The organism is Frankia sp. AvcI1 (assembly GCF_001420875.1).
Taxonomy (GTDB): domain Bacteria; phylum Actinomycetota; class Actinomycetes; order Frankiales; family Frankiaceae; genus Frankia; species Frankia alni.
Genome location: NZ_LJFZ01000037.1, coordinates 1 through 57,671 on the forward strand (window position 1 = coordinate 1; position 57,671 = coordinate 57,671).

At 74.7% G+C, this 57,671-nt stretch carries 24 protein-coding genes, 38 pseudogenes and 1 riboswitch; of the genes and pseudogenes, 22 read left to right on the forward strand and 40 right to left on the reverse strand.

What is annotated here, in order from left to right; all coding sequences use genetic code 11:
- Positions 1-2,322: 2,322 nt before the first annotated feature.
- The 12 genes and pseudogenes from UK94_RS67485 to UK94_RS27600 form a co-directional block, all read right to left on the reverse strand.
- A pseudogene (locus tag UK94_RS67485) lies at positions 2,323-2,617 on the reverse strand (glycosyl transferase); the annotation flags it as partial.
- Position 2,618: 1 nt separating this feature from the next.
- Positions 2,619-3,218 (reverse strand): annotated as a pseudogene (locus tag UK94_RS67490) (glycosyltransferase); the annotation flags it as partial.
- Between the two features lies 1 nt (position 3,219).
- Positions 3,220-3,386, reverse strand: a pseudogene (locus UK94_RS75240) (hypothetical protein); the annotation flags it as partial.
- Between the two features lie 823 nt (positions 3,387-4,209).
- Positions 4,210-4,944, reverse strand: coding sequence for an SCO family protein (locus tag UK94_RS27580; protein WP_011602785.1), 735 nt, complete (start codon positions 4,942-4,944; stop codon positions 4,210-4,212).
- A gap of 58 nt (positions 4,945-5,002) precedes the next feature.
- Positions 5,003-5,494, reverse strand: a complete 492-nt coding sequence (locus UK94_RS27585) for a hypothetical protein (RefSeq protein ID WP_235490220.1) — start codon at positions 5,492-5,494, stop codon at positions 5,003-5,005.
- A gap of 125 nt (positions 5,495-5,619) precedes the next feature.
- Complete coding sequence (locus UK94_RS67495) at positions 5,620-5,922, reverse strand: galactose oxidase early set domain-containing protein (RefSeq protein WP_235490248.1); 303 nt, start codon at positions 5,920-5,922, stop codon at positions 5,620-5,622.
- 1,105 nt (positions 5,923-7,027) lie between these two features.
- Positions 7,028-7,592, reverse strand: a pseudogene (locus UK94_RS67500) (PA14 domain-containing protein); the annotation flags it as partial.
- Between the two features lies 1 nt (position 7,593).
- Positions 7,594-7,851: pseudogene (locus UK94_RS67505) on the reverse strand (PA14 domain-containing protein); the annotation flags it as partial.
- 1 nt (position 7,852) lies between these two features.
- Positions 7,853-8,478, reverse strand: a pseudogene (locus UK94_RS67510) (PA14 domain-containing protein); the annotation flags it as partial.
- Positions 8,465-8,986: GtrA family protein (locus tag UK94_RS67515; RefSeq protein ID WP_235490223.1), on the reverse strand; the 522-nt coding region annotated here is incomplete at its 5' end. The gene UK94_RS67515 and the pseudogene UK94_RS67510, both read right to left, overlap by 14 nt.
- A 1-nt stretch (position 8,987) precedes the next feature.
- Positions 8,988-9,913 (reverse strand): annotated as a pseudogene (locus UK94_RS67520) (polyprenol monophosphomannose synthase); the annotation flags it as partial.
- A gap of 518 nt (positions 9,914-10,431) precedes the next feature.
- Entirely contained in the window at positions 10,432-13,602 is a 3,171-nt protein-coding gene (locus UK94_RS27600) for an FAD-binding and (Fe-S)-binding domain-containing protein (protein ID WP_235490226.1), read from the reverse strand.
- Positions 13,603-13,703: 101 nt separating this feature from the next.
- Between UK94_RS27600 and UK94_RS27605 the strand changes: the two genes are divergently transcribed.
- On the forward strand, positions 13,704-14,168 hold the full coding sequence (locus UK94_RS27605; RefSeq protein WP_011602780.1) for a VOC family protein: 465 nt from the start codon (positions 13,704-13,706) through the stop codon (positions 14,166-14,168).
- A gap of 57 nt (positions 14,169-14,225) precedes the next feature.
- Here UK94_RS27605 and UK94_RS67525 read toward each other — a convergent pair.
- From UK94_RS67525 to UK94_RS27615, 4 genes and pseudogenes are all read right to left on the reverse strand, one after another.
- The coding region (locus UK94_RS67525; RefSeq protein ID WP_235490228.1) for an ATP-binding domain-containing protein at positions 14,226-15,823 on the reverse strand (1,598 nt) is incomplete at its 5' end.
- Position 15,824: 1 nt separating this feature from the next.
- A pseudogene (locus tag UK94_RS67530) lies at positions 15,825-16,560 on the reverse strand (helicase); the annotation flags it as partial.
- A gap of 1 nt (position 16,561) precedes the next feature.
- Positions 16,562-16,940: pseudogene (locus UK94_RS67535) on the reverse strand (helicase); the annotation flags it as partial.
- Between the two features lie 548 nt (positions 16,941-17,488).
- A pseudogene (locus tag UK94_RS27615) lies at positions 17,489-17,979 on the reverse strand (hypothetical protein); the annotation flags it as partial.
- A gap of 411 nt (positions 17,980-18,390) precedes the next feature.
- On the opposite strand from UK94_RS27615, the gene UK94_RS27620 reads away from it, so the two are divergent.
- Together UK94_RS27620 and UK94_RS27625 are read left to right on the forward strand one after the other, a co-directional pair.
- Entirely contained in the window at positions 18,391-19,425 is a 1,035-nt protein-coding gene (locus tag UK94_RS27620; protein WP_055752136.1) for a nitroreductase family protein, read from the forward strand.
- Positions 19,426-19,435: 10 nt separating this feature from the next.
- Entirely contained in the window at positions 19,436-20,653 is a 1,218-nt protein-coding gene (locus UK94_RS27625) for an acyl-CoA dehydrogenase family protein (RefSeq protein ID WP_011602772.1), read from the forward strand.
- 353 nt (positions 20,654-21,006) lie between these two features.
- On the opposite strand, the gene UK94_RS27630 is transcribed toward UK94_RS27625, so the two are convergent.
- Positions 21,007-22,530: a hypothetical protein gene (locus tag UK94_RS27630; protein WP_235490230.1), complete on the reverse strand. Its 1,524-nt coding sequence runs from the start codon at positions 22,528-22,530 to the stop codon at positions 21,007-21,009.
- Between the two features lie 450 nt (positions 22,531-22,980).
- Here UK94_RS27630 and UK94_RS67540 point away from each other — a divergent pair.
- The 3 genes and pseudogenes from UK94_RS67540 to UK94_RS67555 form a co-directional block, all read left to right on the forward strand.
- On the forward strand, positions 22,981-23,484 hold a 504-nt coding region (locus UK94_RS67540; RefSeq protein WP_235490232.1), incomplete at its 3' end, for a serine/threonine-protein kinase.
- 1 nt (position 23,485) lies between these two features.
- Positions 23,486-23,838, forward strand: a pseudogene (locus UK94_RS67545) (protein kinase); the annotation flags it as partial.
- A 1,643-nt stretch (positions 23,839-25,481) separates the two neighbouring features.
- Positions 25,482-25,967: pseudogene (locus UK94_RS67555) on the forward strand (hypothetical protein); the annotation flags it as partial.
- 559 nt (positions 25,968-26,526) lie between these two features.
- Here UK94_RS67555 and UK94_RS67560 read toward each other — a convergent pair.
- The 14 genes and pseudogenes from UK94_RS67560 to UK94_RS27660 form a co-directional block, all read right to left on the reverse strand.
- Positions 26,527-26,735, reverse strand: a 209-nt coding sequence (locus UK94_RS67560) for a hypothetical protein (protein WP_235490235.1), incomplete at its 5' end; no start/stop codon positions are given.
- 1 nt (position 26,736) lies between these two features.
- Positions 26,737-26,956: pseudogene (locus tag UK94_RS67565) on the reverse strand (ABC transporter permease); the annotation flags it as partial.
- 1 nt (position 26,957) lies between these two features.
- Positions 26,958-27,077 (reverse strand): annotated as a pseudogene (locus UK94_RS67570) (hypothetical protein); the annotation flags it as partial.
- Between the two features lies 1 nt (position 27,078).
- Positions 27,079-27,928 (reverse strand): annotated as a pseudogene (locus tag UK94_RS67575) (ATP-binding cassette domain-containing protein); the annotation flags it as partial.
- Position 27,929: 1 nt separating this feature from the next.
- Positions 27,930-28,194 (reverse strand): annotated as a pseudogene (locus UK94_RS67580) (ATP-binding cassette domain-containing protein); the annotation flags it as partial.
- Between the two features lie 57 nt (positions 28,195-28,251).
- Positions 28,252-28,333 (reverse strand): annotated as a pseudogene (locus tag UK94_RS75245) (hypothetical protein); the annotation flags it as partial.
- 1 nt (position 28,334) lies between these two features.
- A pseudogene (locus UK94_RS67585) lies at positions 28,335-29,082 on the reverse strand (FHA domain-containing protein); the annotation flags it as partial.
- An 806-nt stretch (positions 29,083-29,888) separates the two neighbouring features.
- Positions 29,889-30,227: pseudogene (locus UK94_RS67590) on the reverse strand (DUF2993 domain-containing protein); the annotation flags it as partial.
- Position 30,228: 1 nt separating this feature from the next.
- Positions 30,229-31,145, reverse strand: a pseudogene (locus tag UK94_RS67595) (LmeA family phospholipid-binding protein); the annotation flags it as partial.
- 463 nt (positions 31,146-31,608) lie between these two features.
- Positions 31,609-31,890, reverse strand: a pseudogene (locus UK94_RS67600) (short-chain dehydrogenase); the annotation flags it as partial.
- Position 31,891: 1 nt separating this feature from the next.
- A pseudogene (locus UK94_RS67605) lies at positions 31,892-32,296 on the reverse strand (SDR family NAD(P)-dependent oxidoreductase); the annotation flags it as partial.
- Positions 32,297-32,388: 92 nt separating this feature from the next.
- On the reverse strand, positions 32,389-32,544 hold the full coding sequence (locus UK94_RS34850) for a hypothetical protein (RefSeq protein WP_011602763.1): 156 nt from the start codon (positions 32,542-32,544) through the stop codon (positions 32,389-32,391).
- Positions 32,545-32,647: 103 nt separating this feature from the next.
- The coding region (locus UK94_RS67610; RefSeq protein WP_235490250.1) for an FAD-linked oxidase C-terminal domain-containing protein at positions 32,648-32,796 on the reverse strand (149 nt) is incomplete at its 5' end.
- A gap of 1 nt (position 32,797) precedes the next feature.
- Positions 32,798-34,301, reverse strand: a pseudogene (locus UK94_RS27660) (FAD-binding oxidoreductase); the annotation flags it as partial.
- 272 nt (positions 34,302-34,573) lie between these two features.
- Here UK94_RS27660 and UK94_RS27665 point away from each other — a divergent pair.
- Together UK94_RS27665 and UK94_RS27670 are read left to right on the forward strand one after the other, a co-directional pair.
- Positions 34,574-35,272 (forward strand): TetR/AcrR family transcriptional regulator, encoded by a 699-nt coding sequence (locus UK94_RS27665; protein WP_055752156.1) that lies wholly within the window; start codon positions 34,574-34,576, stop codon positions 35,270-35,272.
- Positions 35,269-36,915, forward strand: coding sequence for a glycerol-3-phosphate dehydrogenase/oxidase (locus UK94_RS27670; protein WP_011602760.1), 1,647 nt, complete (start codon positions 35,269-35,271; stop codon positions 36,913-36,915). The genes UK94_RS27665 and UK94_RS27670 overlap by 4 nt, the downstream gene beginning before the upstream one ends.
- Before the next feature lie 2,901 nt (positions 36,916-39,816).
- Here the strand turns inward: UK94_RS27670 and UK94_RS27675 are convergent.
- From UK94_RS27675 to UK94_RS67630, 5 genes and pseudogenes are all read right to left on the reverse strand, one after another.
- Entirely contained in the window at positions 39,817-40,992 is a 1,176-nt protein-coding gene (locus tag UK94_RS27675; protein WP_055752144.1) for an acyl-CoA dehydrogenase family protein, read from the reverse strand.
- 143 nt (positions 40,993-41,135) lie between these two features.
- Positions 41,136-41,509, reverse strand: a 374-nt coding sequence (locus UK94_RS67615; RefSeq protein WP_268761677.1) for an acyl-CoA dehydrogenase family protein, incomplete at its 5' end; no start/stop codon positions are given.
- A 1-nt stretch (position 41,510) separates the two neighbouring features.
- Positions 41,511-41,637: pseudogene (locus tag UK94_RS67620) on the reverse strand (acyl-CoA dehydrogenase); the annotation flags it as partial.
- Between the two features lies 1 nt (position 41,638).
- A pseudogene (locus UK94_RS67625) lies at positions 41,639-41,866 on the reverse strand (acyl-CoA dehydrogenase family protein); the annotation flags it as partial.
- A gap of 1 nt (position 41,867) precedes the next feature.
- Positions 41,868-42,650, reverse strand: a pseudogene (locus tag UK94_RS67630) (acyl-CoA dehydrogenase family protein); the annotation flags it as partial.
- Here UK94_RS67630 and UK94_RS67635 point away from each other — a divergent pair.
- The 6 genes and pseudogenes from UK94_RS67635 to UK94_RS67665 all read left to right on the forward strand — a co-directional run.
- Positions 42,649-43,118, forward strand: a 470-nt coding sequence (locus tag UK94_RS67635) for an FAD-dependent oxidoreductase (protein WP_235490237.1), incomplete at its 3' end; no start/stop codon positions are given. The pseudogene UK94_RS67630 and the gene UK94_RS67635 sit on opposite strands and share 2 nt — an antisense overlap.
- A gap of 26 nt (positions 43,119-43,144) precedes the next feature.
- Positions 43,145-43,315, forward strand: a pseudogene (locus UK94_RS67645) (hypothetical protein); the annotation flags it as partial.
- Position 43,316: 1 nt separating this feature from the next.
- Positions 43,317-43,427: pseudogene (locus UK94_RS67650) on the forward strand (hypothetical protein); the annotation flags it as partial.
- 1 nt (position 43,428) lies between these two features.
- Positions 43,429-44,122: pseudogene (locus UK94_RS67655) on the forward strand (FAD-dependent oxidoreductase); the annotation flags it as partial.
- A 1-nt stretch (position 44,123) separates the two neighbouring features.
- Positions 44,124-44,427 (forward strand): annotated as a pseudogene (locus UK94_RS67660) (glycerol-3-phosphate dehydrogenase C-terminal domain-containing protein); the annotation flags it as partial.
- A 38-nt stretch (positions 44,428-44,465) separates the two neighbouring features.
- The coding region (locus UK94_RS67665; RefSeq protein ID WP_235490252.1) for a GPGG-motif small membrane protein at positions 44,466-44,545 on the forward strand (80 nt) is incomplete at its 3' end.
- Between the two features lie 115 nt (positions 44,546-44,660).
- On the opposite strand, the pseudogene UK94_RS67670 reads toward UK94_RS67665, so the two are convergent.
- From UK94_RS67670 to UK94_RS67680, 3 pseudogenes are all read right to left on the reverse strand, one after another.
- Positions 44,661-44,993: pseudogene (locus UK94_RS67670) on the reverse strand (pyridine nucleotide-disulfide oxidoreductase); the annotation flags it as partial.
- 1 nt (position 44,994) lies between these two features.
- Positions 44,995-45,501: pseudogene (locus tag UK94_RS67675) on the reverse strand (FAD-dependent oxidoreductase); the annotation flags it as partial.
- A 1-nt stretch (position 45,502) separates the two neighbouring features.
- Positions 45,503-46,331: pseudogene (locus tag UK94_RS67680) on the reverse strand (FAD-dependent oxidoreductase); the annotation flags it as partial.
- Positions 46,332-46,609: 278 nt separating this feature from the next.
- Here UK94_RS67680 and UK94_RS67685 point away from each other — a divergent pair.
- The 4 genes and pseudogenes from UK94_RS67685 to UK94_RS67705 all read left to right on the forward strand — a co-directional run.
- A partial coding sequence (locus tag UK94_RS67685; RefSeq protein ID WP_235490253.1) for an NAD(P)-binding domain-containing protein occupies positions 46,610-46,687 on the forward strand: 78 nt, incomplete at its 3' end.
- Position 46,688: 1 nt separating this feature from the next.
- Positions 46,689-47,089, forward strand: a pseudogene (locus UK94_RS67690) (NAD(P)-binding domain-containing protein); the annotation flags it as partial.
- A 1-nt stretch (position 47,090) separates the two neighbouring features.
- Positions 47,091-47,250, forward strand: a pseudogene (locus tag UK94_RS67695) (6-phosphogluconate dehydrogenase (decarboxylating)); the annotation flags it as partial.
- A gap of 40 nt (positions 47,251-47,290) precedes the next feature.
- Positions 47,291-47,635: pseudogene (locus UK94_RS67705) on the forward strand (6-phosphogluconate dehydrogenase (decarboxylating)); the annotation flags it as partial.
- Between the two features lie 15 nt (positions 47,636-47,650).
- On the opposite strand, the gene UK94_RS27700 reads toward UK94_RS67705, so the two are convergent.
- A complete protein-coding gene (locus UK94_RS27700; protein ID WP_200912921.1) occupies positions 47,651-48,427 on the reverse strand; it encodes a hypothetical protein in 777 nt (258 codons plus the stop codon).
- Between the two features lie 668 nt (positions 48,428-49,095).
- On the opposite strand from UK94_RS27700, the gene UK94_RS67710 reads away from it, so the two are divergent.
- The 4 genes and pseudogenes from UK94_RS67710 to UK94_RS27725 form a co-directional block, all read left to right on the forward strand.
- On the forward strand, positions 49,096-50,841 hold a 1,746-nt coding region (locus UK94_RS67710), incomplete at its 3' end, for a DUF87 domain-containing protein (RefSeq protein ID WP_235490240.1).
- 1 nt (position 50,842) lies between these two features.
- A pseudogene (locus UK94_RS67715) lies at positions 50,843-51,163 on the forward strand (ATPase); the annotation flags it as partial.
- A gap of 2,611 nt (positions 51,164-53,774) precedes the next feature.
- Positions 53,775-54,083: pseudogene (locus tag UK94_RS67725) on the forward strand (hypothetical protein); the annotation flags it as partial.
- A 2,201-nt stretch (positions 54,084-56,284) separates the two neighbouring features.
- Positions 56,285-57,214 carry a type IV toxin-antitoxin system AbiEi family antitoxin domain-containing protein gene (locus tag UK94_RS27725; protein WP_041938942.1) on the forward strand — a complete coding sequence of 310 codons (930 nt, stop codon included), beginning with the start codon at positions 56,285-56,287 and terminating at the stop codon, positions 57,212-57,214.
- Positions 57,215-57,275: 61 nt separating this feature from the next.
- Positions 57,276-57,400, forward strand: a riboswitch (TPP riboswitch).
- The last annotated feature ends 271 nt before the right edge of the window (positions 57,401-57,671 follow it).

A 57,671-nucleotide genomic window follows, 5' to 3' on the forward strand; every position in this document is an offset into this window, starting at 1 on the left:
TGCGGACCAGGGGGCAAACGGAGATCTTGCAGCGGTTCGGCGGTAATGCAACTGCGCAGGTCAGAGGCATGATCCAGGAAGGGGTTCCGGGGAATNGCCTCAGCCGCCGCCGGGAGAGAGGACACCGTCCTGGTGTCTGGNGGAATCTCCGGATTCTCGTGCAGGCTCTCCCGCTCCTCCACCGGAACGACCGCTGCCGCTGGCCGCTCGTTGCGCATCGCCGTCACCTGGTCGTGGTGTTGTTGAATTCAGGTCACCAACTCGGGCAGCCGGGCCTTGACCGCTGGCGGCGGGAACGTATCCGTAGTCAGAACCATGGTTACCCGCCCCGGCGGACGGAATCGTCCGCTCGGACGCGTCGGGGCCGCAGCGGGCGGGTGGGATGTCGATGCGGCAGCCGGGAGGGAGGACCCGGCGGATTTCGATCTCGCCGTTGCCGAAGGACTTGAGGACCACCGAGTGGTGCAGCGCCTCGGCGACGATCGGGACCTCGGCGAGCACCGAGTCCGGGGGCTTGCCCATCATCAGGTAGTCGACGTCCTTCCAGCCGTGCGGGAAGTGGCCCCGGACCTGCGGGTCGAGGTCGAGCTTGTAGAACCACACCGGCAGCGGGCGGCGGCCGTGGATGGTGAGGTCGGTCCAGGCGATGTCGTCGGTGATGACGGTGCCGTCGTCGCGGATGTGGGCGAGGAACCAGCGGGTGGCGTCCCGGCTCGGCGCGCTCGCGTCCATCGTCAGCGCCGTGTGGATCTTCGGCGTCCAGTCCCAGGCCAGCGCCACCACCGACCCGATCACGGCTGCGGCCACCGCGCCCCGACGCAGGCCCGTCCACACCGCAGTGAGCCATCCCGGGACGCCCAGCGCGCCACCGCCGGCGTTCCCGTCGCCGTCGCGTTCGCCGTCGGCACCGCCAGCCCGGGGCAGGGCGCGAGGCAGCGCCGCGTCGAGGAGGCCGGCGGCGCAGAGGGCGGCGAAGGGCAGCATTGCGGTGACGTACGGGTTGGGCAGGTAGCCGTTGCGGAAGATGAAACCGAACTGGATCAGCAGCAGCGCCGAGACCACCCGCAGCCGGCGCAGGGCAAGCAGCGGCACGGCCGCGGNGATGCCCGCCAGCACCAGGTACGGGTCCAGGTCGAGCCAGGAGCGGACGACGTTGTACGTGTCGCTGCCGGTGTCGAGCACGCTGCCGCTCGGCGCCCGGTCGAACAGCTGCCAGCGCACCGCCCACTCCAGGGAGACGTGGCCGGGCCCCTCGAACAGCTCGTTCTTCGCCGCCGCGTACAGGATGTAGATACCGCAGATCCCGATCAGGCAGCCGAGGAAGTTGCGCCGCACGAACCGCCAGTTCCGCGGGTCCCGGTGNTGCCAGAGCAGCACGTACAGCCCGGGCAGGAACAGCAGCGTCGTCTCCTTGGACCAGAACGAGAACGCCATGAACGTCCCGGCGAGCGCCGCCGCGGCCACGCTGCGCCGCGGGGACGCCGCGCAGACGAACGCCGCCAGCAGCCACATCACCGCGATGTTGTCCAGGAACGCCATCCGCTGGTACCACAGCGCCAGCGGCGACAGCGAGAACACCAGCAGCGCCAGGCCGGCGAAGAACCGGCGCAGGCCCAGCAGCCGGCCGAACCGGTACAACAGCACGCAGCTCGCCAGGTGGAGCAGGAACATCAGCTCGCGGGCGGCGGTGACCGCGGTCGCCGCCCGGTGGAAGCCGTCGGTGAGCTTGGTGTAGATCGCGATGAGCAGCCAGCCGCCGAACGGATGGTCGTACCAGTAGGTGTAGTGGGCGATGCGGTTCCAGTACTGCATCGAGTAGGCCTGGGCGGCGTAGGTGCCCTCGTCGTCGGTGACCCGCCCGGGCCAACCGTCGAAGTTGACCCCGTGCACCAGTGCGACGACCGGCAGGAGCACCGCGAGCAGGGCGAGNCTGTGCCGGTGGGCCCGGGCGCCGGCGGCCACCCGCGCGCCCAGCAGCCGGGCCCGGTCGGCGGCCCAGGCGGCGGGCCGGGAACCCACCGGCTGCGGCAGGGTCTCGTCGAGAACGTCGACGAACTCGTGGACGGTCACGACGCCGCCTCCAGCCCGAGACGACCCGCCCCGGCGCCGGCACCGTGATGGGCGCCGGAGTGCGACGTCTTCTCCCACTCCAACCNGCCGCGCACCAGGCGGGCGGTGGCCCGCACCGCGGCGATCGACAGTGCGAGCTGGTAGAACGGCGCGCTGAGGATGAGCCGGACGCTGTCCCACCGACCGACGGCGAGATCGTAGGCGTCGGTGAACTCCCGGAACGCCGCCTGTTCCGAGAAGACGGTCATGACNGAGGCGGCCAGCGGCAGCCAGAAGACGATGACGAGGCCCGTCGGCGCCGTGAGGAACAGCGTCAGGACTCCGGAGACGGGGAGCAGCACCCCGGCCATCGCCTGGAAGAACGGCATGGCCAGCATCTCCGCCGCCATCATCCGCTGCCGGCCCCCCGGCAGCAGGCGCCAGTCCCCCTTGAACAGGACCTGCATGAACCCCATCATCCAGCGGGTGCGCTGAACGACGAGCTTCGTCAGGCTCTCCGGCGTCTCCTCCCGGGTCGTCAGGTCCGGGTGGTAGAAGACCGTCGTGCNGATGCCGGCGACCGAGGCCCGCACGCCCAGGTCGCAGTCCTCGGTGAGGCAGGCGACGTCCCAGCCGCCGAGCCGCTCCAGCACGGACCGGCGGATGAACACGGTGTTCCCGCCGAGAGGGATGAAGCGCGCCCGGGCCTGGAAGCGCAGGCGGGACATGAACCAGACGTAGTACTCCAGGCAGTTGCGGGCCCGCCACCAGGACGTTGCGGTGTTCCACCGGCGCAGCGCGGCGCGCAGCCGGCCGACGCCGGCGGGCCGCGCCGGGCGCCCCGGGCCGCGCACGTTCATGAGCTGGACGCCGCCCTGGAAGATGCCGACGTCGGCCTGGCGCAGCGCCAGGGTGTTGACGTAGGTGAGCAGTCCGCCCGCGATGAGCGACTCGGCGTCGACGATGCCGACGATGTCGCCGGTGCAGTGGCGGCGGGCGTCCTCCAGGGACAGCGGCTTGCTGCGCTGGCTGCCCTGCGGGGCGATGACGCGGACGTTGGGATGGCGGGCGGCGATCTGCTCGGCGATGCGCCGGGTCGGCCGGTCGACCTCGTCGTGGGAGACCATCACGACCAGTTCCACCAGGTCGGCCGGGTAGTCACCGGCGAGNATCTGGGTCAGGGTCCGGCCGAGGATCGGTTCGTCGCGGGCGGGGATGATCAGTGAGAACCGGTGCCGCGGCGCCTGGAGGTCGGCGAGGTCGACGTGGTGCACCCGCTCGGGCAGCTGCCAGCTGTACTGGCCGCGGACCAGGGTGAGGACGGCGACGAGCAGCATCAGCAACGACACCCCCGTCCACGCGGCGAGCAGCACCGCGTGGTGATGCTGCGCCGCGCGGACGGCCAGCGCCACGCCGAGCGGCGCGGCGGCGAGGACGGCCACCGCGCGACGGCGGTGGCGCGCCGCGGGGAGGGCCGGCTCGCGCCGGGACAGCAGCAGCGTGCCACCCACCGCGGCCGCCGCCCCCAGCGTCGCGGCGAGCAAGCCGGGCAGGTCGGGGCCCTCGACCGGAGCCACCCGCAGATCCGAGGAGCCGGCGACCGTGAACACGTACCAGCCGGCGGACTCGCAGGCGAGCTGGACGATGCGCGGCAGCCGGGCGCCGCGGTGATCGACCCGCCCGGCGACCCGCCCGACGGCAGGGACGACGGCAGGGACGACGGCGAGGCCGCCGCCGGCGCCGGCCGATCGTGGCCAGTCCGCGGCCGGGCGGCGAGGCCCGGCACGACCGAACGTGCGGGGCGCGAGGACGGCGAGTGCGGCCGGGACCAGGTAGGCCAGGCCGGCCTCGACGGCCAGCGGGCCGGCGACGAGGGCGGCGAGCGCAACGTGCAGCGCGATCCCCCAGCTCGCCGTGGCCAGCCGCCGGCGACGGGCTGATGCCTGCGGGTCGCNGTGGCTGCGGTGGCTGCGGTGGTTGCGGTGGCTGCGGTGGTTGCGAGCCGGTGGGAGCCGGGACGGGTCAGACGGGACCGCGCGGGGCCGCGGTGCTTCGAAGTCGGATGCCACTGAAGTACCTGNCTGACGGGAAGGGGGACGCCGCGGCATGGCGCCTGGCGCGCGCGATCCGGGATCGCGCGCCGCGGCGACTGGGGTCGGATCAGAGGGCGGCGACAAGCCTCGGCAGATCGGCGACGTACTCGGCGACCGTCGTGTCGGCGAAGTAGCGCACGCGGATGCGGTCGTCCGGTCCGATCCCGAGGACCTGCGAGGCGTGACCGACCAGGTAGGCCGGGCGGTCGTCACCGGTACCGGTACCGGCGCTGGCGCGGGTGGCCGGGTCCGCGAGGGCCACCGGCACGCCGACCGCCCGCTGCGCCGCGTCGATCTGCGCCGGGGTGCCGGTCAGCCCGATGAACCCGGCGTCGAACTGGGCGAGCCAGTGGCGCAACACCGCCGGGGTGTCCCGCGCCGGGTCGGTCGTGACGAAGACGACCGTCACCCTCGCCGCGGTCACGGGCCCGGCGACCTGGCGGGCCGCCGCAAGGTCCGCCATCGTCGTCGGGCACACGTCGGGGCAGTGCGTGTACCCGAAGAACAGCAGCGTGGCGCGGCCGGCGGTGGCGCGGGCGAAGTCGAAGCGGTGCCCGGCGGTGTCGGTCAGGACGAACGACGGGCGGGGCACGGCGACTCCGGGCACGGTGCCGTGCCAGCCGCCGCCGGCGGTCGCCGCCACACCGGAACCGGACGGCGGCCCGCCGGCCACCGCCGTCGACGCGTCACCCGCGGACGCGCCATCCGCGGACCCGTCGCCGCCGCAGGCGACGAACGCACCGATCCCGACGACGGCGGCGACCAGCGCCGCCAGCCCCCGCCGCACCGGCCCTGCCGCCATCCCGCCGCTGCGCGGCCGGTTTGCGGCCACAGGAATGGCGGCGGCCACGAGGATGTGGTCAGGGAGCACAGAGCACCGTGCCCCGTGCGGCCGCGGGCGCCGCGCCGGCGAGTCGCCGGGTGTCCTGACCGGTGACCCGGACCGTGCCGATTCCCTGTTCCCTGAGGTAGGCGCAGTCGAGGCGCCGGCCGGGCGGCGGGGTGCGCGGCACGCAGATCCGCCGGCCGGTGTCCGCCGCAACATAGTTGTAGTCGCAGCCGTCCAGGCCGGCCGGGACCGGGGACGGGCTGCCGTTGCCCCGAGGCACGACCCGACCGGACAGCGCGGCGGCCGGCGCGACCGCGGCGACAACGTCCCGAGCGGCGGAATCGTGGTCGGCGGTGTCCTGGTCGGCGGTGTCCTGGTCGGCGGAATCGTGGCCGGCGGAATCGTGGCCGGCGGAATCGTGGCCGGGCGGGCCAGAACGGCCGGGGCCGCCGCCGGGCCACCCACCATGACCGATCACCTCGGCGGCGCCGTTGACGAGCATCACCGCGAGGGCGATCGTCACCAGCACCCGCCGCCGCCCGGCCCCGGCGACACCCGGGACAGGGGCGACACCCGAGACAGGGGCGACACCCGAGACAGGGACAAGGCGCGGCATCGAGGCCACGGGCGGTCCGTCCAGGTGCGCGCTCATCGGACCCGCACCCATCGGGCCACCGAGGGGACCCCGGCGGTGTTCTGGGCGAACATCATGTAGTACCCCGGCGGAAGCAGGTTCGGATTGTCGGGGACGTCGACCGAGATCTGGCCGCCCTGGCTGCCGGCCGTGACCGGCAGATCGACGCTGCGCTGGTTGGGATCGGCCTGGTGGGTCACCGACGCGGGCCGCAGCAGCGTGACCCGGCCGATGTCGCCGTCGACCGTCAGCGCCTGCCGCGAGCCGTAGCCGAACGTGTCGGCCGCCTGGGTGATCGCGGGCCGTTGGCGGCTCATGTACCAGGGCCGGTAGACCGAGATCGCCTGGCTGAACGATCCGTCGAGCGGGTTGTTCCCGAGCGCGGCGACGCTGCCGTCGGGCAGCAGGAACGCCTGCGAGTGGTAGGTCCGGTCCTGGGGGTCCGGCGGGACGGAGGTGAAGGTGTTCGCGACCGGGTCGTAGATCGACGCCTCGTGCACCGGGTCGNAGCGCAGGTGCCGTCCGCCGCCGGTCTCCAGAACCTTCCCGTCGGGCAGGATCACGGCGCTGACGTACATCTTCGCCGCGGGCAGGTCCGGGCCGGCCTGCCAGTGCGGGTCGGGCTGGCGCAAATCGATGAGGTCGGTGGCGGCGATGGCGTCCGCCCCGGCGTCACCGTTGCCGCCACCCAGGGTCAGCACCCGCCCGGCCTGGGCCGGCGGGAGCAGCACCGAGGCGCCCTGGTCGCGCAGGTTCACGTGGCGCAGGCCCGGCACGTCGTTGACCGTCGCCGTGGCCGGGTCGTAGATGTTCGAGCCGGCGTCGGTCGGCGCGTTGCCGAAGGTGTGGACGCCGGCGTAGAACAGCCGCCCGTCCGTCATCAGCTTCAGCTCCGGGTAGAGGCCCCAGAAGAAGTACGTCTGCGGCACCTGGGAGCCGGGGAGCCAGGCCTGCCGGGAGCTGTCGAACATCTCGGTCGCGACGCTGCCGGCCGCGTTCTGGTCCAGGCCGCCCACGGCGAGGACGTTGCCGTCGCCCAGCTCGGTCAGGCTGGGATACCAGTGGCCNCCGCCCGGCAGGTCGTTCGTCGCGGTGTACGTGTCGGCGACGGGATCGAAGACGTAACTCTTGTCCAGGCCCTTGTAGTTGGCCGTCGCGGTGGAGTAGGCGGACGTTCCACCGGCCAGCAGGATTCGACCGTCCGGGAGTTGGACATGGCCGGAGCAGAATAGGTCGTCCGCTACAGGAACATCTTTGAACCGACCCGTATTCGGATTCCACACGGTCGACTTGAAGGTGTGCGCGTCGAAGGCGGCCAGGTCGTTTCCGGAGCCGGCGACGAGCAGCACGTTCCCGGTGTGCAGGACGCNGGCGTGCACGGACCGCACGGAACTCGGATAGCTGAGCGTCTGCCAGGATCCNCCGCAGTCGGACGCGCACCCGCCCGGCGGCGGGGGCGGGACGGGGCCGGGGTCGCCGCCGCCGGTGTAGTCGACGCGGATCTGCGCCCCGCCGGCCCGGTCGTAGTACTCGGTGATGATCGTGTGGGTGCCCGCGGTCACCGTCGGGGTGGCGGTGAAGGTGGTCGGGCCCTGGTCGTTCCAGCCGTCGATCACCCGGGTGCCGTCGACGAAGACGCGCACCCCGTCGTCGGCGGTCGCGGTGATCGTGGTCGGACCGGCGGCGAAGCGGTCGACCCGGGTCCAGCGGGCGGAAAAGGCGTCCGCGCCGATGCCGGCCACACCCGGGCTGCCGTCGCCGTAGTCGTGGTGCAGGCCGGTCTCGCAGCGCGCCGGCGTCGGCGTGCCGGCGAGCGTGACGTTGGCGAAGTACTGGGCCGACCACTGCAGGCCGTTGCACGCGGCCGCGGGCGTGAGGGTGTAGCCGACCCGCGCGGTCGCGCCCCCGGCGTGCTCGTAGTACTCCACCCGGATGGCATGGCTGCCGGCGGTGACCTCCGTGCTCGCCGTGTAGGTGGTGGGGCCCTNGTCGCGCCACCGGTCGATGATCGGCTGGTCGTCGAGGTAGACCCGGATCCCGTCGTCGGCCGTGACGGTGAACGCCAGGCTGCCGGCGGCGACGGTCGCCGTCCGCGTCCAGCGGGCGGAGAAGTTGTCGGCGCCGATGCCGGCCAGGCCGGGACCGTCGTCGCCCCAGGCGTAGTCGAGGCCCGCCGAGCAGCGGGGCACCCCGGTGCCGCTCAGCGTCCGGTTCGGGAAGTAGGTGCCCGCCCACTCGTCCGCCGCNCAGTCGGGCCCGGCGCCGCCCTGGTCCGCCGGCCCGCCGCCGAGGTCGAACTCGACCATGGCGCCGCCGGCGCTCTGGTAGTACTCGACGACGATCGTGTGGGCACCCGCGGCCAGGGTGCGGGTGCCGGTGAACGTCTGCGGGCCGTGGTCGCCCCAGCCGTCGGCGACGGACTGCCCGTCGATGAGCACCCGGACGCCGTCGTCGCCGGTCACGCTCGCCGTGTAGGCGCCGGCGGCGAGGGTGAGCCGGCGGGTCCAGCGCACCGAGTAGCCGGTGGTGCCGATGCCGGTGACGCCGGGGCCGTTCGCCGACCAGTCGAAGTCGATGGCGGCGTCGCAGCGCTGCCCGACCGGGTCACCGCCCAGATCGGTCCCGGCGTGGAACTCGGCGTTCCACTGGTCGGCCGTACAGGCCTGCGCCGAGGCCGCCGGCGAACCCGCGACCACCAGGACCAGCTGCCCGACCGCCGAGGCCAGCACCACGGCGACCAGTGCCCGACCGGGCCGGACGGGGCGGGCGAGCCGGACCGGACGGGCGCGCCGGATCGGGTGGGCAAGACGGATCGGGTGGGCAAGACGGATCGGGTGGGCAAGATGGCGCGACCGCAGCTCACGTGGCCGCATCGGTGGCCTCCTCCCCCGGCGCGCCCGCCGGCCAGGACAGGCCAGCCGGTCGACCCGCGCCCCGGGCCCGGCCGCGCCCGAGTGATCGTGACGGTCCCGCTGGCCCGTTCGCCGGGGTCGGCGCGGGTGCGGGCGCCGGCCGGCGGCGGTAGACCAGCCGCTCCACCACCAGGTAGCGGATGATCACCGCGGCGGCCAGCGACAGCAGCGTCGCCGTGCCGACGCCGAACCCCCACCGGCCGACGAGCAGCGCGAGCAGTGGCAGCCGGACGACCAGGTCGAGGTTGTTGATGATCGCGAACGCCGGGTAGCGGCGGAGCCGGGAACCGGCCTGGCGGTCCCAGACCAGCAGCTCGCAGCCGACGAAGTTCCAGGCGATCGCGACCTGCGTGGCGAGGATCGCCGCGGCCAGGTAGTGCAGGCCAAGGTGGTGCAGGGCGGCGGTACCGACCAGGTTCGGGACGGTGCCGGATGCCCCGACCAGGGCGAACCGGGCCGGTCGGGGCACNCGCAGCGAGAACAGCCGCCGGACGAACCGTCCCCCCTCGGACATCGAGGCGTTCGAGGCGCCGGCATGCCGCTCGGCGAACGCGTACCCGACCTCCCGGATGCGCAGCGGACCGGCGGTGGCCAGCAGCTCCAGCAGGATCTTGTAGCCGTCGGGCCGCAGCCCCGCCCGGTCGACCGCGGCCACCCGGACGAGGAAGAAGCCGCTCATCACGTCGGACACCCCGCGCAGCCGGCGCGGGAACGCCAGCCGGCAGAGCAGGTTCGAGCCGGTGGAGACGAGGTGACGGGTGGTGCCGGCGAGACCGGAGGCGCTGCCGCCGGACACGTACCTGCTGCCGATGACCACGTCGGCGGCCTCGTGCAGAGCCGCGGCGAGCAGGGCGGGAATCGTCTCCGGCGGATGCTGCAGGTCACCGTCGATGATCACGGCGTAGGGCGCGGCGCACAGGGCGAATCCCTCGCTGACCGCACCGCCGAGACCGCCCACCCGGGCCCGCGGCGCACGGTGGTGCACCCGCACCGGCAGGCTCACCGTCGGCCGGACCCGGGCGATCGCCTCGGGTGTCCCGTCGTCGGAGTCGTCGACGAAGATGACCTCGCCGGCCAGGCCCCGCAACGCGTCGTCGAGCCGGCGCAGCAGGGGCTCGATGTTGTGCGCCTCGTTGCGGGTCGGCACCACGACCGACAGCTGCGGCGCCACCGGCGCGAGGCGATGGGCGGTCGTCGGCGGGTCGAGGTCGAGGTCGCGGTCGAGGGCGCGGCCGGCGTCGGGGACGCGGCCAGCGTCGGCGGCGCGATCGGCGTCGGCGGCGCGATCTGCCTCGGCGGACCGGCTGTCCAGGGGGGTGCGGGGTTGTGGCAGGGTCGGCCGGCGCAGGAGACCGGTGCGGTCGTCGGGAAGATCACCTGTACTCGTCGGCGTCATCGCGGCTGGCCTCCGCCCGGTCCGCGCGCCATCAGTCGGCGGACCCACAGGAGGCGAACCGACGCCGGATGGTTCCCGTTCCCGGGCGCCGCCGCCGGCAATACGACACGGCGTCTGTCGGGCATGGTTGTGGCAAGGAGCATGACGAATTCCCCCCAGCTGGAGCCGGAAAAGAAACAGCGGTTCGGGCCAATTTCGTGACACCCCCGGCCCGAATCTTGGCCTGACAGGTCCCGAGGCCGAGCGAAAAATTACCGTACGGCCGCGACAGGTGGGCACAATTGCCCACCTGGCACACTCCGAGACACAACCGAAGTCGCTACACGACCCGTCGGCATGCCCAACCAGNCTGGAAATCCGTGACATTCTCCGCGGTAATCCTGCGCATCTTTGGCGGAGTCGACGACCGCCTACTCCCACGGCCACGACGCCGCCGGACAATGCGGTTCATCGCATACGTCTGATGCCGGACAAGAACGTCTATGCCGGGATGGAGTGAGTCCGGACCGCCGGTCAGGTCAGGTGACGGCCGGGGGCGCGGCGGCCGGGGGCGCGGCGAGCAGCTCGGCAAGGTGGCGGCCGTGCCGGGTCGTGACGTGCGCGGCCTGGGTGCGGCAGGAGAACCCGTCGGCGAGCAGCACCGCGTCCGCGGGCGCCGTCGCGGCCGCCCGGCCGATGCCACGCTGCGCGATCGCGATGGAGACGTCGTAGTGCCCGGCCTCCATCCCGAAGTTGCCGGCGAGGCCGCAGCAGCCGGCCAGCACCTCCAACCGGGCGCCGGCCGTCGAGAGCAGGTCACGATCGGCCGTGAAACCCATGACCGCGTGCTGGTGGCAGTGCGGTTGGGCGAGCACCCGCACCCCGTCGAGGCGGGGGGGCACCCAGCCGGGAGTGGCCGTCAGCAGCTCGGCGAGCGTGCGGACCCCGCCCGCCACCAGGGCCGCGGCCGGGTCGTCGGCAAGCAGCTCGGTCAGGTCGCCGCGCAGCACCGCGGTGCAGGACGGTTCCAGGCCGACGATGGGCGTGCCCGCGCGGGCGTACGGCGCCAGGCTGGCCACGGTAGCCCGCAGCCGCCGGCGTGCCCCGTCGAGCTGGCCGGTGGTGATCCAGGTCAGCCCGCAGCACACCGGGCCGGGCGGCACGACCACCCGGTAGCCGGCCGCGGTCAGCACCTCCACCGCCGCCCGGCCGACCTCGGGCGAGAACGACTCGGTGAACGAGTCGATCCAGAGCACCACATCCCGACCCCCGGCCCCGTCCCCGCCCCCGCCCCCGCCGTAACCTCCGCCTCCGCCGTAGCCGTCGCCTCCGACCCGGGCGCCGTCCGCCGCCTGGCCGCCCGCCGCGGCCGGAGCACCGTCACCGCCCGGCCCGGCGTCTCGCCGGACCCGCGCCTGCCACCAGCGGCTGAACGGCTCGTCCGCGAACGCGGGAACGTCGCGGCGGGGATCCATGCCACCCAGACGCAGCAGGGCACGCCGCGCCGCGGGCCGGGACAGCACCGCGTTGACCAGCGCCGGCGCCCGGCCGGCGAGGCGGGCCCAGCGCGGCAGCCAGCCGAGGACGTAGTGGCCGACCGGCCGGAGCCGGCGACGGTACGCCCGGTGCAACACCTCGGCCTTGTAGGTCGCCATGTCCACCCCGGCCGCGCAGTCGTGGGCGCAGGCCTTGCAGGACAGGCACAGGTCCAGCGCCTCGGCGACCTCCCTGGACGCGGGTCCACCGCGAACCAGCGTCCCGTTCGCCATCTCCTGCAGCACTCGGGCCCGCCCGCGGGTGGAGTCCTTCTCGTCCCGGGTGGCCAGGAACGACGGGCACATGAACCCGCCTGCCGCCGACGAGTCGGCCCGGCAGGTGCCGAGCCCGACGCAGCGGTGCACGGCCCGCCCGAAGTCCCCGGCGTCGGTGCCGAAGGCGAAGCCGCCGGCGACGCGGGGCAACGGGCGGGCGGCGGGCAGGCGCAGGTCGGCGTCGATGGGCCGGGGCCGGACGAGCACCCCCGGATTGAGCAGGTCCGCGGGGTCGAACAGGTGCTTGAACCCGGCGAAGGCGGTGATCGCGGCCGGCGAGTACATCCGGGGCAGCAGCTCGCTGCGGGCGCGGCCGTCGCCGTGCTCGCCCGACAGCGACCCACCGTGCGCGGCGACCAGATCGGCGGCCTCGCCGAGGAAGGTCCGCAGCCGGCCGGTCGCGACCCCGAGCGGCAGATCGAGCCGGACGTGGACACAGCCGTCGCCGAAGTGGCCGTAGGGCACCCCCGCCAGCCGGTGGGCGCGCAGCAGCTCCTCGAAGTCGCGCAGGTAGGCGCCGAGCCGCTCGGGCGGCACGGCCGCGTCCTCCCAGCCGGGCCAGGCCGGCTCGCCGTCGGCGGTGCGCCCGGCCAGGCCCGCGCCGTCCTCCCTGATCCGCCACAGCGCACGGCTCTCGGGCCCGGTTGCCAGCACGCGCACCGCCGCCGTCCCCGCGTCGGCCGCCAGCGCCCGGCCGGCCGCCAGGGCCTGCTGCGGCGTGTCCCCACCGACCTCGACGAACAGCCAGCCGGTGCCCGCCGGCAACGCCGGCACCGCGCCCGCCCCGCGGTGGCGGCGGACGATGTCGACCAGCCGGGCGTCCATCCCCTCCATCGCCAGGGGCGCGTGGGCGCGCAGGGGCGGCACCGCGTCCGCGGCGGCCGGCATGTCCGGGTAGCCGAGCACGACCATGGCGGTCGCGAGCGGCGGTGCCACCAGCCGCACCGTTGCGCCGAGCACGACCACGCAGGTCCCCTCGGTGCCCACCAGCGCCCTGGCCAGGTCCGCACCCCGCTCTGGGAGCAGGTGCTCCAGGGAGTAGCCGGACACCTGGCGGCCGAACCGGCCGAGCTCCGTGCGCAGGGTCGCCAGGTTGGCCCGCACGAACGCGTCGAGCCCGGGGACGTCGGTGCGTTCCCCGGCGCCGACGCGCAGCCGGCGACCGGTGCCGTCGAGCACGTCGAGGGACAGCACGTTGTCGGCGGTGCGGCCGTAGGCGATCGCGCGCGAGCCGCAGGCGTTGTTGCCGATCATCCCGCCGACGGTGCAGCGGGCGTGGGTGGACGGGTCCGGGCCGAAGCGCAGGCCGTGGCGGCCGGCGGCGGCCTGCAGCCGGTCGAGGACGACCCCGGGTTGCACGGTGGCGGTGCGTGCGACGGGGTCCAGTGCGACGATGCGGTCGAGGTGCCGGCTGACGTCCATCACGACGCCCGGGCCGACCGCGTTGCCGGCGATCGAGGTGCCGGCGCCGCGGGTCGTCAGCGGGGTGCCACTGGCCCGGCAGACCTCGACGACCGCCGCGATGTCGTCGACCTCCCGCGGGAACACCACCACCGCGGGCGGCACCCGGTAGTTCGACGCGTCCGAGGAGTACTCCGCCCGACGCCGCGCGGACGCGTCGACGGCGGACACCCCGACGGCGGACACCCCGACGGCGGACATCCCGACGGCGGACATCCCGACGGCGAAGGCGGCGCCCGGCCGCTCGCCCAGCGCCGCCCGCAGCCGGGCGACCAGATCCGCCCGGTCCGCGGCGCCTGGGTCGGGGTCGGGGTCGGGGTCGGGGTCGATGGTGTCCGCCCGGCCGGCGGCCGGAAACTGTCGGACCCGGGCGGGACGATGGTCCCGTCCTGCCCCCGTCAGCGCCCGGCCCCGCGACCTGTCCCCGTCCCGCGTCACCCCACCATCCTTGCTGCCGGACGGCGCCTCCCGCACGGGATCGGCCCGTTCGCCGGGATCAGCCCAGTCCGTTCAAGCCAGTCCGACCCCAGGAGGTCACGATGAGCGACATCTCCCCCATCCCCGACGACTACCCCCGGCTCTGTCCCTACCTGTGCGTCGACGGCGCGGCCGCCGCGATCGAGTTCTACGCGTCCGTGCTCGGTGCCACCGAGCGGATGCGCCTGGCGGGCCCCGGCGGCACGGTGGCCCACGCCGAGCTCGCCCTCGGCGACTCGGTGCTCATGCTCTCCGACGAGTTTCCCGAGATGGGTGCCGTGAGCCCCGCCTCGGTCGGCGGGTCCCCGGTGACGATCTCGCTGTACGTCGAGGACGTCGACGCCACCTACGACCGCGCCCTCGCCGCCGGCGCCACCGCGGTGCGGCCGGTGGCAGACCAGTTCTACGGCGACCGGTCCGGCCAGTTCACCGACCCGTTCGGGCATCGCTGGAGCATCGCCTCCCGGGTCGAGCAGGTGCCCCCGCAGGAGATGGCGGCCCGGATGTCGGCGATGGGCGGCGACTGACCGCCCCGGGCCCGGGTTCCCGACCCGGCGGTCGCCGCCCCGGCGCCCTCGGCACGGTCATTCCTGGTCGAGAGCGCCCAGCACCGGCGGGAGCTCGCCGGAGTAGACGACGCTGAGCGAGCGGGTGGCCCGCGTCAACGCGACGTACAGGTCGGCGAGGCCACGGGTCGGCTCGGTGAGCAGCGCGGCCGGTTCGACGAGTACCACCGCGTCGAACTCCAGGCCCTTGGTCTCCGCCACGCTGAGCACCGCGACCGGCGCGTCCAACGCGTTGCCGGCCGCGCTCGCCGGATCGACCGAGTCCGGGACGACGGCCAGGTCGGGCAGCAGGGCCATCAGCGCCGCCCGCAGCGCCAGCACGTCGCGAGGCCGGGCGATCACGGCCACCCGGCCGGAACCGGCCGCCGCCTCCCGTCTGGCGGCATGCGCGACGGCGGCCAGCAACGGCGCGGACGGCTCGTTCGCGGGAGACGGCGCGTCCCCCAGCAGCCGGGCGAGTCCGGGGACGTCCTCGACGGCGACCTCGCCGACCCGCACCGCCGTGGGGCGGTGGCCCACCGCGCGGACGGACACCGGCGCGGTCAGGCTCGGGTTCTGCGCGCGCAGAACCTCCGCGGCCACGTCCATGATCTCCTGCGGGGTGCGGTAGTTGACGCTGAGCCGTTCCACCGTGAACCGTTCGTCGACGACCGGCGCCAGCAGTTGCGCCCAGCTCGTCGGCGCGCCCGGTCGGGCGGTCTGGGCGAGATCGCCGACGAGGGTGGCCGTCCGTCCGGGGCAGCGACGCCACAGCAGCCGCCACAGCATCGGCGAGACCTCCTGCGCCTCGTCGACGATCAGATGGCCGAACGCCCAGCCACGGTCCTCCCGGGCATGCTCGGCGGCGCTGCGCCGCACCCGCGGACCGGACCACCGGTCGGCGAGCGCGGCCGCGTCGACCTGCCCGTCCAGGCCCAGCATGTCGACCACGCCGCGGGCGTACTCACGTTCCTCCGCCCGTTCCCGCTCGGCGCGCCGGGCGGCCTCGAGGCCCGCCTCCTCCTCGGGGTCGCCGAGCAGTTCGGCCGCCTCGTCGAGCAGCGGCACGTCCGCCGGCGTCCAGCGGCGCCCCCCGCCGGCGCCCCGACCGCCGGCGCCCCGACCGCCAGAGGCCCACCCAGCGGCGGCCGGATCAGCGCCGCCCGCCGGGTCAGCGCCGCCAGCCGGGTCAGCGCCGCCAGCCGGGCCGCCGGTCCGCGGAACCGGAATGCGGGCCGCGCCCGCGGAACCGCCGCCGGAGCCCCCACCCACCCGATCATCCGGCTGGGCGGCGGTCGGGGCGGCGCCGGCGGCGGTCGGGAGCAGGTTGGCCGCGGCGAACAGGTCGTCGGCATCGTCCTCGCCCGCCGTCCGCGAGCCGGCGGCGCCGCCGGACCGCAACGGCCGCGGCGCGTCGGCACCGGGCGCCGCCCGGCCGGGGCGGGCCGGGGCGGCGGCCGGGGGCAGATCCTGCAGCAGGGCGCGTTCGCCCGGTGTCAGCCGGTTGCCCGCCGCCCGGGCCAGCGCGGCCGAGTCGCTGAACAGGTCGCCGATGAGCTGCTGCGGCGTCAGCAGCGGCCACAGCCCGTCGAGGACCGCCCGGATCTCCTCCTCCGCCCACAGGTCGCGGGTGATCTNCCCACGCTCGTCGGCGTCGAGCAGGCCGCCACGGATCTGCCGGACCACCTGGGTGGTGAGCTCGGCCAGCAGCTCGCGCAGGAAGACCCGCCGGGCCGAGTTGTGCGGGCGGCGGCTGCGGCGGGCCCGGGTGCGGGCCCGGGCGACGGTCTCCTGACCGAGCCGCAGCACATGGTCGTCATAGTTGATCACCAGCTCCTGCCGGGGCAGGCGCTGGCGGTCCCGCACCGCCCCGGCGACGACCTCGGCCATCCGCGGGTCGCCCTTGAGGGTGGCGACCTCGACCGGTTCGTCGGCGGTGGCGTCCACCCCGGGAAACAGCCGCCCGGGGGTCGCGAAGACCACGCCGGTCTCGCCGAGGGACGGCAGCACCTGGTCGATGTACCGCAGGAACACCGGGCTCGGCCCCACGATCAGCACGCCGGACTGGTCGAGCCGGGCCCGGTCGTTGTAGAGCAGGTAGGCCGCGCGGTGCAGCGCCACCGCCGTCTTGCCGGTCCCGGGGCCACCGTCGACGACGAGGATGCCGTTCGCCCGGGCCCGGATGATGCGGTCCTGCTCGGCCTGCAGGGTGGCGATGATGTCGTGCATGCGACCGGTGCGCGGCGCCGCGAGGGTCTCCAGCAGCATCGAGTCGCCGGACTGCGCCACCGCGCCGTCCGGCGCCGACCCGAGCGGCCCCAGCGGGTCGTCCGCGATCCCGGTGACCTCCCGCCCCCGGGTGCGCAGGTGCCGGNGGCGGACGAGGCCCTGCGGGTCGGCGAGGGTCGCCCGGTAGAAGGCCGTGGCGACGGGGGCGCGCCAGTCGACGAGGATGGGCTCCTGCTCGCTGTCGGACAGGCCGATGCGCCCGATGTAGGTGCGCCGGCCGTCGTCGTGGTCCATCGCGCCGAAGCAGAGCCGGCCCTCGGCGGCGTCGAGGCGGGCGAGCCGGTCGGCGTGCGCCGCCGCGAACACGTCCCGCTCGACGATCGACTGCGGGGTGCCGGTGCCGACGTTGAGCAGCACCCCGCGCAGCTGCTCCCGGGTGATCTCCCGGACCTCGTCCAGGCGGGTGTACAGCGTGTCCAGGTACGCCTGCTCGCGGGCGCGCTCGACATCCTGCATGGTCGGCACCGGCGCTCCTCCCGGGTCGGATCGGGTTCGATGGCTGATCGGCGCGGGCCGGCTACGCCGGTGGTCGGCCCGCGAAGGCGCATGCCGCTGCGCCGAGACGCCCATGGCGCCCCGGCGTAGCCCGCCGCGCCCCGGTGCGCAGCCGGCACGACAGCCGGGCCGGCCAGGCCGCCGCGATCACCGGCCGCCGACCACGGCCCGCACCTACCGGCCAGGCGCGGACCGGTGAGCCAGGAAGGTAACAGCACCTTCGCCGCGAACCTTCCCGGCCCGCCGCGCAGACCTGTGTCCTGCCGGTCGGACGGCGGATCGGGTGGATCGGCGTGGATCGGATGGGCAGACGACCACGTCGGCGACGACGTCCCGAACCGTACCCGGGGCACGGTGGCCGCAACGCCGCACCAACGCGTGTTACAGATTACGGACGTCAGGCCCGGACGTCAGGCCCGAACGTCCGGGCACCCATCCGTCCGGGCTACCGCAGACACGCGCACGCACCCGGCTGGGACACGCATCCGGCTGGGACACGCATCCGGNCAGCTAGGAGNGGTCGGTGGCCGACTCGCGCAGGTCGCCGACGTCGCGCTCCTGCCGCACCCGGACCAGCGCCGCGACCAGCCGGGGCAGATCGCCGCGGTCGACCAGCTCCAGGAACCGTTGCGGGCTGGTCGGCAGCCCGAGCTCGCCGGCGGTGCGGCGCACCCGTTCGTCGAGGTAGGGGACGAGCTCGTCCCAGCCGGCCTGGGCCTCGCGCAGGAAGATGTCGGCCCCCACCGGGCCGATGCCCTTGATCTTCTGGAGCATCGCGCGCTCGCGGTCCGGGAAGTGGTCCGCGGCCTCACGCAGGTGCCGGATGTCGCCGTCATAGGTGTCTGACAGATAGCGGCTGGCGTCCGCGAGCTGGCGAGAGGCGCTCTCGTCGTAGCGGGCGTAGCCGTTGCGGTGCAGGACGCCCGTGCGTTCCTCCCAGGTCGCCTCGGCCATCGACGCGGCGTCGGTCCAGCCTGCGTCCATGAGCGCGCAGGTGGCCTGGACCGCCNCCGCGGTCCGGATGCGGGCGCTGGCGAGCAGGGCGAAGACGGTCAGCCGGAACATCGCCTCGGCGGTGTCGGCCGGCACGTCGGCACCGATCTCGTCGGCGTACGTCCGCCCGTGGCGGGTGAGCAGCTCGGCGACCACCGCCTCGGGGTCAGTTGCAACCATGCAGAGGGACTACCCGCGCTACCCGCGCCCACTCCGCCGCCGCCGGCCGGCGGCCACCCGCTGCCACCTGGGAGAACCTTTCGTCTCCTTTCGTCGGTACCAGCAGGCGAGGCAGGCCCCGCACACGTGCCACTCGGCTCCCGCGGCCCGGCCGTCGGTCCCGACCTGTGGGTTCCGGTCGGCGCATGCCCCGAACGCGATCGTCCCGCAGGCTGGGGGTAGATACTTGAGGAGAAGGGAGGCTGACATGCCCACCGATGCAGAGCGGTCCGCATCGCTGCCGTTGTCGCCCGGCCTGGCCCGAGAGGTGGTCGCGGCGGCCGCCGCGGCGCCCTCGATCCACAACACCCAGCCCTGGCTGTGGCGGCTCGAGGGGGACGGGCTCACCCTCATCGCCGACAGCTCCCGTCAGCTCGACATCGCCGACCCCGAGGGGCGTCAGCTCCTGCTGAGCTGCGGCGCGGCGCTGTGCAACGCCCAGCTGGCGCTGCGGGTCCGCGGCCTGGAACCGGCCGTCGAGCTCCTGCCGGACGGCGACGACTTCCGGTCGAGCCGCCTGGCCACGGTCACGGTCGTCGGCCAGCGGCCGGCGACCGACACCGAGCGGGCCCTCGTCGAGGCCATCCCCCGCCGGTACACCGACCGCCGTCCCTTCGCCGAGCGCCCGTTGCCCGACGAGGCCGTCGCCCGGCTGCGCGAGGCCGCCGAGGCGCACGGCGCCTGGCTCACCGCGCCGACCGATCCGGACCTGCGGGTGCAGGTCAGCGTCCTGCTCTCGCGGGCCGACTGGATCGAGGAGCACAACGACGACTACCGCAAGGAGCTGGCGTCGTGGAGCCGGACGGCGCCGGCCGCCGACGGCATCCCGCGCAGCGCGGTGGTCCACTCCGACGCGCCTCGCCAGTCCGAGTTCCCGATGCGTGACCTCGACGTCGTCGGCGAGGCCGGCACACTGCTGCGGGATCCCGACGTCGAGCGTCCCGGCATCCTGCTGATCGGAACCGAGGCGGACACCACCGCCGACCGGCTGCGGGCCGGCGAGGCGATGCAGCGGGTGCTGCTCACCGCCACGGCGCTCGGCCTCGCGACGTCGCCCATGTCGCAGGCGATCGACGTCGAGGGCATGCGCGAGCAGTTCCGCGCGGCCACCGGCGGGCTGGGGCACGTCCAGATGATCCTGCGAGCCGGCTACCTGCCCTCGGATACCGAGCCGCTCGGCCCGACCCCGCGGCGGCGGGTCGACGACGTCCTCGACGTCGCCGGCTCCGACGAGCGCGCCTGACGCGGCGCCGATGAGTGGGGGGTTCGGGCTCGATCTGAGCGACGAGCAGCGCCAGCTGCGTTCCTGGGTGCACGGCTTCGCCGCCGACGTGGTCCGCCCCGCGGCGCCGGACTGGGACGAACGCGAGCAGACGCCCTGGCCGATCATCCAGGAGGCGGCCAAGATCGGTCTGTACGACTTCGACGCACTGGCCACGCTGTGGGCGGATCCCACCGGGCTGTCGCTGCCCCTGGTGTCCGAGGAGCTGTTCTGGGGCGACGCCGGGATCGGTATGTCGATCATGGGCACGACGCTCGGTGTCGCCGGCATCGTCTCCGCCGGCACCCCGGAACAGATCGGCGAGTGGGCGCCGCAGTGCTTCGGCGACGCGAGTGACCCGAAGGTGGCGGCGTTCTGCGTCTCGGAGCCGGGCGCCGGCTCGGACGTGTCGGCCCTGCGGGTCCGGGCCCGCCACGACCCCGCCACCGACGAATGGATCCTCAGCGGCCAGAAGGCCTGGATCACCAACGGCGGCATCGCCGCCGTCCACGTCGTCGTCGCGTCCGTGGACCCGGAGTTGGGCTCGCGCGGGCAGGCGGCATTCGTCGTCCCGCCGGGCACCCCCGGGCTCACCGCGTCCCGCAAGATCCGCAAGCTGGGTCTTCGGGCTTCGCACACCGCGGACGTCTTCCTCGACGACGTCCGCGTCCCGGGCCGCTGCCTGCTCGGTGGCCGGGAGCGGCTCGACGAGCGCCTCGCCGCCGCCCGCGCCGGCCGGCGCGCCTCCGGCCAGGCGGCGCTGGCGACCTTCGAGGTCACCCGGCCGATCGTCGGCGCCCAGGCCATCGGCATCGCGCGCGCCGCGTACGAGTACGCCCTGGACTACGCCCGCGGGCGCGAGCAGTTCGGCCGGCCGATCATCACCAACCAGGCGATCGCCTTCGCGCTCGCCGACATGCGGATGGAGATCGACGCGGCCCGGCTGCTCATCTGGCGGGCCGCCTGGATGGGTCACAGCGGCCGGCCGTTCGAGGCCGGCGAGGGATCGATGAGCAAGCTCAAGGCCAGCGAGGTCGCGGTGTGGGCGACGGAGAAGGCGGTGCAGATCCTGGGCGGAGCCGGCTACAGCCGTGACCATCCCGTCGAGCGGATGTTCCGCGACTCCAAGATCTACACAATCTTCGAGGGCACGTCCGAGATCCAGCGGCTCGTCATCGCCCGGGCGATCTCCGGCCTGCACATCGCCTGACGTCGCACCGGGGTATTTCTCCGAAAGCCGCCGAGATACGGGGTCTGCACGGTCACGTGGCGGTTTGATCGCACCAGACCGGGTCGCTCACGGCGGCGCCCGACGTTCGGGGGCGTCGCTGGCCCGCCGGCGGCGGCCCGGTCCCAACCCGGGGGGTCCCGGGGGCGCCGACCACCACGGGGTCCCCGGGGACTCCGAAGACGCCGGGGACTCCGGCCCCCCGCCGAGATCGTCCGCGGCCTCTGCTTGTCCGGAGGCTTTCGTGTCCGGTTTATCCCTCTGGATAGGCGGGAGGACGGCGACAGCGACGGCGGCTTCGGGCTGGGCGCAGCGGTTCGGGCGGGGCGGGTCCGTCAGGGGGTCGCGGGGCCGGGGGCGCTGACGTAGGCGACGCTGGCGTAGCTGTCGGCGGGGCGCCCGGCGGCGTCGACGCAGCGCACGGCCACCGTGACGGGCGTGGGCGCGCCGCCGGCGGCCGCGGCGGCCGGGAGTTCGGCCGCGGCGCAGCGGGCGGTGGGCTCGCCGTACGGGGTCACCTGGAGCGAGCTCGGGGTCCGCGAGATCCCGGGGAAGGTCACCTGGTAGCGGCCGACCCCGAGCCGGCTGATCTGGTTCGTGGCGCCGGTGCTGTTCGCCGAGTACCAGGCCCAGGCGTTCACCGGCGGGCCCGGCGGGACCTGCTGGATCGGCCCGCCGGGACGGGTGATGCCCGTGAACGCGTGGCCGAAGCTGGCCGCACCGGTCGGAATGAGCGCGTGGCCGCTGGTGTAGAGCAGCACGAACGGGCTGTCCGTCCAGACCGACCCGTGCGCGCAGCCGACGAACACCGACTGGCGGTCCGTCTTCACCACCCGACCGAGGGCGTTGCACCCGACAGGACCGTCACCGAGCGCGTTGACCTGCAGGTTGTTGCCGTTTTTCGCGAACGCCGGCCCGGTCAGGTCGACCGTGTAGTGCCCGGCGTCGACCCGGTGGACCTCGATCGTGCCCGGCCCGCTGACGCTGTAGGCGTTCGTCGGGCGGGAGGTGGCGGCCGACGCGGAGTCGGACCGGAGATAGGCGTACGCCCCGACCGACGACGGCTGCGGGGACGCGGTGTCGGAGGACGACGCGGTGTCGGAGGACGACGCGGTGTCGGAGGACGACGCGGTGTCGGAGGACGACGCGGTGACCGGGGTTGCCGCGCTGGCCAGGGGCGCCGGGCTGACCGGGGACGCGGGCCGGGTCGGGATCGGGGTCACCGATGCGGTGTCCGGCACGTGGGTGAACAGCGCGGTGAAGGCGGAGTCGGCCGGCGCCCCGGCGGCGTCGCGGCAGGTCAGGTCGACCTGCTCGTCCCGGCCGGCGGCGCCCCAGCGCACGACGTGGCAGGAGACGACCGGCGTGGTGGTCGTCGCGGCGGCCCCGGCCGGGTCCAGCGCGGTCACGATCGCCGCGCCGCGCCCGGCGGCCACGGCGATACCGGGAAAGGTGACCCGGTAGCCGCCGGTCTGCCGCCGCGCGACCGTGACCTGCGCGGCGGCGCCCGACCCCCCGGCGGTGCGCCAACTCCCGGCGCTCCGCGCCGGCGGGACCGCCGTGGGCGCGGTCCCCGCCGGCCCGGCCGCGGTCGGCGCGGTCCCCGGGGCGCCGGCGGGTGTGACGCTGGCGAAGCCCCAGACCGGCGCCGAGGCCGCCCCGGCGCTGCCGGTCGGCGTGGTCGAAGGGGACTGCGCGGCGCCGCGGAGGCGCTCCGAGTCGGACTTCGCCGTACGGGCCGCATCCCGGGACCGGCCGTCGCCGCGGTGGCCATCGTCCGAGCAGGCGGCCAGGGCGAACAGCGCCGCCGCGCAGCCCAGTGCGCCGGCGACCCGCGTCACCCGCGCCGCCCTGGTCACCCGAGCTGCCTGAGCTGCCTGAGCTGCCTGAGCCACGGCTGCCCGGGCTGCCCGCGCGACCAAGACGGTCTGGCCGACCCGGGTGGACTGGCCGGACTGGGCGGACTGGGCGGCCATCCTCGCCATGCGGTGCCTTTCCTCGCGTCCAGATCTCGCTCTCGCGTCCAGATCTCGTTGCCACGACAATGGCACATCCCGGGCGTAGGGAGCCGCCCGAGACCGGCCCGAACCCTGTCAATCCGCTGACAACCAGGTCGGAAGGGCAGTCGGAGCCCCGACAGTCCTGCAACAGGGGACACTCCCCTAAGCTTTTCCCATGTGATCCGCCGCGTCGGCGGGTCGGGACACCATGATCGATCAAGGGTCGGTGCGCGACACCGGCGGGTCCGCGCCCGGCGCGGCGCCCCGCCCGGACCGCGGTCGGCACGCGGCAGGCAGGGGTACAGGTCGATGGCGTCATCGGATGCTGGTGTGGCGGCGCGCGCCGTTCCTCTCGGCCCGGACGACCCCCGCGAGCTCGGCTCGTACACGCTGCTGGGCAAGCTCGGCCAGGGCGGCATGGGCATGGTCTACCTGGGACGCTCGGAGAAGGGCCGGCTCGTCGCGATCAAGGTGATCCGGACGGAGGCGGTCGGCAACCCCGAGTTCCGGGCCCGGTTCCGGCTGGAGGCGGAGACGGCCCGGCGCGTCGCCCGGGTGTGCACCGCCGAGGTCCTCGACGCCGACCCCGACGCCGAATGGCCCTACCTCGTCACCGAGTTCATCGAGGGCGAGACGCTGGCGCGCTACGTCCAGCGCAACGGCCCGCTCGCCGACGCCAACCTGGAACAGCTCGCGGTCGGCGTCGCCGCGGCCCTCACCGCCATCCACAGCGCCGGAATCGTGCACCGCGACCTCAAGCCGGCCAACGTCATCCTCTCCCCCTTCGGCCCCAGGGTGATCGACTTCGGGATCNCCCGGGCCGTCGACGCCGGCAGCGGCCTGACCGGCGACCTGCAGCAGCTCGGCACGCCCGCGTTCATGTCCCCCGAGCAGATCGAGAGCCAGCCGATCTCCTCCGCGGTGGACATCTGGGCGTGGGGCGGGCTGGTCGCCTTCGCGGCCACCGGCCACTACCCGTTCGGCGACGCCTCCGCCCAGGTGCTGCTCTACCGGGCACTGCACGAGGAACCGCGCCTCGACGACGTGGACCCGGCCCTGCGCCCGATCGTCTGGCTCGCGATGCGCAAGGACCCGGCCACCCGGCCCACCGCGCAGCAGCTCATGCTGCGCCTGCTCGGCGACCCGTCTGGCACCGGCCCGGACGCCNCCGCCGCCGTCGACCCGCAGGACGTCACCAACGTCCTGCAGGGCTGGAACCTGCCCGCCCCATCCCCGGCCGGCCCTGGCACCAGCGGCCCGACCGCGGGCGCCGTGGGCACCGGACCGGCGGCGGACGTCGGCGGGCGCGGGGTGGCCGCCGCGGCGGCGGGTGCCGGGACGGGCGCCGCCGCCGGGTACACCGCCGACCCCGACGCCCCGACCAGGCTGCCGACCGGCCTCGGCGCGCCGGTGCCGCCGCGGACGGCGGGCGACGGGACCGTCGCCGGCCAGTCCCCCACCCGGGTCGGCGCCGAGGCCGGCGGGCCGTCCTGGCCAGGCGGGCCCGGAGGAAGCGGCGGTGCGGCGTCGCCGCCCGGCGGCGCGGGTGCACGCGGCCACAGAAACCGCGTGCCGCTGCTCGTCGGCGGCGGCGTCGTCGTGGTCGGCGCGATCCTCGCCGGCATCCTCGCCCTGACCTCCGGCGGCAGCGACGGCGGCAACTCCGCCGCAACGGGCAGCAGTCCCAGGCCCGCCGCCTCCGCAGGGGCCGCGTCCACCGGGGCCCCGTCCGCGCAGCCCGGCGCGTTCACGCTGCCCCGCTCGCCCGAGCCGCTGGGCCGCGACACCGTCGTCTACGCCTCCAACCGCAACGGCAACTACGACCTGTTCCGCGGCGACGTCACCGGCGACGGCGGCCTCCAGAACGACAAGCCGCTGCTCACCGGCCCGGACAACGACATGCTGCCGGCGATCTCCGGTGACCGGAAGACGGTCGTCTTCTTCAAGAAGGGCAGCCCGAACACGCTGCAGGCGATCGCCGCCGACGGCACCGGCAAGCCCGTGCAACTGTTCACCTCCGGCCCGGCGGCCAACCTGACGATCGCCAACGATGCCCGGCCGTCCCTCTCCCCCGACGGTGAGTTCCTCGTCGTCCGGTCAAGTACCGACGAGAAGCGCGACCAGAATCCAGGCCTCTACATCGTCCGGCTCGACGGGTCGAGCGTGCGCAGACTCAAGACGAAGCCGCAGGCGACCGATCCGGCCTGGTCGCCGGACGGCGAGCGCATCGCCTACTGGTCCAACAACGCCGGCGGCGATCGGGGCTTCGTCGTGGTCATCTCCGTCGAACCCGACGCCGTCGCACAGCCGGTGATCAATGACAAGCTGACCACCGACTCCGACCCGGTCTGGTCACCGAACGGCGACAAGATCGCTTTCACTCGAGAGCAGAACGGCGACCTGGAGATCTTCGAGATGGGCTCGGACGGCTCCGACGTCCGCCAGCTCACCCACGCGCGCGGCGACGACCAGGACCCCGCCTTCGGCCCCGACGGCCGCATCGTCTTCTCCGGCCAGCGCGACCCCGCCAACCCCAACGCCCGCCAGCTGTTCGTCCTCAACCCGAACGACCCCGCCGCCGGCGACCGCCAGCTCACCACCCTCGGCGGCTTCAACGGCCACGCCCNCTGGAACGCCGGCTGACCCAGCCCGCGCCCACCGCCGGCCGGCCCGTCCTGCTTATCCAGAGGGATTTTTCGGACACCTAAGCCTCTGGATAAGCGGTAGAGCCTGTCCACAGGCCGGCGAGTTGTCCACAGATGGCGTACAGGTGGGTTCCGCGGGGGCGCGTCCGAGCCCACACTCGGGACGTGGCCCAGTCCTACGAGAAGGTCATCGCGCTGGCCCGCCGGCAGGACGACATGGTCCTGCGCCGAGATGCTCGCCGGCTCGGCATGTCCGACGAGGCGATCAAGCTGCGGCGACGGCGGCACGGCTGGACGTCGCCCATCCGCGGCACGCTGTTCGTGCCGCCCGTTCGCGACGAGCTGCGAGCCCATGCTCGGGCGGCCCTCGCCATCGCCGGTGGCACGATTTGCGGGCGCACCGCCGCCCGGCTGCACGGGCTGCCCGGGCTCCTGCTGCGACGGCCCCACGAGCCGGTCGACATCGCACTGCCCGGAGAGGGAGACAATCGGCAGCGGCGCGGCTACCTCCGGCACTGGATGACGACGCCCGACGCGGAGACCGTCGATCTCGCCGGCATCCGAACGAGCACGATCCGGCGCACTCTTGAGGATCTGGCGTTGCTGTGCGATCGCGACGTGTTCGTCAGCGTCCTCGACGCCATGCTCCAGNAGGAGCACCTGACCCGCGACGAGATCCTCGACCTGCGCGTGCGGGTGACAGCACGTCGCCATGGCGACCGGGCGGAACGCTGGTGGTCGCAGATCGACGGGCGAGCAGAGTCTCCGCTGGAAACGCGAGTCCGGCTGTTGCTCGATGATGCTGGCCTGCTACCCGACGAGCTTCAGTGGCTGGTCCGCGATCCCTCGTCGGGGCTGCCGCTGGCCAGGCTCGACTTCGCCTGGCCGTCGCTGCGCGTGGCGATCGAGACGGACGGCGCCGGACCGCACGGTGAGCCCACGGCGCTGTACCGGGACCGGACCCGGCAGAACGCGTTGGTTCGCCTCGGCTGGAACGTTCTGCGCTTCACCTGGCGGGATGCGATCTATGAGGCGCGGGGGCTCCGGGAGACCGTACGCGCCGCCCTCCGTCGGGCTGCGTCGACGCGTCTCCCGGCGGCGGGCGGCGGCTACGCCTGAGGTGAGCCAGCCGCCGGTGGACCTTCCTGCTTGTCCGGAGGGCATCGGCGTCCGAATTATCCCTCCGGACAAGCAGGAGAAGGGGCCGTGGCTAGCGCGGGGGGCCGCTGACGGGGGCGGCGGGGGCGCGCTTGACGGTCTTGGGGTCCATGCGGCGGATCAGCAGGGAGGTGAAGATGATGAACAGGATGCCGATCACGGCGCCCGCGACGATGTCGGTGAGGTAGGCCGACGCCGTGTGGTTGTAGAAGGGGTCGACGACGACCTTCGGGTTGATCGGCTTGTGGTTGTCGGGGCGCANCACGCCGGCGAGGGTGATGCGGTTCATGTCCGCGATCGACGACATCGACGCGAACCCCCAGCGGGCCGGCGCGATGTAGCTGACCTGCTCCAGGCCCGCGGTGCCCTTGACCGGCACGATGCCACCGCTGAAGATCAGCTGGGCCATCGTGATCAGGACGAGCAGGGGCATCGTCTTGTCGGCGTTGTCGACCAGCGCCGAGATCACCAGGCCGAGCATCNCCGAGGCCAGCGACACCACGATCACCGCGATCAGCATCTCCAGCAGCGAGTTGCCGAGGATGAGCCCGGCCTTGGGCGTTCGCCCGGCCAGTCCGATCAACGTGAACGGGATCGACTGCGNCACCGTGATCACGATCAGGACGAGGACCTTCGACCCGATGTACGCCGTGCGGGACAGGCCGATGGCTCTCTCCCGGCGATAGATCGCCCTTTCCTTGACGATCTCGCGGACCGAGTTCGCCATGCCCATGAAACAGGCACAGAGCACCATGATCAGCAGGATCGTCGGGCCGTCGGAGTTCGGCGAGAACTGTTTGGCCTGCTCGGCCGTCAGGTCGAAGTTCCCGCCGATGGCTCTGGGTATCAGCCCCAACAGGAACGGGAACGCGATGATCAGCCGCAGGTAGGACTTGTCCGACGCCACGACGGCCATGGTTCGGCGACTCAGCGTGACCAGCTGGGAGGCCACCGACTGCTGGCGCAGCGAGGGCAGTTCCTCCGGCGCCGGCCGCGCCGACGGCGCGGTGATCGATGCCGGCACGTAGTACCGCGAGTTGCGGAAGCGGGCCGCCGACTCGGCGCCCGGCGTCGCCTCCAGGTTGAGGAAGACGTCCGGGTAATCCCGCTTGCCGAAGAAGGTCAGCGCGTCCTGGGGCGGTCCGAAGTAGGCGACGTACCCGCCAGGAGCCAGGACCAGGATGTAGTCGCACAGGTCGAGCTGGGCGACGCTGTGGGTGACCACGATGACCGTCCGGCCGTCGTCCGCCAGCTTGCGCAGCGACTCCATGACGTTCTTGTCCATGCCCGGGTCGAGCCCGGAGGTCGGCTCGTCCAAGTAGAGCAGGGTCGGGCGGGTCAGCAGCTCCAGCGCCACCGAGGTCCGCTTGCGCTGGCCACCGGACAGCCGCGACACCTGGGTGTTCGCGTGCTGGGTGAGGCCGAGCTCGGCCAGGACCTCGTCGACGCGGGTGNGCCGCTCCGCCTTCGTGACGTCCGGTGGGAAGCGCAGCTCGGCGCCGTACTCCAGGGCCTTGCGCACGGTGAGCGAGGTGTGCAGCAGGTCCTCCTGCGGAACGTAGCCGATGCGGCGCCGCAGTTCGTCGTACTCGGAGTACAGATCACGGCCGGCGTAGCGGACGGTCCCCTTGTCCGCGGGCCGGAACCCGGTCAGGGCGTTGAGCAGGGTCGACTTGCCGGCGCCCGAGGGCCCGACGACGCCGAGCAGCGCCCGGCCGGGNAGCTTGAACGTCATGTCGTGCATGAGCTGCTTCTGGCCGGCCCAGACGTTCAGGGNGTCGGCCTCGAAGCTGACGTCGCCGGAGTCGATGTACTCGACGAGCTGGTCGCCCTCGAGCTGGAAGACGTGGTGACCGACGNCGATGACGTCGCCCTGGCCGACCTCCGTCCGGTTGATCCGGCGGCCGTTGACGAACACGCCGTTGGCCGAGTCGAGGTCGGCGATCTGCAGGCCCGACCGGCCGATGTAGAGCTCGGCGTGCCGGCGGGAGGCGAGCAGGTCGGTGATGACGATGTCGTTGTCCCGGGCGCGGCCGATCGACATCGTGCCCTGGCGCAGGCGGTAGGTGGTGCGCCGCTCGTGCTCCTGCTCGAGGCTGGTCGAGCCGCTGGAACGCTCACCGCGGCGGCGGTCGTCGTAGTCGTCGTAGTCGCGCCCGCGCTGCGCCGGGCTCGTCGGCCCCTGGTGGCCGCGGCTGCCCCGCCCCGAGGTGGGCCGCGGCGGGCTGTAGCCGGCGGCGTTGGGCAGCATCGTCTGCATGTCGTAGCCGGGGTCGTAGGCCGGCTCGTCGATCGGGCCGCGCCCCTGCGGGAACTCGGGGTGGACGACGACCTCGGGCCCCGTGGGGGTCCCCAGCCGCAGCCGCACCTCGTCGTGCACCGGCACCGACTCGGGCATCCGCTGCCCGTCGATCCAGGTGCCGTTGGAGCTGATGTCCCGGACGACCCAGCCGCTGCCGGCCTGTTCGAGGAGGAGGTGACGGCGAGAGACCCGGCTGTCGGCGATGACGTAGTCGGCGGTCCGGGCACGGCCGATGATGAACTGGGCCTCGGCGGGCACGGTGGCCGCACCGGCCTCGGTGACGACTCTCAGGAAGGTCGTCTGCACGTGTTTCCCCCTTCGCGACGGGACGCTGGCCGGGTTGTCCCGCCGAACTCCACCTTGTAACTACGCCAGGTCGTGTCACCAAGCCGAGCGATGTCAACGTTTCGAGNGGCGCCACCGGGGTGACCGATGACGCCACGCCGAGCGGTCACGCGGGTTGACCGATCATGCCGGATGTCCGATCGTAGCGTCGTGGGATGACCTTGATCCACCCCGGGTGACGGTTGACCGGCCAGCCGTACGGCGTTCCCGCCGTCGCATTCGACCTCTGGACATGTCTCGGTTTCCTGCCGCCTCTTGATCCTTCGATATGCCGGCTGCCTGCACGGACCTTCTCCGCTGTCGGCCCAGGTCGGGCCGCCACCGCGGCGGCCGTGCCACGGGGACGAGGGTGACGACGCGCGACTCCCGTGCGGCACCCTATGAGAATGCCGGTCGATGAGCCTCGACAGTGGCATCTGTCGCAGATCCGACCGAGGGGGNCGCCGGACGGATTCGGGCGCCTGACCGTCCGTACCCAACCGATGNACATGGCGAGCCCACCAGGACCGCGGCCGCTCGCTTCGCGTCCAGGAAATGCCTGGGTGCGCGCCCTGCACCGGCGCAAGGCCGGNCTGCGCCCAGCCGGCTGCGACGGGCGGCCGAACGACCGCGGACGGTCCGGGCCGACGCCCGCGGCGGCGTCGAGGCGGGAGGCGCCCGAACGCTCGGGCAGGTGACGCCCCCCGGGACACCCCGAGAATGTGACCGGAATCATGCCCGCCCGGGGAAGATCGGGTCGCGGGCGGGCATGGTCATCGGCAGGCGGGTCAGGATGCCGGGAGAACGACGTCCTTGGCCGTCGCGGTGAGCGACAGCCCGGTGGCGTTCGTCGACGCCTTGACTATCTGCAGGTGGAATGGCAGCCCGGACACCGGGATCGGGATCGGGACCTTGAACTGGAAGGGGATGCTGAAGTTCAGACCGCCCGCGATCGACAGCCCGGACGGGACCAGGGTGAGCTGGTTGTCGTTGACCTCGAACGTGGTGATACCGGCGATCTGCGTGCTGCCCAGCCCGAACAGGGCGTCGGTGGTGCCGCTCAGCTCGACCTTCTTCCCGCCGTCCACCGGCTTGACCTGGAACTTGACCGCCTGCTTCGCGAGGAANGCGTTCAGGTCGGCATAGGTGATGCCGACGGTGGCCCGCACGTCGTCGACGGGGACCTGCCCCACGTTGTCGGTGAGCGCGTCCCCGAGGGGGACGTGCACGCCCTTGAGGTGCGCCTTCACCGAGGAGATCTTCGGCCCGGGAGTGGGGATGCCGTCGATGCCGACGCCGATGTCGTCGAACTTGCCGAACAGCACCTGCGTGATGAAGGGGAACCCGCCGATGCTCACGCTGGTCACCTTCGGCACCGGGTCGCCGGGCTTGAGGTTCTCGGCGACGGACGCCTCGACCTGCTTGCGCATCTGCCCCTTGGCGATCACCACGCCGACCCGGTCGCCCACGACGAACAACACGACCAGCACGACCAGCACGATCGCCAGCAGGCGGCCGCGCCGGCGCCGCCGTGGCGGCTTCGCGGCGGCAGCGGCACCGGCCGGCGGCCCGCCGGGGCCGTACCCCTCCCGGCCGGCCCCGCCGGCGCCGTACCCGTCCAAGCCAGCGCCGGCGGGGCCGTCCTGGCCGATCGCCGCCCCGAATCCCGGGTCACGGGCAGGCTGCTGCCCGTAGCCGGACTGGTCGTAGGCAGTCGGAGCAGGGCCAGGCTGCGCGTACCCGGACTGCTGGTGCTCGGACCGCGGGTAGCCGGGCTGCGGACTCCCGGGCTGCGGACTCCCGGGCTGCGGGTAGCCGGGCTGCGGGTAGCCGGGCTGCGGATCCTCGGGTCGGGTCGAACCCGGCCAGGGCTGGCCGGCGGCCGCGACACCGCCACGATCAATGATCATGGTGCCGTCGGTGCCGTCGGTGCCGTCCTCGGGATCGGCCCAGCCGGGCGCGGCCTCGCCTCGACGGCGCACGGCCGCCGTGCTCGTCGTCGGTGCGACGGGCCGGTCGTGGGGTCCGGAGCCGGCGGCGTCCATCGGGCGCACCGGCCGGAACGACTCGGCCGGCGGGGGCGGGCCCGACGGACGGAACGACTCGGCGGGCGGGGGCGGCCCGGACGGCGCCCCCGGTCGGACAGCGCGCTGCCCCGCCGCCGGCGCCGCGCCCGCCGACCGCGTCCCCTCACCGTCGGAGGGCACCACGCGCGTGCTGTCCGCCGCCTGCCCGTCACCGTCGCGTCCGTCGTTCACCGGACCATCTCCTGCCAGTACCGCGCCGGAGCNCGCCGTCGCTGTGTGGTCTTGCGCCTGGTGGCTGTCATGCACCAGGTTCTGCCGGATCGTCGCACGTTACGTGCGTCTGGCAGGCCCACGGGTCCGATCATCCCGGATCAGGCTTGTCGGATTACCGACCCTCACCCGAATCGAGCCGGAACAGGCACCTTCGGTGCTGGTCCGGCACGGTCCGGCACGCACAGCTCACACCTCCAGCGGAAGCTGNGCCACCGCGGTGTCCCGTCTGACCGGTGCCAGCCGGAACACGTCGCCGCGCGGCGCCGCGAACGCCTGCCAGAAGTGGTCCGCGACCTGCGCGGGACGAAGCGGGCCCGCCGGGCCCACCCGTCCGTCGAGGACGACCGTGCGCAGCCGGATCCCGCGGGCGGCCAGCGTCGGGCGCAGCGCCTCGGCGAGCGCGGCCAGCCCCGCCTTGCCGACGGCCAGGGCGAAACGGCCGGCCACCGGTTCGGTACGCGGGCCCGCCGTGGTGAGCAGGATCGTCGCGNCCGCCCGGTCGTCGAGCAGCCCGGCGGCCACCTGCACGGCGGCCAGCGCCCCGGTGACGTTCACCGCGAGGGTCTGGTTCATCGTCTCGGCCGCCACCGTGAGCGCGGCCCCGCGGATGCTGAGCTTGGCGTTGTAGACGAGCACGGTGAGCCCGCCGATCTCGGCGGACACCCGCTCGACCGCGCCGGCGAGCGCCGCGGAGTCGGTGACGTCCGCGACCGCGCCGGCCACCGTCAGCCCCTCCGCCGCCAGCGCGTCGCGCACCCGGGTGAGGGTGTCGGCGGAGCGGGAGACGACTCCGAGCGCGAAGCCCTCCCGCCCGTACCGGCGCACCAGCTCGACGCCGAAACTCGTGCCCGGCCCGATCACGACGAGGCCACGCGTCGGCGGCTCGGACGCGTCCGNCTCGCGCGGCGCCGTGCAGCTCATGCCCACATCCTGGCCGAGGCGACGGCAGGAGACGTCGGGGATGGCCAGATCGGCCGCGGCGGGACGGTCAGGTTCGCGCGCGCTCGTCCCGGGCGGCCTGCACCGCGTTGGCCGCCCGCAGGGGAGCGCAGCGCACGTAGGCCCACCCGAGGGCGGCACTGACGATGATCACCGGGATCAGCAGGAGCAGCAGAGCGATGACGACCGCGCCGAAGGTCTCCATGCCCTCTGCCTACCCACCATCGGGGGTAGCCCAGCCGGGTGTGACGCACGAGTCGAGCCGGCGGGGGTCGAGCCGGCGGGCGGCGCGGCCGCGTGGCTGTGGGTCAGGCGACGAGGATCCCCGGGTTGAGAATGCCGGCGGGGTCGAGGGTGCGCTTCACCGCGCGCAGCACGTCGACGCCGAGGCCGCCGATCTCGGCATCGAGCCAGGGGCGGTGTTCGGTGCCGACGGCGTGGTGATGGGTGATCGTGCNACCCGCGGCGACGATCGCATCGCCGGCCGCCGTCTTCGCCGCCCGCCAGCTCCCGATCGGGTCCACGCCCTGCGCGCACACCACGGTGAAGTAGAGCGAGGCTCCCGTCGCATACAGGTGGGAGATATGGCACATCACCACCGGCGACAGCTGCGCCGCGCCGAGCGAGCCGATCAGCGCCGCCCGCACACCCGCGTAGAGCGCCGGCAGGGTGGCCCAGAACCCCGCGGTTTCCAGCGTCTCGGCGAAGATCCCCTGGTCGAGCAGGGCGTCGCGCAGGTAGGGCGCCCGAAACCGGCCCCGTTCCCAGTCGGGACCGGCCGCGGCGTCCAGCCGCCGCGCGCCGCCGGCCAGCAGCACCCCCGCGACCTCGGCGGCGCGCCGCTCGACCGCCGGGGCGGCCCCCTCGTACCCGGTGACGAGGTGGCAGCCGCCCGTCAGACCATCCGCCAGATCGGTCCCGGACCCGGACCCGGTCGCTGCCGCCGGGCCACCCGGGCGCGGCGGACGGGCGAGGCCGCCCACCGTCTCGGTCTCGTCGGACAGGCGGCATACGGTGGGCCGCAGGTCACCCGCCGCGAGGGTGCGCAGCAGCCGCGTCCCGGTCGCGAAGTCCGGCACCGACCAGCCCTCGAAGATCCGCCGCGCCGGCAACGGCCGGACCCGCGCCACCACCTGGGTGATGACGCCGAAGGCGCCCTCGGAGCCGAGCAGCAGCTCGCGCAGGTCCGGCCCGGCCGCCGAGGCCGGCGCCCGGCCGAGCTCCCAGGAGCCGACCGGGGTCGCCACCCGCAGCCCGACGACCAACTCGTCGAAGCGGCCGTAGCCCGCCGACGCCTGGCCGCTGGACCGCGTGGCGGCGAACCCGCCGATGGTGGCGTACTCCCAGGACTGCGGGACGTGCCCGAGGCTCAGCCCGTGCTCGGCGAGCAGCGCCTCGGCCCGCGGGCCGCGCAGCCCGGCGCCGAGCTCGGCGGTGCCGGACTCCCGGTCCACCCGGCCCAACGCGTCCAGCCTGGCCAGGTCGAGGGCGACCACGGGCCGTTCGGCGGGCCTTGCGGGTTCGAGGCCGCCGACGACGGAGGTGCCCCCGCCGAAGGGCACGACGACGATGCGCTCCCGGCTGGCCAGGCGCAGCACCGCGAGCACCTCGTCGTGGTCCGCGGGCAGCACGACCGCGTCAGGCGCGGCCCCGGCGTCGCCGGCACGCAGGCGCAGCAGATCGGTCGTGGACCGCCCGCGGCAGTGCCGGATGCGCGCCTCGTCGTGCGTGTGGACGTGGCCCGAGCCGACGATCGTCGCCAGCGCCTCGCGGGCCGCCACGGGCAGCCGGGCCGGCGGCAGGCGCACCTGGTCGAGCGGGACCGGCGCGGTGGGCCGCGCGGGGATGCCCAGCCGGGCCAGCAGCCCGCGAACCTCGTCGGGCAGTGGCTCGTGCGCGGACGCGGGCCCCCAGCCCCACCAGACGGGTTCGGTCGAGCCGGTCCTGCGCGCCTGGCCGGTGNTCGTCATCGCCCACCTCGGTTCGCCCGCTCGATCCGGCTCGCTGGACTTCGGCACGAGACAGTGTGACAGTCGAAGTAACATTGTCACAAGGCCTCGCCTCCACGATGGCACGCTCGCGGCGGGTGCGCTCTGCGCGGCGCCCGGTGCACGATCGCGGCGTCGACCTGGGTGCGGCAGTGGCCCAGCAAGGGCGTCGACCCAGGAGGGGCAGCCGACCCAGGAGTGGCAGTCGGCCCGAGGGGCCAGTCGACCCAGGAGGGTGGCCGCACGATGCTCGACACCGACCGGCGGCTCGACGCCGCCGCGGCCCCGGGGCGTCCCGTGCGCTGGTCGGGCGAGGACGCCGTCCTCGACGCGGCGAAGGCGTCGCTGCTGGCGGTCGGGGTTCGCCGCACGACGCTGACCGAGGTCGCCCGCCGCGCCGGGGTGAGCCGGATGACCCTCTACCGGCGCTGGCCGGACCTGCGCTCGCTGGTCGGCGACGTGATGACCCGGGAGTGGACCCGCGTGGTCACCGCGGCGGCAGCGCGCCCGACCGCCCCCGATCGGTCCGGTGGCGACCTGGACGACCTCGTCGACCACATCATCGCGACCGTGGAGGCGTTCCGGACGAACCCGGTCTACCTACGGATCATCGAGACCGACCCGGAGTTGCTGCTGCCCTACCTGACCGAGCGGCGCGGCGCCACCCAGCAGATGATCATCGATCTGCTGGCCGGGCAGCTCGACGCCGCCGCGCGCAGCGGGACGGTGCGCCCGGTGGAGCCGGCGGCGCTGGCGGTCATGGTGCTGCTCGTCGTGCAGTCGTTCGTGCTGTCGGCCGACGCCCTCGCCGGGCCGGTGCCGGCCGCGACGCTGGCGGCCGAGCTGCGGCGCCTGCTGCGCGGCTACCTCGCTCCCGACGCCACGCACGCGCCACCCGCGAGCGCCGAAGGCGCCGCCGGGCCGGGCCGGGAGGGGACGCCGTGACGGCCGCCGGCTGGCCGGCCCCGCCGGGCAACACCTCCCTGGACGCGCGGCGGCGCGACCGGGAGCTGGCCGCCACCGTCGAGGGTGATCCGGTCGACGTGCTGGTGGTCGGCGGCGGCGTCACCGGCACGGGGGTCGCCCTGGACGCCGCGTCGCGCGGCCTGTCGGTCGCCCTCGCCGAGGCGCACGACCTTGCCTTCGGCACCAGCCGGTGGAGCTCCAAGCTCGTCCACGGCGGGCTGCGTTACCTCGCCGGCGGCGACGTCGCGGTGGCGTGGGAGAGCGCGGTGGAGCGCGACATCCTGATGCGGCACACCGCGCCCCACCTCGTCCGCGCGCTACCGATCGTGACCCCGCTGACGCCCCAGGTGTCCCGCTCGGGGGCCGCGCTGGTGCACACCGGGCTGCGGATCGGCGACGTGCTGCGCCGCGCCGCCGGCACCCCGCACACCGTGCTGCCGGGGCCGCGTCGGCTGACGGCGGTGGAGACCCTCGGCCTCGCCCCCGCCCTGCGGGAGACCGGGCTGCGCGGCGGCCTGGTGTACTGGGACGGCCAGCTCGTCGACGACGCGCGGCTGGTCGTCGCCCTGGCCCGCACCGCCGCCGGCCACGGCGCCCGCATCCTCACCCGCCTTCGGGTCGAGCACATCGACGGACCCGCCGCGACGGGCGGCGGCGCCCCGGCGGCCGCCCGGCACCGCGGCTTCGAGGTGACGGCCCGGGACCAGCGCACCGGAGACGAGATCCGGCTGCGGGCCCGGACCGTCGTCAACGCCACCGGCGTCTGGGCCCCGGCCCTGACGCCCGGCATCGCGCTGCGGCCGAGCCGCGGCACCCATCTGGTCCTGCGCTCGGACGCCCTGGCCGGCGCCCGCGGGGCGCTGTCCGTGCCGATGCCGGGTGAGCGCAACCGGTTCGCGCTGGTACTCCCGCAGGGTGACGGCCGGGTCTACGTCGGGCTGACCGACGTCCCGGTCGATCGGATCACCGACGTCCCCGAGCCCGACGACAGCGAGATCACCGAGCTCGTCGACGTCGTGTCGAGCGTGCTCGCCGCACCCCTGGACCGCGCCGACCTGCTCGGCGCGTTCGCCGGGCTGCGCCCACTTCTCGACGACCGCCCCCGGCCCGACGACCGCCACCAGCCCGACGGCGCCTTCCGGGGGCGCACCGCGGACCTGTCCCGGCGCCATCTCGTCCGCACCGATCCGGGCGGCCTGGTCACCGTCGTCGGCGGGAAGCTCACGACCTACCGGCGGATGGCCGCCGACGCCGTGGACGCGGCGATCGCGGCCGGCGAGCTGGCCGCCGGTCCCTGCCGGACCCGTCGGCTCGGGCTCGTCGGCGCCGCGCCCCGATCGGTGCTCGCCGCGGTGGCGGCACCGCGCCGGCTGGTGGAGCGGTACGGCACGGAGGCGCCGCGCGTGCTCGCGGTCGCCGACGACGACCCCGGGCTGCTCGCGCCGATCGTCGACGGGGTGCCGGTCACGGGGGCGGAGCTGGTGTTCGCGGTACGCCATGAGGGAGCGCTCGATCCGGCGGACCTGCTGGACCGCCGTTCGCGGATCGGCCTCGTTCCCGCCGAGCGCCGCGCGGCGCTCGCCGCCGCCACCCGGCTGTTCGACCACGCGACGGCGCGCTGACCGTCTCCTCACCGGATCCACCGAGCCCCCCGGATCCCCCGGATCCGCCGGCACCGCCGTACCCGTCGAGCCCCTCCCCCGGCCCGGACCCGCCGGAAGACCCGGGTTGCTCGCAGACCGCCGTCGCCTGGTCGTCCGGGCCGGCGGGCGAGGGCCCGGCCGGACTGGCGGCGGGGCCGGCCGCGGCGGGCGCGGACCAGTGCACCTCGATGCAGGCGACGCCCTCGCCGATCGTCCCGCCGGCGCGAACCAGCCCCGAGCCGCCGGGTCCGAACTCGCCCGCCCGGCCGAACTCGGCCAGGGTCGGCCCGGCGAGAACGGGACGGCCCGGCGCCGCCGGCACCCCGGCCCGCCGCCCCTCGAACCGCCCGACCACCCGAACGTCGACCGTCGCCTGCTCCGCCGCCCCCGGAGCTGGCCGGACATCCGGAACTGTCCGGGCGGCCGCGGCCGGGGCCGGGGCCGGGGCCGGTGGGACGGTCGAGGACGGGGTGCGGCGAGCCGGGTACGTCAGGTAGAGGCTCGCCTGTGCGGCACCGAGGTAGCCGGTGAGCACCACGGGACCCTGCCGGACGGCCGCCAGCACCGCCGAGATCCGGGCGAAGAACTCCCGCTGCACCGNCTCGGGCAGGCCGGACAGGTCGCCGTCCATCTGGACGGTGACGGCGATGCCCCGAGCCTCGGCCTGCTCGATCGGACCGGCCAGGTCGCGCAGCGCGGCGAGGCCGGCGCCGACGAGATCTCGGCGCAGCGCCCGGGCGCGTGCCGTGCACAGGGCACGCACCTCCGGCCGGCCTGGATCGCTCCGCCCGGCGGCGATGTCGCGTAACAGCGGCAGGAATCGCGCGTCCAGCTCGTCGAGCCGCCGGCGCCGGTCCCGGCGGACGGTGCGGTCCAGCACTCGCCGGCTGGTCAGATCGGCCTCCAGGTCGTCGGCCCGCGCCCGCTCCTGCGCGCTGGCCCGCAGGACCGGCCCGAACATCGTGACCAACACCTGNATAATCCACTGCGCGTACACCGCGGCGGCCAGCCTGGCGAGCACGAGCGGGTCATCCCGACAGCCGAGGCCGACGACGATCCCGACCATGGCCACCGTCGCGAACCCGGCGGCGGCGTAGCGCTCCCGCTGGGGCCGGGACAGCACCGCCAGCGCCACGAGCAGCGGGTTGATCATGGTGGTGCACCAGCTCACGACCAGTTCGCCGGGAGGTTCCGCCGTGTTGACCGCGCCGGCGACCGCCGAGGCCACGGCCGTCAGCAGCACGGCGGCCGACTCGCGGCGGCCCAGCGGCCGGCGGGCGACGATCCGGGCGGTCAGTCCGATGACCACGGCCGTCGCGAGCCAGATCGCCACGCCGGCCGGCATCGACCGGGTCTCGTCGCGGTGCACGACCACCGGGATGAGCGCGGCGAGCCAGCCCACGACCACCGCGAGGGCGAACGCCCGCCGCGCCGCCGCCGCGAACTGCTCCTCCAGCCGGTCGGCGCACGTCGTNTCGGCGGCGACCGGCTGCGGCAGCTCCCACCGCAGCGTGATCCGCGTCCCCTGCCCGGGATCGGACCAGAGGTCGGCGGAGCCGCCCACGGCCGCCATCCGGGCGAAGACCGAGTGCCGCAACCCGAGGCGGCGGCTGTCCGCGGCCAGCTCCGCCAGCCGGAACCCGCGTCCCCGGTCGACGATGGACACCTCCAGCCGGCCGGGGCCGACCTGGGCGAGCACCCGGGCGTCGTCGGTGCCGGCATGAGCCCGGACGTTGCGCAGCGCCTCGCCCATCGCGGCGGCCACGGCGGCACCGACCTCGTCGGGCACCCACTCGTCCGTCGGCTCCGGCCCGTCCTGCGGCGCGTCCGCATCCAGCACGACCCGCAGGCCGGCGCGGCGCGCGCTGCCGACGGCCTGGTCGATGCGGTCCGCGAGGGTCGGACCCACGCCCGACCGGCTGGCCAGGTGCTCCTCGACGGCGCGCACGCTGTCCGCGCACTGGCGGCGCAGGTCGCCGGCCGGCTGGTCCTCGCTCATGCCCAGGCCGGTGAGCGTGTTGAGGATCGTGTCGTGCAGGAGCCGCTCCTGCTCGCGGGAGTCCTGCTCGCGTCCCTCGGCGACGAGCTGCCGGCGCCGCCGGACGGTCACGTCGCGGTGTTGGAGGTCCGCGTCCACCGCGACCCGGCGCAGCCGCCCGGCGGCGTGATGCAGCAGGGCGCCGACGACGAGAAGGATCGCCGTCGCGGCGAACACCTGGGGTCGGTGGTCGGTGGCGCCGGCGAGCTGCCCGCCCGCCAGCACCGCCGTGGCCACGGCGAACCCCCGCGCCGGCAGGGCGAACGCCGCCACCACCACGGCGGTGAGCAGGCCGACGAAGGCGAAGGAGGCGGGGTCGCCCCGCGACGGGTCAGGCGTCAGCCAGTCCGTGGCCAGCGCGACGAGGGCCGCCACGGCCACGTCGGCGACCGCCATGGCCCGGCACGGCCGGCGGCGCAGGTGCACGACGAACAGCACGCCCCACGCCAGCACGACCACCGGGCCGGCCAGCGCCGCCGGGTGCGCGCGGTACCAGTCGGCCCAGGCGGCGACGAAGACCAGCAGGTAGCCCAGCTGGGCGAGCCGCAGCCGAGCGGTGCAGCGGATCATCACCGTGGACAGCGCCTGCACCGAGCGTCCGTTCATGTCGCACAAGTGTGGACGACAAGGCCATCGCCCCCGGCCCAAGGGGCAGGTATCCCCCGTGTGGCGCCGGGGGCCGCGGGTCGGCCCGCAATCGGAATCCCACCATTCCCGGCTTCCGCCGAACCGGCTTCGGCCGAACCGGCTTTGGCCGAACCGGCTTCANCGGCCCGGGCCATCCCGGCCCCGCCTTTCGCGGATGCCGGCCTTCCCGGAGCACTCGACACGAGAGGCACCGTTCACTCCACGGTGTCGACGGTGAGCCGGGCGAGGTGTTCCAGATGTTGGCGGCTGTCACCGAAAGCGGCGGCGAGACGTTTCGCGCGTTTGTAGAAGAAATGGGTGTCGTGCTCCCAGGTGTAGCCGATCCCGCCGTGGTACTGGACCATCGCGGCAGTGGCGTCGACGGCGGCCTGGTTCGCCTTGCTCTTGGCCACGGCGACGGCGAGGTCGGCGTCCGGGGCACCCTCGTCGAGGGCGTGCGCCGCGTACAGCACGGCATGCTCCGCCATGGTCACGGCGACGTGCAGGTCGGCGAGATGGTGGGCCAGCGCCTGGAACGATCCGACCGGCCGGCCGAACTGGACCCGCGCGGTGTCGTAGGCGACGGTGCGGGTCAACGCCGCCCGGGCGACGCCGGCGAGGTCCGCGGCGGCCAGCACCGCGCCGCGGCGCAGCAGGTCCGCCAGCCCCGCCGCGTCCGAGCCCGGCAGGCGGGCGGCCGGCGCCCCGGTCAACGTCACCGCGGCGAGCCGGGTGGTGGCGTCGATGCTCGCCTGCCGGTCGACCCGCACACCGGCGGCCCCCCGCTCCAGCAGGTACAGACCCACGCCTCCGTCGCCATGACCGGCACCCGTCGGCCCCTCCGGCTCGGCGGACACACCCAGCTCGGCGGACACACCCGGCTCGATGGCCGCGACCACGATGACGTCGGCGACGTGGGCGTACTCGACACCGGAGGCGGCACCGTCGAGGCGGCCCGCAGCGTCGGCGCGCACGGCGATCCCGCCGCGACCGAGGTGCCCGCCCGGGCCACGCAGCGCCACGGTGGCGACGAGTTCGCCCGCGCCGAGCGGCCCGAGCACGGCCGCGGCCTGCTCCGGCGAGCCGTCCCGCCGGATGGCCGCCCCGGCGAGCACGGTCGCCGCCCACGGCCCGGGGACCACCCCGGCGCCGAACTCCCGCGCGATCACCTGGGCGTCGAGCAGGCCGAGGTCGAGGCCGCCGTGCGCCGCCGGCACGCACACCGACAGCCAGCCCTGCTCCCCGATCGCGCGCCACAGGTCGGCGGGATGGCCGTCGCCCTGCTCGTCGTCGACGACCGCCCGCACCGCCCGAAGATCGAAGCGGTCGGCCAGGAAGGCGCGGACGGTCTCGGCGAGGGCACGCTGCTCGTCGGTGAGGGCGAAGTACACGGGCGCGGTTCTCCTGACGGCCGGGCGAGGCGGGCGAGGGCCGGGCGGGACGGACGAGGACGAGGGCAGGACGGGACGGGACGGGACGAGCAGGGCAAGGTGAGGGCAGGACGGGGCGGGCAGGACGGGGCGGGGCGGGCAGCCTATGACCCGCGGGGCAGGCCCAGCACGCGTTCGGCGACGATCGTGCGCTGCACCTGCGACGAGCCACCCCAGATCGTGACCGAGCGGGTCCAGAAGCTCTCCTGGCGCAGCGCGGTCAGGTCGAGGTCCGCGGTCGGCCGCAGCAGGGCGACGTCGGCGCCGAGCAGCTCATCGAACGTCTCGAACAGTCCCTGGTAGGCCTGCGACCACTGCAGCTTCGTCACCGACGACGACGCCCCCAGGTCGCGGCCCCGCTCGACCTCGGTGAGCACGTGCATGGCCTGATAGCGCAGGCATTCCAGCTCGACCCGGCGGCGGGCGAGCTCCTGACGCAGCACCGGGTCACCGGCCCGGCCCAGCGCCCGCGCCACCCNCACGATCTCGTCGTAGGCCTGCTGGTAAGCGGTGTACTGGCTGATCCCGGCCGCGCCGCGCTCGAACGACAGCAGCAGCATCGCCGTCGCCCAGCCATTGCCGACCCCGCCCAGGCACTGCGACGCCNGCACCCGCACGTCGGTGAGGAAGACCTCGCCGAACTCGCTGACCCCGCTCATCTGACGGATCGGACGCACCTCGACCCCGGGGGCGTGCATGTCGATGAGCAGCAGCGACAGGCCGCGGTGACGGCTGCTGCCGGGCTCCGTGCGGACCATCGTGAACATCCGGTCGCCGCGGCTGGCGAACGTCGTCCACACCTTCTGGCCGTTGACGACGAACTCGTCGCCGTCGANCACCCCGTGGGTGCGCAGGGCGGCGAGGTCGGACCCGGCGCCCGGCTCCGAAAAGCCCTGGCACCAGATGACCTCGTTGCGCAGCATCGGCCCGATGATGTCGGCCCGCTGCTCCGGGGTGCCCACCGCCATGACGGTCGGCGCGAGGAAGACCAGGCCGAGGCTGTTCACCGAGCGGGGGGCGCGGGCACGCACCAGCTCCGCGTCGTGGATCGCCCGCATCGCCGGGGTGCCGCCGCGCCCGCCGTACTCGAGCGGCCAGTCGATCCCGGCGAACCCGGCCAGCGCCTTGCGCCGCTCCCAGTCCCGGCGCAGGTCGAACGCCTCGTCCTCGCCGAGGGTGGCCCAGAAGCCGGGTGCGGTCCAGGCGGCGGGGATGTTCGCGGTCAGCCAGGCGCGCAGCTCGACGCGGAACTTCTCCGCCTCCGGGGGATAGCTCAGATCCACGTGGTCCAGTCCATCTCGTCGGCGTGTGCCCGCCACGGGAGCCGGGCTCAGTCCAGACCGTAGTACTCGATAACCGCGTGGTGTGCCGGTCGCCGATCCGGCCGAACCCGGCGACGCCTCGGCGTCCCCCGCCGGACGCCCGCCGTTCACCCGCGCACAGGCGCCGGTCACCGCCAGCCGGCACCATGGGGATGCGGTCGCCGCGGTACCGCCCCGACCCGCCCGTACGAAGCCGGGACCCGCCCACCCGGCCCGAACCCGCCCGGCCCGCTCGACCCGCCCGACCCGCCCGACCCGCTCGACCCGCCCGATCCGCCCGAAGGAGGACACCCGCATGACGCCGACCAGGCTCGCAGCGCCGACCGCGGGCCTCGATCCCGCCCGCCGGGCCGAGGCGCTGCGCCGGATGCGCACCGAGATGATGGACGTCGCCGTGATCGGCGGCGGGGTGACCGGCGCGGGAGTCGCGCTGGACGCCGCCACCCGCGGCCTGTCGGTGGCCCTCGTCGAGGCCCGCGACCTCGCCGCCGGCACCTCCAGCCGCTCCAGCAAGCTGATCCACGGGGGGCTTCGTTACCTCGAACAGCTCAACGCCCCGCTGGTCCGTGAGGCCCTGCGGGAACGATCCCTCATGCTGGACACTCTCGCCCCGCACCTCGTCCACAGCGTCCCGTTCCTGCTGCCGCTGACCCACCACGGCTGGGAACGCGCCTACATCGGCAGCGGCGTGCTGCTCTACGACACCCTCGGTCAGGGCCTGGCCCGCATCGCGCCGGGCAGCGACGGGACCATGCCCCACCACCGNCACCTGAGCCGCAAGGCGGCGCTGNGGGTCTTCCCGTCCCTGCGCTCCGACGCCCTCGTCGGCGCCATCCAGTACTGGGACGGCCAGGTCGACGACGCCCGGCACACCCTGTTCGTGGCGCGGACCGCGGTCCGCTACGGGGCGCTGCTCGCGACCAGCGCGCGGGTCACCGGCCTGCTCCGGGAGGGCGACCGGGNCGCCGGCGTCACCGTGAGCGACCTGGAGTCCGGCGACGAGATCGCGCTGCGTGCCCGGCAGACCATCAACGCCGCCGGGGTGTGGACCGACGAGATCCAGTCGATGGTGGGNGGCCGGGGGCGGCTGTCGGTCCGGGCGTCGAAGGGGGTGCACATCGTCGTCCCCCGCGACCGCATCCACGGCGAGACGGGGCTGATCCTGCGCACCGAGAAGAGCGTGCTGTTCGTCATCCCCTGGGGCAGCCACTGGATCATCGGCACCACCGACACGGACTGGAACCTCGACCTCGCCCACCCGGCGGCGAGCAGCGCTGACATCGACTACCTGCTCACCACCGTCAACCGGGTGCTGCGCACCCCGCTGACCGCGGACGACATCACCGGCGTGTACGCAGGCCTGCGGCCGCTGCTGGCCGGCGAGTCCGAGGACACCTCGCAGCTGTCCCGCGAGCACGCCGTCGTCACCCCCGTGCCCGGCCTGACGATGGTCGCCGGCGGCAAGTACACGACCTACCGGGTGATGGCCGCCGACGCCGTCGACGCGGCGGTGGGCGGGATGAACCGGGCGGTGCCGGCGTCGTGCACCGAGAAGATCCCACTGCTCGGGGCCGACGGCTTCCCCGCCCTGTGGAACGCCCGGGAGAGCCTCGCCCGGCGCGCCGGGCTGCACGTCGGGTGGATCGAACACCTGCTGCACCGCTACGGCACCCTCGCGGAGGAGGTGCTGGAGCTCGCCGGGTCCCGCGCGGAGCTCGCCCGGCCGTTGACCGGGGCATCGACGTACCTGGCCGCCGAGGCGGTGTACGNGGTCACCCACGAGGGGGCGCTGCACCTGGAGGACGTGCTGACCCGGCGGACCCGCATCTCGATCGAGACCCCCGACCGCGGGGTGGAGGCGGCCCGCCACGTCGCCGAGCTCATCGCCCCCACGCTCGGCTGGGACGTCACCGCCCGCGACCGCGAGGTCGAGCACTACCTGGCCCGGGTGCAGGCCGAACGAGCCTCGCAGCGGCAGGCCGACGACGCCACCGCGGACGCGGCCCGGCTCGGCGCGCCCGACGTGCGCCTGGGCCGGGCCGAACGCCGCACCCCCGCACCGGCAGCCGGCTGAGCGGGTTTTACTGGGCCGACGCGAGGAACGACGCCTGCATGGACACCATTCTTTGGATCATCGCGGCGATCTTCGTCATCGCGGGGGTCGTCACAATCGTGCGCGGGGGTCTCATCTANGNCATTGTGCTCATCGTCGTCGGCCTGCTCATCGGCCCGGGTGGTGTTTCGGTGTTCAGTTGAGGCCGGTGGTTACGCCCTTCGGGGCGAATGTCTGCGGCCCGAAAGGCGGGATCAGAGGCCGTATTCCTCCAGCAGGCGTAGCCACACCTCGCACACCGTCGGAAACGAGGGCACCGCGTGCCACAGCCGCTCGACCGGCACCGCGGCGACGATCGCGATCGTCGCCGCGTGCACCATCTCCTGGGTATCCGGGCCGGTGAACGTCGCGCCCACGAGGACCCGCCGGGACTCGTCGACGACGATCTTCGAAGTACCGATGATCCCTTCGCCGCGCACCGACGCGCCGGCCACCCCACCGGTCGCGACGCTGACCGCCCGAACCGTCAGGCCCGCCTCCCGCGCGGCCCGCTCGGTCAGCCCGACCGCACTGACCTGGGGATCGGTNAAGGTCACCCGCGGGATGGCGAGGCCGTCGGCCACGTCCCGGGCGGGCTCACCCGCGGCGTCCCGGCGGCCGGTGATGACGTCGGCGACGATCCGCGCCTGGTACTTGGCCATGTGGGTGAGCAGGGCCCGGCCGCAGACGTCGCCGACCGCGTACAGCCAGCCGCCGTCCACCCCGACCGCCAGGAGACGGTCGTCGACCTCGATGAACGTGCCGGGTTGCAGGCCGACGGCGGCCAGGCCCAGGTCCCCGGTCGCCGGGGTGCGCCCGACCGCCACCAGGATCTCGTCCGCCACGACGGTGTCGCCCACGGAGTCATCGCCCATGGAGTCATCACGTACGGAGTCATCGCCCTCAGCGTGATCGCCCTCAGCGTGACTCCTCCCGCTGCGATCGCTGCCGGCGTGATCGTCCGCGGAGTGCGGCCCCGCCCCGGCGGCGAGGGTGACGGTCACGGGGCCGCGCGACGTCGCGGAGTCGGGGCGGCCGCGTCGTACGTCGACGGCCNGGGTGCCGAGGCGCACCGTGATGCCGTCCGCCTCGAAGGCCGCGCGTACCTGCTCCCCGGCGAACTCCTCCTCCCGGGCGAGCAGTCGCGGCGAACCCTCGACGACGGTGACCTCCGCGCTGCCGAGCCGGCGGAACGCCTGGGCGAGCTCCGCGCCGACCGCCCCGCCGCCGAGCACCACCAGGCGGCGCGGCACCGCGGTGGCGGCGGTCGCCGAGCGGTTGTCCCAGGGTTCGGCGTCGGCGAGACCCGGGATCGGCGGGACCGTCGCCCGGCTGCCGGTGGCCACGACCACCGCCCGCGAGGCGGTCAGCACCCGACGATCACCGTCGGCGCCGGTGACCTCGACCTGACGCGGCCGGCCGGTCAGCCGGCCGGTTCCGCGCACGAGCGTCACGCCCTTGTCGGTCAGCCACGGCACCTGGGAGTCGTCCGAGAAGCCACCGACCAGCCGGTCACGCCGCGCGAACACCGCCGCGGGGTCCAGCGCGCCGGTGACGGCCGCAGCGGCGCCGGGCACCCGCCGCGCCGCGGCCAGCACCTCCCCCGGCCGGATGAGGGTCTTGCTCGGGATGCAGCCCCAGTAGCTGCACTCACCGCCGACGAGCTCCCGTTCGACGATCGTCACGGCGAGCCCCGCGTCGGCGCACCGGCCGGCGACGTTCTCCCCGGCGGGACCCGCGCCGATCACGATCACATCCACCCGCGCCTCCAGCGCGTGCACAGCCAGCGCCTGGGCGTCCCGCGCCCGTGTGTCCCCCGCCTGTGTGCCCCCCGCCTGCGTGTCCGGATCCATGTCCGTGCCTCCCACCGTCGCAGCCAGGATCACCGCAGCCGGGGGGGCTGGCCGGGCGGTGGTAAGGGGCCCGCTATTCCCTCGACCCCGAACCGTCATCTGCCGCCGGCAGCATGGCGGGGGACGGCCCGGTCGTACCGTACGCGCGCCGACGGTGACGAGAAGCACCCGGCCCGAACGGACGGCGCGCCGCCCGTGACCGGGAGGCGCGGGGTGTCAAGGGAACAATGGCGTCGGAGCGTGAAGCAGGGCCCGGTGCGCGCAAAGCCGCCCGCACCGGGCCGCCGTGACGAAACGAGCGGGGAGACAAGATGCAGCTCGGGATGGTCGGCCTCGGCCGGATGGGCGCCAACCTGGTTCGCCGGCTGATCCGCGACGGCCACGAGTGCNTGGTCTACGACGTGAACGCCGAGGCCATCAAGGCCCTGGAGGCCGAGGGCGCCACGGGAGCGGGGACGCTCGCCGAGTTCGCCGCGGCGCTGCGTCCCCCGCGCACCGCCTGGATCATGGTGCCGGCCGGGTTGACCGGGCAGACCGTCGACGCCGTCGCCGAGCACTTCGCGCCGGACGACGTCATCATCGACGGCGGCAACTCGTACTACCGCGACGACATCCACAAGGCGGCCGAACTCGCCACCAAGGGCATCCACTACGTCGACGTCGGCACCTCCGGTGGCGTGTTCGGCCTGGAGCGCGGCTACTGCCTGATGATCGGCGGCGAGCCGGCGGTCGTGGCCCGGCTGGAGCCGCTGTTCGAGACGATCGCCCCCGGCGTCGGCGCCGTCCCCCGCNCCCCCGGCCGCGCCGGCGAGCCGGTGCAGGCCGAGAAGGGCTACCTGTACTGCGGGCCGAACGGCGCCGGGCACTTCGTCAAGATGGTCCACAACGGCATCGAGTACGGCATGATGGCCGCGTTCGCCGAGGGACTCGCCATCCTCGACAAGGCGAACATNGGCCGGGANGCCCTGGAGCACAACGCCGAGACGGCCCCNCTGGGTGACCCGCAGTACTACCAGTACGACTTCGACACCGCCGCGATCGCGGAGGTCTGGCGCCGCGGCAGCGTCGTCAGCTCCTGGCTGCTCGACCTCACCGCCACCGCCCTGCAGGAGGATCCCGAACTCGCCGAGTTCAGCGGCCGGGTCTCCGACTCGGGCGAGGGCCGCTGGACGGTGCTCGCCGCGGTGGAGGAGGGCGTGCCCGCGCACGTGCTGACCGCCTCCCTGTACGAGCGGTTCAGCTCCCGCGGCGAGGGCCTGTTCGCGGACAAGCTGCTCTCCGCGATGCGCAAGCAGTTCGGCGGCCACGCGGAGCAGCACGCTCCGAAGGCCGGCTGAGGCCGGCCGGTCGGATCAGGTGGTGTCGGCGGCGAGATCACCCACGTCACCCATGACGATCATGGGGTGGGCGGTGGGCTTCAGCCAGCGCAGGATCGACGTCAGCGCGTCCTGCTCGACGGCGACGCAGCCCCGGGTCGGCGACCGATGGTCGACGTGCAGCCAGATGTCGCCGCCGACCTGGTCGCCCAGCGGCCGGGTCGGGTCCGACGGGGGCAGCCCGGGCAGCCGGTTGTAGTCGATGGCGACGACGTAGTTGAAAGCGTCGGCCATCGGCTGCCCCTGCGGCGCCGCCGTCCGGTAGAACGCGGGCCGGTACTCGTAGGGCATGCCGGTGCCCGGATCGGGCAACCGGCCGCCGGCCGCCGTCAGGCTGAACACCCCGATGGGGCTGCGCAGGTCGCCCTCACGGTGGGTGAAGGTCCACCCGTTGGCGCCGTTACGCCCGGTCAGCGGGGCACCGAACGGCTCCCAGGGGGCATCCGGGTCCGCACGCTGCCACAGCGTCACGTTGTTGGTGTTCGCGTCCCGGTCGGCACCGCTGGCGACGATCACCTGAAGGGCGTCCCGGGGAATCTTCGCCGACATCACCGCCCCGATACCGGGGACGGCGCCCGGGGCCCCCGCCGCGCCGTTCGCGCCCTCGACCCGGCTCGGCCGCACCGGCTGCGCGCCCGCCGCCAGGGGCGTCGACCCGGCCGAGGCGGTGGCCGACGCCGACGACCCCGCGTCCCGCTCCGAGCCGGGACCGCCGAAGTGGACGGCGCCCGCGGCGCCCACGACCAGAGTCACGCCGGCAGCCGCGACGCCGACGGCGACCGACCGGCCGCGCACGGAGCCCGCGCGCGGCCGGATTCGGTGAGGCCTGCTGCGGTGATCGGCCATGTCTGCGGCCTCCGGAACGACGCCGCGGGCGGGACGGCGTCGCGCTGTCGAGAGCCGACGCTCCCGGCGGCGACCGCGCCCGCGCCACCGGGGTGCGACCAGGGCGCACCGGTCACGACGATACGGATCGCCTCCCGCGCTTCGGTGGGGTACCCCGGTGGACTGCCCCCGTCATCCAGCCACAACACCCGAACGCTGGGTGACATCGGGAATGCACCCCGGACGGATCGTCCGTATCCGCGACGCACTGCTCCACGCCGCCCCCACGGGGCGGTCCCGAACCCACCCGGAACGCAGGCAGAGCACCGGACGGACCCGCCGATCCACGCGCCCCCCACGGCCACGACGAGCGTTGGATCACGCCCGACCGGGTTACGCCCGTCGCCGATAGACGCGGCTCCGAGATGCGCAGAGTCGATTGCGGTACGTTCTGGTCATTCCACCGCGACAAAGCGTGCGCACCGCACCGCACCGCAGTGCATCGCAGTGCGCGCATCAGCTCGCCGCACCGCCCTCGGCAGCCACCGACCCGGCCCGCCATCGCTCGGGCCCCCACCGAATCAGGCCCGACGATCGTGCTCGACGGCTTCCAGTTCCACCGCATCCTGGCCACTCCGCGGCGCCCGGAGGGGACCGACCGTCCCGATCCCGTCCCGCCCGCGCTGTTCGCCGCGCTCGTGGGCGCGCACGCCGAGCTGACCTCGCTCGGCCCCGGCCCGGCCGCGCCGGGCGTCGCCGTCGCCTGGCTGCGCGGGCCGGGCGAGGCCCACATCCGCTTCCTCGCCGGCGGCCGGCCCTACTTTCCCCCGGGCACCATCCCGGCGGCCCCGCCATCCCCGATCGGCCCGTCATCCCCGATCGGCCCGCCGCCCCTCGACGGCCCCGACGGATGGCCCGAGGGCGGCGGCCTGCCGCCGGGCGACGCATGGCCGGGCTCGCAGGACGGCGGGCTGCCGCCACTCCCGCCGCTTCCCCGGCCGCCTCGGTCCGCCCGCCCCCGGCCCGCGTCGGCGCCGCGGGCGGCCGGACCGGCCCCGCTGTTGTATCCACCCGGGTCGACGGCCGTCGCGCTGGCGCCCGGTGCCGTCCTCGACGACCTCGCCCGTTTCCCGTATTGGCTGCGCTGCGGCGGCAGCCCGGACGCGTTGTGGGCGCCCGGACCGGGCGGGGAGGGCGGCAGCCAGCCTCCGCCCGGCGCGCGGCGCGGCTCGTTCGACGACTACGCCGCCCATCTCGTCGGCCCGTTCGCCTGGCTGGTGCTCGCCTGGCCGGTCACACCGCACCGCCTCGCCGAGGAACGCGACGCCCTCGCCCGGAGCATCCCCGCGCTGCGCCTGCGCGAGCACGACCAGGACGCCCGGCTCGACCTGGAACGGGCCGAGCGCCGGCACCGGGAACTCGGCCGCGCCGCGGCCAGCGGGATGTGGGACGTCGAGATCCTCGTCGGCGGGGCCAGCAGGGCCGGCGCGTTCTCCCTGGCGGCGTTGCTGTGCAGCTCCAGCGATCTCGACGAGCTGCCCTACACGCTGCGCCCGCTGGGCCCCGCGACGTCGTTCGCCGGCGCCCGGGCGCCGCGGCCGGCGGATCCCGCGGACGGGGCGGAGCGCAGCCCGTTCCGGGCCGGCGCCGAGCTGCTCGCGGCGCTGGCCCGACCGCCCGGCCGGGAACTTCCGGGCATCACGCTCATCACCCCGCACACGTTCGACGTGACGCCGGAGGGCCCGGACGGCAGCGGGCCCGCGGATCCCCGCGGCGCCCCCGGGGCGGTGCGGCTCGGTGACGTCCTCGACGCCGGCTGGTCGCCGGCCGGCACGCTCGCCGTCCCCCGGTCCACGCTCAACCGGCACGCGTTCGTCTGCGGAGCCACCGGCTCCGGCAAGTCGCAGACCGTCCGGTCGCTGTTGGAGTCGTTGGCCCGCGCCCCGGCGCCGGTGCCGTGGCTGGTGCTGGAGCCGGCGAAGGCGGAGTACGCGCGGATGGCGGGCCGGCTGGCCGACCTGGCCGGACCGCCGGACGTCGGGGATGCCGCGCGGCCGGGTGAGGTGCTCGTCATCCGGCCGGGCCGGCTGGACGCGGCGCCGGCGTCGCTGAACCCGTTGGAGCCGGAGGCCGGCTTCCCCCTGCAGAGCCACCTCGACCTGGTCCGCGCGCTGTTCCTCGCCGCGTTCGAGGCGCACGAGCCGTTCCCCCAGGTCCTGGCCCGGGCGCTCACCGTCTGCTACCGGGACCTGGGGTGGAACCTGGTACTCGACCGGCCCGAGCCGCCGTACCGGCCGCGGTTTCGCGTCTACGGGCCGGACGCGGACGACCCCGTCGAGGTGNGGCGGCGCTACCCGACCCTCGGCGACCTGCAGCGAACCGCCGCCAGGGTGGTCGAGAACATCGGCTACGGGGCGGAGGTCACCGCCGACGTCCGCGGGTTCGTCGACGTCCGCATCGGCAGCCTGCGGGAGGGCAGCCCGGGGCGGTTCTTCGAGGGCGGCCATCCCATCGACATCGGCGCCCTGCTGACCCGCAACGTCGTCATCGAGCTTGAGGACATCACCAGCGACCAGGACAAGGCGTTCCTGCTCGGGGCGGTGCTCATCCGCATCGTCGAGCACCTGCGGGTGCGGTTCGGGGCGGCCGGCGCCGGCGGGCTGCNCCACGTCCTCGTCGTCGAGGAGGCGCACCGGCTGCTCAAGAACGTCACCGACGGGCCGGCCGCGGCCGCGGTGGAGCTGTTCGCCTCCCTGCTCGCCGAGATCCGCGCCTACGGCGAGGGCCTCGTCGTCGTGGAGCAGATCCCGGCGAAGATCCTGCCCGACGTCATCAAGAACACCGCGCTGAAGGTGATGCACCGGCTGCCCGCCGCCGACGACCGAGAGGCCGTCGGTGCCACGATGAACCTGCGCCCGGAGCAGTCCGAGGCCGTCGTGGCGCTGCCGGCCGGGGTGGCCGCCGTCAGCGTGGACGGCATGGACCGCCCGGTGCTGGCCCGGATGGTCGCCGGCGACGCCCGGGAGTCGCCGCACCTCGCCCGGTACGACCGGGTCCCGCTGGCCGGCCGGCGCAGCCTGCACTGCGGCGCGGCGTGCGCCGTCGGGCGGGCGTGCACCCTGGAGGAGACCGAGACCGCGGCCCTGGCCGCCCACGACGCCCGGCTGGTGCTCTGGGTCGAGGCGGTCGCGGCCCACCAGGTGATGGGCTTCGCGCACGTGCTGGGACTCGCGCCGTTCGCCCCCTCGCCGGCGCTGCGCGCGATGCTGGCCGCGCAGCCGCCGCGGCGGCTCGACTGCCTGCTCGCGCACGCCACCGACCGGGCCACCGACGCCCGCGCCCGGCTGTTGCGCCCGTCCGTCGACGCGGACGACTTCGCCGCCGCGCTGCGCGCCACGCTGCGCCGACTGCTGGTCGGGCCGTCCGCGTCCGCCGACGCACCGGTGGACTCCCGGCGGTTCACCGCGGGCGTCTACCGCTGGCAGGACGTCCGGCTGGCGCTCGGCGAGGCCGTGCGCCGGCAGGGTCCGGACGCGGGCCCGCATCCGCTGACCGCGTCCTGGCAGGACCGCGGCCTGGCCGTCGCCGGCGCCACGATCGGCGAGCAGCTCGCCTGGCTGCGCGCCAGCCCGGTGTACGCGGGCGGCGAGGACCAGGTCAGCGTCGGCGACGTGACGGCGAGCGGGCTGGTCGACGCGGTGCGCGAACTCGCCGGCGGGACGGACGCCGGGGCCGTCGCGATCGCGCTGGAGCACGCCTGCGCCGGGCCCGGCCTGACGGACCTGGTCGACCAGATCGCCAACCTCGTCGAGACGGGCCCCGGCGGGCCGCTGGCCGGGCCCGAGGCGCCGGAATCAGCCGCGGCCGGCCGGTGAGCGCGTGGCCGGGTCATCAGGAGCCGGGGAAGTCCGCCACCGGGACCGGCACGCTCGTGGCGTTGCCTCCGGCCACGTCGAACAGGGTGAGCTGGTACGTCGTGTACTCGATCGACGTCGACAGGTGCCGGGTCGAGAAGTCCANGCCGCTGTCGAACTTGTTGAACGAGCACCTGCGGGTGAACCGGGCGGCGTCGGTGTCCCAGTCCTCGCCGAGGGTGTAGAAGACGTCGAAGTGACCGTCGGGCAGCCCGTCGACGGTCGTGCTGCTGCCGGCCCGTACGAAGATGTTGCGCACCCTCGCGCCGCCCTCGGTCAGCTTGACCACGGCGTCCTGGGACGGCGGCGCCTCGACGGTGACCTTGCCGTAGCCGCCGCGCCGGCCGGGGCCGACGCTGCCGTTGTCCGGCCGCCGGGTCTGGTCCGGCTCGCCGGTCGGCAGGAACGCGCCGACCCGGTACGGGTGGGCCGGGTCCGCCGCCGCGAGCGCCGCGACGGCCAGCCGGGTCAGGTGCGCGCCGTTGCCGGCCGACGCTCGCCGCCCGCCCGAGCTACCGGTGCACACCACCTGCCGGTCGGCGTCGGCGCGCAGGCTGTCCAGGTCGGCGCCGAGCGCGACCAGTGCGGCGACGAGCTGCCCGTGCGCGGCGCGCGCCGGCACCGGCGGGTCGGTGCCGGCCAGGGTCGTGCGCTGGGTCGTCAGGTCCGTCTCGGCCGTGCGCAGCGCCCCGGCCAGATCGGTCGGCGTCTGGGCGCCCGACACCGCGGCGAGATCCGGGGTGAGCGCGGCGTCCACGCCCGTCAGCACCTGCTGGTAGGCCTCGGGGGCGACGCCGGTCGGCGTGGGCGCGGGGCGCGGTAGCGGCGCGGGCGCGATCGTGCCGGCGGAGGCGGTCGGTACGCCCGTGGCCCCGTCGCCCCCTCCGCAGGCGGCTGCCGTCCCCAGCAGCGCCACCACGACGACACCGATCCCGACAACCCGCCGGCCGTCCCGCACCATCAGCCATCCCCCGTTCGATGTCGAGGCGAGCCTAGAAAGGTTCGCGCTCGTGGCTGGCCGCATCGGCGGATCTCACCGACGCCCCACGCCGGGCCCGACCGGGCTGGCACCAGGTGGCCTGCGGCAACGGCTCCGAGCCGGCGACGGGCTGTCGGGAAGCCGACAGCCCGCGGGCCGCGGGCCGCTTCGCGCCGGCCGTTCTCTGGGGCGTACGAACCAGCCGGTCTAGGCACGCGGGCGACCGACCGGCCCTCCGGCGAGAGCCGGCGCAGAACGCGACAGAGTGGACACCAGGCGCCATACTGGAGACGGAGGGACCGAGGTTCGCCACGCGCTGTGCTCGCCGTCGACGGCGCCGCCGCAGGCCGGGCGGCGTCGGGCTGGCGGGCCAGGTCCGACGATGACGCGACTGGCGGGGGTCACGATGGGGGGCGCAGCCCTGACGGCGGCGGAGGCCCAGCTCATCCAGGGGCTGTTCGTCCCGCGGGAACGCTGGGGGTGGGAGTTCGTCGACGGCGGCCCGGCGACGCCGAGCCCGCTCGCCGACGATCGCCCCGTCTGGACGCCACCGGCGCTGCCCGACCTGGCCGAGCTGGCCGCCCGGCGGAGCCGGTCGATCCGGGCGCTGTGGAAGCGGCTGCCGGTGCCCGGGGCCTTCGTCGTCCTTGGGCTTCTGCTGGCGTCCGAGGGCGGGCTGTTCTTCGTGCCGNCCGGGTTCGCCCTCGCGCTGCTCGCCGGCCTGGCTCCACTGGTGCGCCATCGCCAGCTGGTGCGCGCCCGCCGGCGGACGGTGACGGCGACGGCGAGCGCTCGCGCCGCCCACGAGCAGGCGGTGGTCTCCTGGCAGGCCGAGATCGACGCACACATCCGGGCCGACGAGCGGCGCCGGGAGGCCGCCAGCGCCTTCTTCCCCATCGTGACGCCGGCCGCGACCCCGCGGGTCGACGTCTTCGGCGGTGACGGCAACGGCTGGGCCAGTCTGTTGGCCACCGCCGGCTGCTCGGTGCTCACCGGCGGCACCGGCATCCTGCTGGTGGACCTGAGCGAGCGGACGGTCGGCGGCGGGTTGGCGCGGCTGGCCGGGCAGGCCCGCTGGCCGGTCGAGTCCTGGGACCTGCCCGGCCAGCTCGACGAGGTCGCGCTGCTCGACGGGCTCGGCCCGCGGGAGGCCGGTGAGCTCGTCGCGGACGCATTCGGCCCGACCCGCGAGGGCGATCAGGACCATCACCGGCGGGCGCTGCACGCCGACCTGGTGACCACGGTGGGTCAGGTCCTCGGCGAGCGGCTGACCTTCCGCCGGCTGGCCGAGGGCCTGCGCGTGCTGGAGGGTCTCGACGACGGCACGGCGGCCGCGGCGTTGTCGACGGCCGAGGCCGGCGCGCTCGTCGGCCGGATGAACGCCTTCGGCCGCGGCGAACGGATCCCCGACGAGCTGCGGTACCTGCGTTCCTCGCTGGAGGCACTCTGCCCGCCGGACGCCTCGGCCGCGGCCGCCGCGCGGGCGGCTGTGGGCGGCGGCCGGGGTGCCGGGGGTCTGCGCCGGCTGGCCACCTGGTGGCCGGTCCAGGGGCTGCGGGTGCTGGCGACCTCCAGCCGCACGTCGTCGACGCACCACAAGGAGCTCGCCGACCGGCTGGTCATCCAGGCGGTGCTCCACCAGCTCCGCCGCCGCGAGCTCGCCCCCGCCGCCGGGCGGGACATGCTCGTCGTCGCCGGCGCGGACCATCTCGGTCGACCGGTGCTGGGCGGCCTCGCCCGGCACGCCGAGATCGCCGGGGTGCGCCTCGTGCTCCTCTTCGAGCGCCTCGCCGACGACGCCGAACGGGTCCTGGGCAGCCAGGGCGGGTCAACGATCATCATGCGGCTCGGCAACGGCAAGGACGCGACGACCGCGGCGGAGTTCATCGNCCGCGGTCACAGGTTCGTCATGTCCCAGGTGACCACGCAGGTCGGGCGGAGCTTCACCACCGGCGACAGCGACAGCGTCGGCTACTCCGACGGCACCTCGGACACCACCGGCACCAGCGGCGGGTCGAGCCGGACCTACGACCGCACCCGCCTGCTGCCCTGGCTGCAGAACACCTCGACGAACACCGGCTGGCAGGAGTCCGTGACGACGTCACGCTCGCAGACCTGGCAGCGCACGACGAACACGTCGGTCAGCGACTCGACGAACGACGGCAGCACCACCCAGCGGGTGTACGAGTTCCTCATCGAGCCCACCACCGTGCAGACCCTGCCGACCACCGCCTTCCTGCTCATCAGCCCGGTCGACGGGCCGGGCCGGGTGACTCCGGGCGACTGCAATCCCGGCACGGTGCTGCTGCCCCGGGTCTCACCGGTGGACCGCTGGTCGGCCCGGGGTGCGGCCGGGGCCGCGGGGGCGCAGCCGGCCGGCCGGGCGCCGGGTGCGGTTCGCCTCGCCGTGCCCGCCGCCCCGTCGGCGCAGCTTCCGGTCGGGGGGTGGGCGGGCCGGACGGACGGGGCCCGGCCGCGTCCAATCGCCACCGCGACGTCCGGGACCTACCCGGACCTCGCTGCGGCCGCGCAGGAGTCGGCCTACCGGCTGGCCCCACCGTCCCCGCGGCCCGGCCCCCCCACCGGCCCCGCACCCGCCGGCCCCGGCCCCGGGAGGATGACCGGCGGCTGGGTGCCGATCGGCGAGCAGCCGGCGCCAGGCCCGTACCCGCCGGCTGGCGGGTACGGGCGGCCCGTGGCGGACCCACCGGCCGACGGGCGGCCGCGCGACGACGGGCGGCCGCCGCGCAGGGGCCGGCGGCGCCTCGGCGAGCAGCCGCCGAACCCTGCGTGAATAGTCGACATTCCGTGAACAGCTAGGTGCTTCAAGTAGTTATCCACAATTGTAAAAAGACGCTGGCCCAACAGAAGAACAACCGTCATCGTCTTCTCATGGCCCATAACCCTGGCCGACTCTCCTGGCAGGAGATCGCCACACCGCAGGCCGGCGTGATCACGATCCGCGACGCGGTCGCCGCCGGCCTCCCCCGCACCGAGATCCGCCGGCGCCTCGACGACGGCCGCTGGCGGCAGCCCTTCCGCGGCGTCCTGATCACCGACGTCACCCCCACCGCCGGCCCGCAGCACCTGTGGGCCGCGGTGCAGGCCATCGGGCCGGAGGCGGTGCTGGCGGGCGGATGCGCGGCGGCGCTCGCCGGGCTGGTCGGCCATGACCCCCAGCCGGTGACCGTGCTCGTCCCGACCGACCGCCGCGTCAGCGCTCCGCCGGGGGTGCTGCTGCGGCACAGCGCGCGCCTGAGATCCAGCGAGATCGACCCGCTCCGACTGCCCCCGCGGACCACCCCGGCCCGCTCCCTGATCGACATGGCGGAGTGGGCCGCGTCCCGGAGCCTGGCGCAGGATGTCCTCGCCGACGCCGTGCACCAGCAGATCGTCACCGTCCGCGGCCTGCGCGAGGCGTTGTCGCGGCGCGGCCCGATCAGCCGCCGCACGCTGATCGCCGAGACGCTGGATCGACTCGGCGCGGACGCGCCGCACCTCACCGAGATCATGTTCCGCCGGATCGAGCGGCGGCGCGAGCTGCCCCCCGCGGGCTACCGGGTCGAGGGTCCGGCGGACGAGCCGACCTCACGGCTCACCGTGCGTTATGAGCCGTGGCGGGTGCGCGTCGAGGTCGCGGTCGAACCGACCGCGAAGCAGCCGGTCACCCAGTGTGGTTCCGGTCAGGACACCCTGATCCGGCTGCCGGCGCACCTGCTGCGGACCGCACCGGACGACGCGGCCGAGATCGTCGCCGGGGCCCTGCGCGAGCGGGGCTGGGTGCCGCCGACGGATCGCCCCCAGCGGGCCCTGGCCTCCTGACGAGGCGGCCACCGCCCGCAGGCGGAGGGGTTGGCGGCGGCCTGATCTTGCCGTAACTTTGAGCGAACGTTGCGGGAGCTTCCACCCGAGGAGGCTGAGAGGGCGGCTGGGCAGAAGCCCGGCGCCGCCGACCGCCTGAACCTGTCCGGGTAATTCCGGCGTAGGGAGTGATGGCCGTGGCGCGTCGGGCTCGGATCGTCTCCATCCGTCGCGGGCGGCCGCTGCCGTGCCCGCCCATGTTCACCCGCCCCGCGCCGCCGCACCGTCCCCCGGCACCGCCCCCCGGCGCCATCGACCCGGGCGGCCCGACGGCGCGCTAGGGTCCCGCTCCGCCGGCGGGGGCGCTCTCGCGGTCCGACCGGGCGCCGGGGGCACCCCGTCCCCTTCCCGCCACCGGGCGGCGCGCAGCGGCGGCCCGCGCCGGCGTGGCAGCGCCCGGCCGGGTGCAGGCAGCCGG

Bases quoted from the DNA above. Each gene is read 5' to 3' on its own strand.
- UK94_RS27605 (WP_011602780.1), top strand. From the start codon at position 13,704: ATGAGCGACATCTCCCCCATCCCCGACGACTACCCCCGGCTCTGTCCC.
- UK94_RS27665 (WP_055752156.1), top strand. From the start codon at position 34,574: ATGCTCGACACCGACCGGCGGCTCGACGCCGCCGCGGCCCCGGGGCGT.
- UK94_RS27580 (WP_011602785.1), bottom strand. From the start codon at position 4,944: ATGGCGGCAGGGCCGGTGCGGCGGGGGCTGGCGGCGCTGGTCGCCGCC.
- UK94_RS34850 (WP_011602763.1), bottom strand. From the start codon at position 32,544: ATGGAGACCTTCGGCGCGGTCGTCATCGCTCTGCTGCTCCTGCTGATC.
- UK94_RS27625 (WP_011602772.1), top strand. From the start codon at position 19,436: ATGAGTGGGGGGTTCGGGCTCGATCTGAGCGACGAGCAGCGCCAGCTG.
- UK94_RS67495 (WP_235490248.1), bottom strand. From the start codon at position 5,922: ATGAGCCGCCAACGGCCCGCGATCACCCAGGCGGCCGACACGTTCGGC.
- UK94_RS27620 (WP_055752136.1), top strand. From the start codon at position 18,391: ATGCCCACCGATGCAGAGCGGTCCGCATCGCTGCCGTTGTCGCCCGGC.
- UK94_RS27725 (WP_041938942.1), top strand. From the start codon at position 56,285: ATGGCCCATAACCCTGGCCGACTCTCCTGGCAGGAGATCGCCACACCG.